We start from the raw sequence: 57,671 nt of genomic DNA on the forward strand, positions 1-57,671 counted from the left end.
GACGCCTCGAAGGAGTGCTGCTCGTCCTTGCCCTCTTGGCAGCTGCCTGTGGCGGTGCTGAGGAGAGCACTGGCGACCGGGCAGCCACCCCTGCCTCGGAGCCTGCTGATGAGGTAGCTGAGGAGGCCGGTGGTGCCGTGACCGAGGGCGCTGCCGAGGATGACGGCGGAACGGCCGGTGAGGGCGGTGCTCGTGACTTCGGTGGTCAGTCGATCACCATCACCGGGTCGGAGCGCGATGAGCCGTCGGTGACCGCGATCAACGCGGCGCTCGACCGCTTCGAAGAGCGCGCCAACCTCGAGATCGAGTTCCTGGGCGATGCCGACTGGGAGGCCAACATCAACACCCAGGTCTCGGGCGGCAATCCCCCCGACATCTCCATCTTCCCGCAACCCGGCAAGCTGATCGCCTTCGCCCGAGATGGGCTCGTGGTGCCGCTCGCCGAGGAGACCAACACCGCGGTCGATGAGTACTGGGACGCGAGCTTCCAGACCGACGTCGAGTTGGACGGCGTGCTCTACGGCGTTCCGGTCAAGACCGACCTCAAGTCGCTGGTGTGGTACCAGCCGGCTGCCTTCACCGAGGCCGGCTATGAGGTGCCGCAGACCCTCGAGGAGTTCACCGCCCTGGTCGACCAGATGGCGGCCGATGGCGGACCGGCGCCGCTCTGCGTCGGCATCGAGTCCGGCGCCGCCACGGGCTGGCCGTTCACCGACTGGACCGAAGACCTCGTCCTGCGGCAACACGGTCCGGAGGTGTACGACCAGTGGGTGTCCCACGAGATCCCCTTCGACGACGAGCGGATCGTCGAATCCATGCAGACGGTCGTGGACCTGTGGTCCGGCGACAACGTCTTCGCGTCAGGCGGTTCGGTCGCTGCCACCGCCTTCGGTGACAACGCGCAGCCGATCCTCGACGGCAACTGCTGGATGCACCGGCAGGCCAACTTCTTCGCGGGATTCTTCCCCGACGGGACACCCTTTGCGGATCCGGACGACCCGAACGCGGTTGATGCCTTCTACTTCCCGAGCGACGGTGATGAGAACCCGGTCCTGACCGCCGGCAACTTCGCCGCGGTGTTCAACGATGACCCTGCAGTCCACGCCGTCGTCACCTACATGGCCAGCGCCGAGTACGCCGAAGCACGCCAACTGGCCCAGACCGAGGCGCTGGAGGGCAGCATCTCCGGCTACCTGTCTGCCGCCCGCGGTCAGGACATGAGCGTCTACCAGCCGCTGGAGCAGGGCTTCATCGACATCCTGACCGGCACGGAGGTCGCTCGTTTCGACGGCTCGGACCTCATGCCCAATGAAGTAGGTGCCGGCAGCTTCTGGACCCAAGGGGTCGACCTCGTGATCGGCGACGTCGATGCTGAGACCGCAGCCGAGGCGATCGAGGCCACCTGGCCTGAGTGACGTTCGTCTCTCCCTCCTTCCTCTCGGGAGAGCGCGTGTGCCCGCCGATCCGACGCTCGGCGGGCACACGGCGTTCCTCCGCCGACAACTCACGTCTCGTGAGCGTTCGGGACCAGCACGACCTTGCCGCGCGCTCGGCCTGAGCGGAGGTGGGCGAAGGCGTCGGCGACGTGGTCCAACGGGAAGGTCCGATCCACCATCGGGGTGACCAGGCCGCGGTCGACCAGGTCCGCCAGGCGCTCCAGGTGATCGGCGTCCTCGGCCGCGATGAAGGTCGTCAGGCGCTGGCTGACGACGGCCGAGGTGATCCGCGCCCGGAGTTGCCGGTCGAGCCCGCCGAGCAGGCGACCACCACCCTCGCCACCCACGATGACCAGGCTGCCGGACGGGGAGAGGGCACGACGCAGCGCACGCAGTGACCGGTTGCCTCCGGTGTCGATGATGATGTCGTACTGACGGCCCTCGCCCAGCGGGTCGGTGACCGTGTAGTCGATGACCCGGTCAGCGCCCAGCGAGCGGACCAGGTCGTGCTTCGCGCCCCGGGCGACGCCCGTCACGACGGCATTCCGTGCCTTGGCGATCTGGACGACGACGTGGCCGACCCCTCCGGAGGCACCCAGCACCAGGACCTCGTCTCCGGGTCGGACCCGGGCGTGGACATCCACGGCCTGGAGTGCGGTCGAGCCGGTCACGGCCAGCGCGCCGGCGTCGACGACGTCCATGCCACGCGGGATTGCCGCCAGCTTGGTCTCGGGGGCGACGGCGAACTCGGCATACGTGCCCGTCCCATGTCCGAAGACACGGTCGCCCGCGGCGAACCGCGTCACCGCTGGTCCGACGTCCCGGACGACCCCGGCAAGGTCGAGGCCGGGGATCGGCGTCTTGGGTCGACGGAGGCCGAAGGCGAGGCGTGTTGGGTAGGGGAGGCCTGTCATGAGATGCCAGGCGCCGTGATCGATGCCCGCGGAGGCGACGGCGACGAGGACCTCGAGGTCGCCGATCTGTGGCATCTCGACGCTGCGGACCTCCAGCGTCTCGGGCGGTCCATAGCGGTCCTGGACGACAGCGCGCATCGTCGTGTGGCCCTGGTGGATGGGTGTGGTGGTGGGTGAGGTCGTCATGGCTGACTCCTTCTCTCTCGTGATGTGGTCGTCAAGGGTTGGTGGTCGCGTGTGGCGCGAGGCCGTGGCGGATCAGACGGACGGCGAACGCCGGCTCGACCACCATCGCGATCAGGTACAGCGGGTCGATCGCGGCGCTGAGCGAGGGCGCCCACAGCGCGGCTGCGGAGCCGACGAGGTAGACGACACCGGTCGCGGCCATGCCGACGGCAAGCCACCGTGGGACCAGCCGGTAGGTCCACAGCAGCCGCGCGAGGAACAGGCAGGAGAACCCGAAGGCGATCAAGCCGGCGTCGTAGCCCAGGGCGTGGGCCTCCATGAGCTCCATTGCGGTGGCCCCAGCGGAAGTCTGTGCGGCCATCAGGGCGCGGGTCAGGTTCAGCAGGTTGACGGCGATGACGGCGCCCTGCAGGACGCGGAACAGGGTCGTGGCGAGAGCAAGTCGCCGGTCGAGGTGCCGGAGCAGGAGGTACAGACCCACACCGACCATCAGATCGAAGCCCACCATGATCAGGTCCGCGGCGATGCCTGCCTGGAACAGGCCGGTGTTGGCCAGGATGTTCGAGGCCGTCCGCGCCGCGTCGTCCGCGACGAGCAGCTGTCCACGGACGACGAACTCGGCGAAGATCCCCGTTGCGATGATGCCGATGTAGGCAAGGCCGACGACGATCGAAATGGCTCGATGTCGGTCGGCAGCCGGACCTCGAGCCGGTGTGGTCTGGGGGTGACGGGTGGTGGTGGCGGTCATGAGAGCCTCCGTGGTCGGGGTTCAAGCGATGTCGGTGACGCTACGGACCGCCCCGGCTGCGGTATTGGCCCTCGCCGCCAATCGCTTGACCATCTCCGCCACACCGCCTCAGAGCTCCCTCGCCACCTCCGTCGGACATGGCAAACTGCGCCATGGCCTCGGTCGGGACACCGGTGATCAGGCGGATCGTGCAGGTCTCCCGGGGCCCCGAGCCCCCGGAGAGGCTGCTGGCCCAGATGGGTCTGCCGGCCGATGTCGACCCGGGGAGCTGGACCACCGAGGCCGTGGACGTGGAGGTCTACTACGAGCTGCTGGAGCGCGTCGCCGGCTACCACGATCCCGGGTTGCCCTTCCGCTACGGCCGCAGCATCCAGGTGGACGACTTCGGCGCGCTCGGCCTGGCCATGAAGACCGCACCGAGGGTGCGCGACGCACTCCTGCGCCTGGTCCGCTACGTCCTGGTGCTCAGTGACACCCTGTCCTACGAACTGGAGGAGGGTCCGGGTGGCCCGCGCTTCCTGCTGAGGGGCAGGTCACACCACCGACGCGGGGCCCAACTGGCCAACGAGTGCGCGCTCGCTGCCGTCACCTCCGTCCTGCGACAACTGGTCACCGGGCCGATCGGGCTGCGCGGGGTGTCCTTCTGCCACGCCGCGCCGGAGTCCGATGAGCCGCATCGGGAGTACTACCGGGTGCCCGTGAGGTGGTCATCCGAGGTCGATGGCCTGCTCCTCGTCCCTGCCCTCCTCGAGCGACGGACCCGGCTGGGGGACCACGGGCTGTCGGCCTATCTGCTGGACCGGCTGGAGGATCTGTACAGCCAGACCGTGGACCGGTCGCTGGCTCATCGAGTCTCGGTGGCCGTCGCCAGTTCGCTGCCCGACGGCCAGCCCAGCAAGTCGCAGGTCGCCCGGCAGCTCGGGTACAGCGAGCGGACCCTGCACCGGCGGCTGGCCGACGAGGGCCACTCGTTCCAGGAGTTGGCCACCCAGGTCCGCCGGGAGGCCGCCGAGTCGCTGCTGCAGCGCGGCACGCACTCGCTGACCGACGTCGCCTTCCTGACCGGCTTCTCGGACCAGGCGGCGTTCACGCGGGCCTTCAAGCGCTGGACCGGCCGGACGCCGGGGCAGTGGCGGGTGTCGGTCGGGTAGCGCGCGCCGAGCCGAGCCAGGACTAGCCGGGGATGCGCTTGCGCAGATATCCGACCGTCTGGGCGGCGGCCGCCGCCACCGGCACGGCCAGGAACGCGCCGAGGATGCCCAGCAGGAAGCCGCCGACGGTCAGGGCCAGGATGATCGCGAGCGGGTGGAGTTCCAGCGTCCGTCCGAGGATCAGCGGCTGGAGCAGCTGACCCTCCACGTTCTGCACCACGAGCACCAGGATGATGACGAAGACGGCCGTGGTCGGGCCGTTCGACGCCAGGGCGACCAGCGCCGCGAGCAGCCCCGAGATCCCGGCACCGACCACCGGGAAGAGCCCACCGAAGAACACGATCACGGCCAACGGCAGCGCCAACTCGACGCCCAGGATCACCAGCCCGATCCCGATGAACACCGCGTCGACGATGGCGACCAGCAGCTGGCCCTGGATGTACCCGCCGATGGTCTGCCAGCCCATCCGCCCGATGATGTCCACGTCCTCGTGCAGGAACTCGGGGAACACCGACTTGACCCACTCGGCGATGGCTGATCCGTCCTTCAGGTAGAAGAACAGCACGATCAGGGTCAGCAGGATGCCGGTCGCCGTGTTGAACACGGTCTGGAAGGCCGAGACCACTCCGTCGGTGGCCTGCCCGCCGGCTGCCGCCTCCCGCACCGCCGTCGTGGCCTGGTCGATCAGGTCGTTCAGGTCGACGGGTTGCAGGCCGAACGGGCCGCTGGCCAAGAACTCGTCGAGCTGCCGGTACCCCTCGCGGATCGAGGCCTCGAGCGAGTCGAACTGCTCGGCCACGGCCGGAGCGATGAACGACACGATCGCGGTGACGATCCCGAAGAAGCCGAGCAGGGTGATCAGGGCGGAGAGCGCGTCCGGCACACCCTGGGCCTTGATCCGCCGATTGATCGGCTCGAGACCCGCGGCCGGGAACAGCGCGATGATCACAGGAATGATCACGGCGGACAGACGTGCGGTCACCAGTGCCAGACCGATGGTGATGATCGTGATCCCGATGAAGGACCAGGCGTACACCCCGGCACGGACGGTCGGCCGTTGGCTGAGCGGCTCCACCAGCTTGGCGGCAACGTCAGCGGTCTTGACCTTGGGCTCGACCTTCTCGGTCAGCCCGGCCTCGTCGGCGACCGCAACCGTCATCTCCGTCGGCTGGCGGTCCTCGTCGGTCACCGCCGCCACGGACTCCGAGGGCGGCGTGTCCGCTCGGTCCGCCTCCGCCATGCTGGACTCGTCTGTCACATCAGCGTCGCTCACGCCGTCAGATGATTGCGCAGCGCGCCCACCAGATACAACACGTCGACCGTGGCCGACTGTTCACGGATCGAGTGCATCGACAGCAGCGGGTTGCCGATGTCCACCGTCGGGAGCCCGAGACGGGTCGCGGTCAGCGGACCGATGGTCGAGCCGCTCCGGGCGTCGGCCCGGTTGCTGAAGTACTGCACGGGGACGCCCGCGGCCTCGCACCGCTGCCGGAACCAGGCCAACGTGGCGGCGTCCGTGGCGTAGGCCTGGCTGGCGTGGGTCTTGATCACCGGGCCGCCACCCAGACGTGGTCGGTGGCCGCCGTCGTGCTTGTCGGCGTAGTTGGGGTGGACCGCGTGCGCGGCGTCGGCGCTGATGAGGACCGAGCCGGCCACGGCCCGCGCCAGCGACTGCGCGTCGTCATCACCCGAGGCGCTGATCAGCCGCCCCAGCACATCACCGAGCATCGGTCCGGCCGCGCCCTCGGCCGACCCCGAACCAACCTCCTCGTGGTCGTTGCACACCACCACCTGGGTGGCGTCGCCCTGCCCGGCCCGGAGGAGCGCCTGCAGGCCGGCGTAGCAGCTGACCAGGTTGTCCTGCCGTGGTGCGAAGAGGAACTGCTTGTCCACCCCACCCAGCGCCGAGGGTTGGGTGTCGCACAGCACCAGGTCCCAGCCGATGATCTCGCCGTCGACGTGGTCGGCCAGCAGGTCCGCCAGACCGAGGTCCTGAGCCGCCGCGGCGAACAACGGCACGATGTGGCTCTGCGGGTTGAGCTTCAGGCCCTCCTCGTTCAACTCACGGTTCAGGTGGATGGCCAGCGAGGGGATGCGCAGGATCGGCCGGTCGACGTGAACGGACCGGATGGACCCGTCGGCCAGCACCACCCGCCCCGCCAGACCAAGGTCCCGGTCCAGCCAGGTGTAGGCCAGCGGACCGCCGTACACCTCCACCGAGAGCTGCCCGTACCCGACCCGTGAGGTCACGCCGTGGGGGCGAACCTTGAAGGTCGGTGAGTCCGTGTGGGCACCGACGAGTCGGAAGCCCGCCTCGGCGATCGGCGCGGACCCCACGCGGAAGGCCACGATCGTCCCGCCGTCGCGGATGACGTAGCCGGTCGTGCCGGGCTCGACGGTCCAGGCGTCCCGCTCGTCGAGGGCCACGAAGCCCTCGTCATCCAAGCGCCGGGCCATCTCCTCGCAGGCATGGAAGGGGGAGGGGCTGGCATCGATGAAGCCACAGAGGTCCGTGGCGGCCTCGACGTCGACGTGGCGGGGGCGCGCGTCGGGCGGACCGTCCGCCACTACGCCTCACCCGAGCCGATGCCCGCGAACGCGTCACGCATCAGCTTGTCCTGCTCCAACTCGTGGACCGTGTGGGATCCGGTGGCGGGGCTGGCGCTCTCGAACCGTGTGGCCCGCTTCAGCCGCAGGTCGTCACGGACGGCCTCGCAGGCGTTGTAGAGCCGACTGCCGGCGAAGGGCCAGGGGCCCATGTTCTCCGGTTCGTCCTGGACCCACATGACGTCGACGGCGTTCGGGTAGCCACGCAGCGCCTTCTCCACCTGGGCCTGGGGGAAGGGGTAGAGCTGCTCGATCGACACCACCGCGGCGGGATGATCGTGCTCGTTCCGGTAGGCGATCAGGTCGTGGCGGACCTTGCCGGAGCACAGCACCACACGACGGACGCTGTCAGCGTCCGGTCCGTCTGGCTCGAGCAACGTCTCGTTGAACCCGCCCTCGGTGAAGGCCACCGCCGGGGACTGCGCCTCCTTCGCGCGTAGCATCGACTTCGGGCTGAACACGACCAGGGGCTTCAGCACGTCGTGGTGCATCTGTCGACGGAGCAGGTGGAACCACTGCGCGGCTGTGGACGGCTGCGCGATCTGGATGTTGTCCTGGGCACAGAGGGTCAACCAGCGCTCGATGCGGGCCGAGGAGTGCTCGGGCCCCTGCCCCTCATAGCCGTGGGGCAGCAGCACGACCAGGCCTGACTTCTCCTCCCACTTGTCCTCAGCCGCGGTGATGAACTGGTCGATGATGACCTGGGCGCCGTTGGAGAAGTCGCCGAACTGCGCCTCCCACAGGGTCAGCGCGTCGGGTCGGGCGACCGAGTAGCCGTACTCGAAGCCGAGGGCGCCGAACTCGTGAAGTGGGCTGTCGTAGATCATGAACTGGCCCGGCTGGTCGTCCAGGCCCTCCAGGTGCCGCAGCGGGATGTACTCGCTGGCGTCGTTGTGGTCGATCAGCACCGAGTGCCGCTGGGAGAAGGTGCCGCGACGTGAGTCCTGACCGGCGAAGCGGACACTGATCCCCTCCTGCACCAGCGAACCCAGCGCGAGCATCTCAGCGGTCGGCCAGTCGACGGCGTCCTCGGCCAACTGGTCGGCCCGCCGCGACAGCAGCCGGGCCAGCTTGGGGTGCGGCTCGAAGTCGGCCGGCCAGGACGTCAGCGCCTTGGTGATCCGGTTCAGGTGGTCCAGGCTGACGGCAGTGGGGATGTGGTCGAGCACCCCCCGCACCTTGGGTGGTGGAGGCAGCTCGTTGGTCTCTGGCTTGGACTCCCTGGTCTGGCTGAGCGCCTCCTCGAGCTTGGACTTGAAGGAGTCCAGCGCCTCCTCCGCCTGCTCGATCGTCAGGTCGCCCCGGTTGACCAGCTCCTCGGTGTAGACCTTCCGAACGCTGCGGTGGTTCGCGATCGCCCGGTACATGATCGGCTGGGTGAACGCGGGCTCGTCACCCTCGTTGTGGCCGTGCTTGCGGTAGCACACCATGTCGACCACGACGTCGCGACCGAAGGTCTTGCGGTACTCCAGGGCCAGCTTGACGACCCGGACACACGCCTCGGGGTCATCGCCGTTGACGTGGATGATCGGCGCCGACACGGTCTTGGCGATGTCGGTGCAGTACTCACTCGACCGGGAGTGGTGCGGGGCGGTGGTGAACCCCAGCTGGTTGTTGATGATGATGTGGACCGTGCCGCCGGTCTCATAGCCCTTCAGCTGGGACATCCCCAGCGTCTCGGCGACCACGCCCTGGCCGGCGAACGCGGCGTCCCCGTGGATCAGGATCGGCAGGATCGGCCCGGCGCTCGGAGGGTGCTGCCGGACGTCCTGCTTGGCGCGGACCATTCCCTCGACCACCGGGTTGACCGCCTCCAGGTGGCTCGGGTTGGCCGCCAGCGACACCGGGATCTGGTTGCCGCCGGGCGAGGTGTGTGAGCCCGTCGAGCCGAGGTGGTACTTGACGTCACCGGAGCCTTGGACGGACTCCTCCCCGATGTCGCCCTCGAACTCGCTGAAGATCTTGTTGTAGGACTTCCGGAGGATGTTGGCCAGCATGTTGAGGCGGCCGCGGTGGGCCATGCCGATCACGGCCTCCTGCAGGCCGTCATCCGCCGCGGCAGAGAGCAGCCCGTCCATCATCGGGACCAGGGACTCGGCCCCCTCCAGGGAGAAGCGCTTCTGACCCAGGTACTTGGTTCCGAGGAAGCGCTCGAACGCCTCGGCCTCGTTCAGCATCTCGAGGATCTGCTGCTGCTCGTCGGACGACAGGTCGGTCTTGACGCCCTCGAGCCGGGCCTGGAACCACTCCTTCTGCTCGGGGTCGGAGATGTGCATGTACTCGATGCCGACCGTGCGGCAGTAGGCGTCGCGCAGCAGGCCCAGCAGGCTGCCGAGCGTCATCACGTCGTGGCCGCCGATGCCGTCGGTGAAGAACTCGCGGTCGAGGTCCCAGATCGTCAGGCCGTAGGACGCGGGGTCCAGTTCGGTGTGCACCTTGCGGAAGGTGTGCTGGAGGGGGTTCAGGTTCGCGATCAGGTGCCCGCGGACCCGGTACATGTTGGTCATCCGCTGGACGGCCATCTGCTTGGTGGCCCGCGCCGCCTCGTTGTCGACGACCTTGGAGGAGTTGTCGGTCCGCCAGCGCACCGGCTCGTACGGGATCCGCAGCGAGTCGAAGATCTCGTCGTAGAAGTCGTCCTCGCCCAGCAGATAGGTCTCCATGGAGCGCAGGAACAGGCCGGACTCGGCGCCCTGGATGACCCGGTGGTCGTAGGTGGAGGTCATGGTGATGACCTTGCCGATGCCGAGCGAGGCGACGGTGCGCGGGTCTGACCCCTTGAACTGGGCCGGGTAGTCGATGGCACCCACGCCGATGATCGCCGACTGGCCCTTCATCAGCCGTGGGACCGACCCGACGGTGCCCAGACCACCCGGGTTGGTCAGGGTCGCCGTCGTGTTCTCGAACATCTCCGGGGAGAGCTTGTTGGACTGGACCAGTCGGATCATGTCCTCGTAGGCCCGCCAGTACTCCGCGAAGGTGAGGGTGTCGACCTCCTTGATGTTCGGCACCAGCAGCACCCGGCCGTTCTTGCGCTGGATGTCCACGGCCAGGCCCATGTTGATGTGGTCGGGCTGATGGACGTAGGGGGTCCCGTCGGCATCCTCGTGGTAGCTCTTCGTCATGGCCGGGTGCGCCATCAGCGACTTCACCATGGCCCAGCCGATGAGGTGCGTGAACGAGACCTTCCCACCACGGGTGCGGACGAGTTGGTTGTTCAGGATCCGCCGGTTGACCTCGAGCAGCTTCGCGGGGACCTCCCGCAGTGACGTCGCCGTCGGCACGGTGAGCGACGTCTGCATGTTCTCGGCGATCGCGGCCGAGACACCGCGGATCTTCGTCGCGCCGTCAGGGACGATGACCTCCTCGGCGTCTGGCTCCTCGGCGTCTGGCTCCTCAGCGGGGGTCGACGGCGCTTCCGCTGTAGCCCCGTTGGTCGAGGGCGAGGTGTCGGTCGGGGCGGTGGGAACACGAGAGGGTGCCCCGTTCGGCACGTAGTCGGCGAAGAAGTCGTGCCACGACTCCGGGACGCTGTCCGGATTGGCCAGGAAGTCGCGGTACATCTCCTCCACGATCCAAGCGTTCGAGCCGAAGGACGTGGTGGACGAGTCAGCCATGAAGGGGTCCCAGGGGAGAGGGTTCGGAGGACGGGTGGTGCAGCCGTGATGGTATCAACGTCCTTCTCCTAGACTCCTTGCAGGTATGGGCGCTCTCAACACCCCTGGCGGTCACGCCCCGACGCCCCCGACAGCCAAGCCGCGAGGCCGCGGTCTGATCCGTGCCGGCGTCCTCTGCATGGTGCTCGCGGTGGTCCTCGGGGCCGTCGCGCTGTTCCAGGCCTTCGGGCCACTCGTGCAAGCCTCGCCGGAGCCCATCACCGGGCCGACCACGGTGCAGATCGAGGAGGGTGGGTCCTACGCGATCTACTCGGTCGGCCGAGTTGGCGCCGTCGGGGACAGTGGGTGCGCGGTCACCGGTCCGAACGGGGAGGTGGGGCTGCAGGCGGCGTTCGGGAACCAGACCCTCACGACGGGAGGGCAGACCTACTCCCTGCGCCAGACCTTCGACGTGGAGCCCGGCACCTACACGGTGTCCTGCGCCGAGAGCAACGCCCGATACGCCGTCGGCCCCGAGGTGAACGTGTTCCGGACGGTCGGCCTCGGCTTCATCGGCATCTTCGGGGGCATCACGATGTTCATCGTCGGAGTCGTGTTGCTCATCGTGGGCCTCGTCGTCCGCAGCCGGAGCAAGAGCGGCGGGTCGCCCCCGGGATACCCCGGGCAGCCACCCCCCGGACCGTACGGCCAGCCCTACCCCGTGCCGAACCAGCCGCACCCGGGCAACTACCAGGGACCAGTCGGATGGTGACCGAGTTCGGCGTGGCGCCTCCCGCCTCAGTGGAGGCACTGAAGTAGGTCTACCGACCTCCGCGGAGGGGTTTGTTAGGCTGCGGCGGTCATGACGGAACCTAGCCATTGGCTGGTGGGGCGAGAGCGGGAACGGGCCCAAGTGGAACGGCTCGTCGCGGATGCGGCGGCCGGGAAGAGCTGTGTCCTGGAAGTCAGGGGTGAGCCCGGGATCGGCAAGACCACGCTGCTCGGCGAGACGATCCAGATCGCGGACCGGCATGGGGTCGCCCGCCTTCCGATCCACTTCCAGCAGGGCGAGGAGGAGCTACCGCTCGCGGCCATCCGGCGGGCCCTGTCGGCGGTCCGGGACGATCCCGACCAGCGGCGCCTCGAGCGGCTGTTCGGCGTCAGCGGCCGGGACGTCCGGTACATGATCGTTGACGCGGCCATCCAGGCGATGATGGGCGTGATCGAGCGGCACGAGCCGCTGGTGATCGTGTTGGAGGACTGCCAGTGGGCCGACGGCGAGAGCCTGCAGGTCATGCGGTCGGTGGTCCGGCGCTGTGCTGACCGCGGGGTGGCCACCCTGATCGCCGCCCGGCCCGTCCCGCGCCCCGGAGGCCTCCGCCGCCTCATGCGCATGGATGGCGTGCGAACCACCACCATCGAGTTGCCCCCCTTCCACACCAGCGCGCTCGACGACCTCGCCATCGCGGAGCTCGGCGCTCCACCCGGGCCCCGCCTGCAGCAGCAGCTCGCGAGAACAGCCGGCAACCCGCTGATCGCCACCGAGATGCTGCGTGAGATCCGGCGCCAGGGCCTGCTCGAGATCGCCGACGGCGTGACCGACCTGCGGGACGGTGCCATCCCGCACGGGCCCGACCTCGACGGGCACGTCGACCGACGTCTCGCCGATCTCTCCTCCACCGCTCGGCAGATCGTGGTCCTCTGTGCCCTCAGCGACCTGACCGCCGTCCAGCTGGCGCGTCTGCTGGACCGCACCGTCGCGGGCATCTCCGTCGCCATCGCCGAGGCCGTCCGGGACGGCCTGGTCCGGGAGGACGGCGCCAGGCTCCGGCTGCGGCACGATCTGTTGCGAGACGCGGTCCTGGGGCGCACACCACCGTCCGTTCGAGCTGGGCTCCATGCCGACCTGTTCCGCCTGTTCACCGCCGAGGGCGCGGATGTCGAGCGAGTTGTCCCACACCTCGTCGGATCGGGGGATCAGGCGGACGAGTCGGACCTGATCACGATCGCAGAGGCCGGACGTCAGCTGGTGTTCACCGCGCCGACCGTGGCCGCCTCGCTGCTCCGCCGGGCCTTCGTCGCCGGGATCGAGTCCGCCCGCGCCGACCTCGCCTTCGCCCTGATCCTGCTGGGGGACGTCAGCGAGGCGAACCGGCTGATACCGGATGACGACACCACCGATCCGAAGACAGCGGCCTCCATGGGGCTTGCGACCGCGCAGGTCGACTTCCTCCGTGGCGAGCTGCGCTGGGCATCGCGGCGCTTCGAGTCCGTTGCACCGGAACTCCCTCCCGACGAGGGTGCGCTGGCGCTGGCCTACGCCGGTCTGTGCAGCCTGTTCATCGGCCAGCTGGACCGGGCCGAGCAGCTGTCGATGCGCGCTGAGAGCCCCGATCCCGGGCCAGCACAGTGGGCGGCGACGGGCACGGCCTTGCAGGTCCAGGGGTGGGTGGCCGCGCTCCGCGGGCGTGTGGAGCAGGGAGTCCGGTTGGCTCAGGAGGGCCACAAGCTGGCGTTGCAGGCACCCGGCGCCGAAGCCGACGCGAACCTGCCGGACTTCTTCCTCGGTCAGGCGCTGCTGTGGAACGAGCAGTTGGAGGAAGCAGAGGCGACCATCAGGCGCGGCATGGCCCGCTCGGAGGAGCGTGGCATGGGCTGGCACATGGCCTCCCTCCACGCCGTGCAAGCGGACATCGACATCCGTCAGGGCCGCTGGGATGACGCGGAGGCGCACGTCGACACGGCTCTGTCGATCGTCTCCGACCTGGAGGTCGAGCACGGTCTCCCGTGGTGCCTGGGCGCCAAGGCCGAGATGGCGATCGGCCGAGGCGAGGATGCCTCAGCTGTCCTCGCCGAGATGCAGCAGGTCCTCGGACGACTGGGCGGTCAGGGAACGGATCGGCTGCTGCTGCTCCGCGGGACCGCCCACCTCCGCGACGGCGACCACGCTGCTGCGGCTCAGGTCCTCGGGTTCCTCTGGGGAAGGCTTGATCAGACCGGCCTCACCCTGCGGCGGGTGCAGATCGCTCCCGACCTGATGCGGGCGGCCGTTCACGCGGACGGCGAGCGGGCGATCGCGGTGCGCTCGTGGCTGGCGGATCTGTCTGATCGGCTGGCGGGACGCCGACTGGACGCAGCCAGGCTGCACGCTCACGGGTTGACGACCGGGGATGCAGCCAAGCTGGTCGAGGGAAGTGAGATCCTGTGGGAGCTCGGAGATCTCCTGCAGGCGTCGCGGATGTGCGCCGATGCGGTGGCGGTGGCCGCCGACGTCGTGCCGGCCGAGGTCGTCCAGCGGGCGGCGTCCTTCCTCGACAGTGCCGGGGCGACCGCCTGGTACGAGCAGCTGGCCGAGCCCGCCAGCAGCCTCGTCAAGCCGGTGGCCGCCGACGGGTGGGCCACCTTGACGCCGGCGCAGAGCCGGATCGTCTACCTGGTGGGTCAGGGACTCGGCAATGCCGCTATCGCGCAGGAGCTGTCGATCTCCCGTCGCACCGTCGAGTCGCACCTGCACCACACCTATCCCAAGCTCGAGGTGGAGTCACGGGTGCAGCTCGGCCTTGCGGCGGCGAGGAAGATCGACGCGGGCTGGGACCCGATGGGCTGAGGTCCGTATGATCGCCCGCATGCCGGGCAACTTCATCGGGGTCGAAGCGGGCGGAACCAAGGTCGTGTGCGCCGTCGGTCGGGACCCGGATGATGTGGAGGAGATCGAGCGCATCCCCACCACCACGCCGGATACGACGCTCGGGCTGGTCGCCGGGTACATCGAACGACAAGCGGCCGTCCGTCCCATCGCCGGGGTGGGTGTGGCGTCGTTCGGGCCCCTCGACCTGGTGCCCTCCTCGGCGACCTACGGGCACCTGACGACCACACCGAAGCCGGGCTGGCAGGGGGCCGACCTGTTGGGGCCGCTCTCGCACGTGACCTCGGCCCCGGTCGCGCTCGACACCGATGTGAACGGCGCCGCGCTGGGCGAGCTGCGGTGGGGGGCCGGCGTCGGCCTGGACTCGCTGGCCTACGTGACGGTCGGGACCGGGATCGGCGTCGGCCTGATCACCGGTGGGCGCACCGTCACCGGGCTGGCCCACCCCGAGGGCGGCCATCTGCTGGTCCGTCGGCATCCGTCGGACCCGCTCGAGGGACGCTGCCCGATCCACGGCGACTGTCTGGAGGGGCTGGCGGCCGGCCCGGCCTGGATGGACCGGTGGGGCGTGACCTCATCGGAGATGTCAGCAGCGCAGCTGGAGCAGGCCCTGGACATCCAGGCCTACTACCTGGGCCAGCTGGTGATGACGTTGGTCCTCGTCGCCTCACCCGAGCGGATCGTGATGGGCGGTGGCGTCCTCGCGGCCGACGGGCTGTTGGATCGGGTTCGCCAGTCCGCGACGACCGTACTGAACGGATACGTCAGCGTGCCGTCGGTGATGGCACGCCCAGAGGGTGAGGCGATGGCCGAGTACCTGGTCCCACCCGGCCTGGGCGACCGTGCCGGCGTGCTGGGTGCGATCGCGCTCGCGCAGGACCTGGTCGAGTAGCCCGGCCGGCTGCCGGGGGGCGCGGACGCGGGTCGGGCTTCTCAGCGAGGCCCCGGCCGGTGGACCCGGACCCAGGTCGCCATGGCGATGCCGCTTGCCACCCCCGCGTTGATCGAGCGGGTCGACCCGAACTGGGGGATGTGCAGGGTCGCCCGGACGGCCTTGCGTGCGGGGGCGGACAGGCCCGGGCCCTCCTGGCCCAGCAGCAGCACCGAGCGCTCGGGCGGCGGATGCTCGTGGATGCTGACGGAGCCCGGCAGGTTGTCGATCCCGATCAGGTGCAGGTCCTGCCCGGCCGCCCACTCGGCCAGGGCAGCAGCATCCTCGTGGTAGTGGATCTGCAGGTAGCGGTCCGTCACCATCGCTCCGCGCCGATTCCAACTCCGGCGCCCGACGATGTGGACGCCGGCGGCCCCGAACGCATTGGCGTTGCGCACCACGGTCCCGATGTTGTTGTCGTGCCGCCAGTTCTCGATGGCGACGTGGAACGGGTTGGCGGTCGCCGCCAGGTCTGCCACGATCGCGTCGTGGCGCCAGTAGCGGTAGCGGTCGGCGACGTTTCGGCGGTCGCCGTCGCGGAGCAGGGACGGGTCGTAGTGGTCACGTGTGGGCCAGGGCTCCGGGTGTGGACCGACACCGACGTCGTCGTCCCGCTCGTCGCGCCGCATGCGGTGGCGCGACGTGTCCCACTCATCGGCCAGGACTCCCCAGCCGTAGGTGTCATCCACACCGACACCCTCGATCCACCGGTCCTGGCGTCGCCGCATCTCCCGACGGACCGCCAGTGCCTTCAGCAGCCCGTGTGCTGGGGCATTGGACCCGGCGCTCTCGAACGTGACCCGGTTCAGCCCCCAGCCCCCCTCGTCCTGTGGCCGGAGGAACGCCGAGATGACCCGGCTGACGGCCTCCCGTGCCAGCCCACGGCGCTGGTGGGTCTTGCCGATCAGGAATCCCACCTCCGTGGCCGCCGTTCGGGCGTCGATGCCGTTGCAACTCAGCGCACCCACGAGACCGCCGGTTGCGGCCTCGTAGATCCCCAGCAGTCGGGGCTCCGTGCGGTCGTGTGCATGTGCTGCCGCCCGGTCGGCGAGGTTCGTCGCCGTCTGCTCGACCGTCAGGTACTCCGTGGTGGCCCACGCCATCCACGGGAGCAGGGTGTCTCGGTTGCCGTCGATGAGTTCGAAGTAGGCCGGGGCGTCGTCGACGGTGAGGGGACTGATGATCGTCCTGGGGGTCAGGACCGGGGTGTCGAGCGCGCTCGACGGCTGCGGCGGCGTCCACGGCCGCGGCTTGCGGCGGGAGGGCAGGTCCATCGCCGGTACGGTATCGGCGATGGCTAAGAACCGGTCTGGCTGGTGACCGTCGTGGTGCAGATCGACGTGGCGGCTGATCCGCGTGGCTGAGCCACGATCGGGGGGCGGCGGGATCGTCGCGTGGACGGCTCGCCACCGGCCGGAGATCCTGCTGGCCACGCTGGTCCTGGTCGTCTCGGGGCCGATCGTGCAGGTGCTGATGGCGCATCAGTCCTCGCGCCTGGCCTTCACGGCCGCGATATGGGATCAGGGCACCGTCCGGATCGATGCGTATGAGGACATCCTCGGGGTCGACTACGCGGAGCGCGACGGGCGCCTCTACAGCGACAAGGCGCCCGGGCAGCCGTTCCTCGCAGCGCCGTTCTACGGGGCTGCCCGGGCACTGGGTGCGGAGCCGGGTGAGGTCCAACGGCCCTTCAACAACTACACGCTGTGGTGGACCTCGTTCTGGTCGGCCGTGGTCCCGCTCATTGTGCTGTCGGTGCTGATGCGGCGGCTGGCCTTGCAGGTCGCCGGGCCGCGGGCAGCAACCGCGGCGGCGGTGGCGGTGACGTTCGGGACGTTGCTGCTGCCCTTCTCGACGGTGCTGTTCAGCCATGTGCTGGCGGCCGCCCTCTGCTTCGGGGCGTACCTCGCCGGTCGTGAACCGGAGGCCCCGCCGGCCCGTCTGGCCTCGGCCGGGTTCCTGGGGGGACTGGCCGTGGTGACGGAGTACACGGCGGGGATCGTCGTGGTGGTCCTCGGCATCGTCGTGCTGCTGCGCCATCGAACGGGGATCCTGGCCTACGTCGCCGGGGGGCTGCCGGCCGCGGCGATGTTGGCGGTCTACAACACGGTGGCCTGGGGGTCCCCGACGCTGTTCAGCTATGACTTCTCGGCGTCCTTCGCGGACTTCCACCAGCAGGGGCTGTTCGGAATCCGCATCCCCGACCCGGTGCTCACCGTGCAGGTGCTGGCCGGGGAGCGCGGGTTGCTCACCATGACCCCGATCGTCCTGGTCGGGTTGATCGGGTTGGCGCAGTTGGCCCTCTCGTCCTCGTCTCCGCTCCGTGCTGGTGAGGCGCGACTGGTGCGCGGTCGCGAGATCGGAGTCGTGGGGCTGATCGTCTTCGCCGGCTTCGTGGCGGTGCAGGGCGGCTGGTTCAGTGTGACCGCGGGGGCATCTCCGGGGCCGCGGTACGTGGTCGCTGCCCTGCCGTTCGTGGCGGCGGGTGTGGCGCGGGTGTGGCGGTCCTCGCCGGTGCTGGTCGTGGGGGCGGGGTCGATCGGGGCTGTCGGCATGCTCGCGTCCATCGCCACGAACCCGCTGGCCCAGCCGACGGAGGACTTCGCGGTGGGGCACTGGATCTGGCGGCTGGTGAACGACCGGTGGGGGGACACGTTGCTCTCGCCGTTCATGCCCGACCCGTGGGCTCACGTGGTGCAGTTGCTGGTGGCACTGGGCGTGCTGGTGGCGCTGTGGCGTGCCAGTGGTCAGGCTGCGCCCAGGCAGGTTGTCCACAGGCGTCAGTCCCTCGATCTCGCCGACCATCCATGATGGAGGTGTGACGACCGTGATCCCAACCGCACTGGCTGATCTGCCGGAGGACGCCTTCCGTCCGCTCCGGCGGGTTGAGTTCCAGGCCATGGTCGATCAGGGCCTGTTCGAGGGCACCAACGTGGAGCTGGTGGGCGGGGTGTTGGTGGAGATGAGTCAGCAAGGTCAGCCGCACAGTCAGCTGATCCGGCTCTTGACTCGGCTCATCGTCAGGAGTGTCGGCGATGATTATGAGGTCGGGATCCAGACACCCCTGGCGGTGGATGAGATCTCGCTGCCAGAGCCGGATCTGCAGGTCCTGCCGGCCGGCCCGTACTGGGACGCGCATCCCGAGCAGGCGCTGCTGGTCATCGAGGTGTCGAACTCCTCGCTCCGGTTCGACCTGGGTGAGAAGGCTCGGCGGTACGCCGCGAGCGGATACCCCGAGTACTGGGTGGTGGACGTCGAGGGCCGCCAGATCCATGTCCACAGGCAGCCGAGTAATGAGGGTTGGAGATCGGTGGAGATTGTCTCGAGCGGGGTGTTGCGATCCTCAGCCGTCCCTGCCGTGGTCGTCCGGGTCGACGAGTTGTTCGGGTACTAGAGGGAGACGGATGATGGACGGGGAACGGGGCTGGACCCTCGACGTGCGGTCGTACGCCCTTGGGATTGTGATGGGCCTCATCCCGTTCCTGCTCTGGCCCTGGGCTTCCGAGTGGTTCGACAACGACGAGCCGGCAGTAGACCCGACTAGAGCCGAACCACTGGTGGACCACGGCCCCCACGAGGGCGTGGCCGTGCAGGTCGATGCACGGGGAGAGCGGATCGTCGCCCAGCTCTACGCCACCAGTGGTCCCGGGGGAGCGGTTGATCTCGGTTCGTCCGAGGGGATCGACCGGGTGATCGTTCCCGACGCGGCAGATGCGCAGGCCCCGGCGGCCGCCTGGACGTCTCGTCGCCGGGACGATGTCGTGCTCACGATCGTGGATGACGTTGCCCTGACAGCTGAAGACCCGCCAACGATCGACATGCCAGTGCCTGTGGATGAGATCATCGACCTGGCGAGCCTGGTTCCAACCGAGCTCGGGCTCCGGTATCAGTTGGTGGTGTTCGGACGTGTGGCGGGCGACGTGGTGAGCGTTCCCATTACCGTGGCCGAGGAGCAAGCTGGTGCCGACGGAGGGGTCATCGTCGGCGACGTCCAGCGCATGGGGATGAGAGAATTTCCGCCACAGTTGGAGCTCCTTCGGTTCAATGTGCCGAACGGCGCGGCCACGGCGGTCGTCGTCGGCCAAGACCCACTGGTGGTCGTGGACGAGACTGGCCGTAGGATCCAGACGGGCGATCTGACCCTTCGTTCGCCCATCGAGCTGCACGAACCTCCACCGGCGGAGTGATGCGTGCTGGTCCAGGCCATCGTTGGGTCGGGCTGTCAGCTCGAGCGCGGTCGAACACTGGGTCCGTACTCGGCGTCGGCAGTCTCAGTCGAACATCGCTCCACGCGTCGGATCACCGTGCACGTCGTGCAACGCGCGCAATTGCGCCGCCGTCGTCCGCCTCGTCGACAGGTCATCTGGCAGGTTGCCGAGTGCCCAGAACGTGGGGTTGGCCGTTTCGGGGGTCTCGCGAAGCAACTCGCCGCCGATTCGTTCGCACTCGAAGAATGCCTTGTATAGACGCGGTGGGCCCCGGGTGGATGGTTGTGCCGGTCACGATCGAGCAACGCGAGCAGTCGTGATGCACGTACCACAAGCCCGTCTCCTCCCCGACCTCGCGCTCGGCAACTTGGGCCGGTGTGTCCGTGACGTCAGCCCAGCCCCCCGGGCAGGGTCCACCGCATCTGATCCGACTTCTCCTGCACGAGAAGCATCCGGCTCTCCGAGTCGAATACGACTCCCCTCACGTCGATCTTCGGCGTGATATGACCGTGATCGGAGGCGAGCACGTCACGGATAGTCACCGGGTCTGTGTCAGAGCCAGCGGCCAAGATCTCTGCGGCGATTCCCTCGACGGCGCGGTAGCGGTCGGCGTCATAGGTGTTGGGATGGAAGCGTTCGTCCGTCGCGTAGAAGAACCCGGTTCGGCCGATGGCGGCAAGTTCACGGGCCCAGCGCAGCCACTGTGGCGGCGACATTCGTATCGCGCGTCCTTCGTTTCTGGGTGGTTGTCTGACGAACGATAGCCCGACCGCAGCAGCGGCAGCTCAGATGGTGTTCTTCATGACGTCGGCGACCGTGATGTCACACCCCCTGCGTAGACTTCAGGTATGAAGATCAGGGGTCCGCGGGACAGCGAAGCTGCAGGTCAGGCTGCAGTTCGCTCACTCGCGTGGGCCCGCACTGACGGGGATGATGCGGATCCGGTTCGTACCGCGATCGAGGCGTTTGTCTCCGTCGATCGGGCCATGGCTGTGGCGCTCCGGGCCCTGGCCGCGGCCGAGCCCGAGCATGGGGTGCCGGCCGACCGGCTGGTCGCCCTGGCCGCCAACGTGGCCGGCTGGGACGTCGGGTTCTGCATGCGGGCCATCGAGGTGCTGGCGGCCATGCCACTGACGTGGCAGGCCTTTGATGAGGGGCGGATCTCCTGGTCCCAGCTCCGCGGCATCATCAGCGCCGCAAAGGCCCTGCCGGTCGCCGACCGGGAGACGCTGGATGACCAGCTCACCGGTCTGGTCGACAGCAACAACCGGGCCGAGCCCGAGCGGCTGCCCGATGTGGCGGCTGATCTGGCCCGCCGACTGGCAGATGCCCGGCAGGCTGAGCGGGAACAGGCCCAGGCCGAGCAGTCCTTCATCCGCTTCCAACCCTCTCTGCTGGGTGGCGCCGACTTCTACGGCCGCGGTGATGATGACCAGATCGCCACCCTGACCGCCGCCCTTGACGCCGCCGCTGACCCACCCGTAGCAGACGACGACGATCTGCCCACCGATACTCAGGGCCGACCGGTCCCTGCTGCGTGGCGGCGTCACACCGCCCGCGCCACCCAACGGATGGAAGCGCTGCGCCGCATCGCCGCTCACAGTCTCGCTGGTCGTGCCCAAGGTACCGCCCGGCCATCCATCACCGCGGTCGTCGACATCACCGACCTCACTCCACATCGATCGGCCAGCGTGGGTGGCGCACCGAGCCATCGAGGATCGTCTGAATTTGGAGCGGCCCCTCGATCCCACGACGCCGAATCGAGATCGGACCAGTCCGACGTGTTGAGCCGGGTGCCGAATGCGGCGCCAGCGGCAACGGCTCGGATGTTGTGGAACCTCGCCGGTGGCCGGCGGCCGCTCTCGACTGCAGCGGTGCGGATGTTGGCCTGTGATGCCAGCCACACCCCACTCCTGACCGACGGCACCAGGCTCTTGGCCATCGGCGACGCCTATCACCCGATCTCGAGTGGCCTCCGACGCGCCGTCACGACCCGCGATCAGGGCTGCCGGTTCCCGGCATGCCGGGCACCAGCCGCCCACACCGATCTGCACCATGTCATCCACCGCGCCGAGGGTGGCCCCACCGAGGCGGCCAACCTGGTCGCGCTGTGCCGCCCCCACCACCGCCTGGTCCACCAGCACGGCTGGACCCTCACCCTCGCCCCCGACGGCAGGCTGGATCTCAAACGGGGCCGCTGGCACCTCACCAGCCAGCCTCGCCTCCGCCCACCCCCACCAAGCCGTGCTGCCTCGCACTCCGGCGACCCGCCGAACGGATACCGACAAGCCGCCCGCCATCGCCGAGACGGGCCCGCACACCAAACGGGCGCCGATCCTCCAGGCCAGTCCGTGCCGCTGCCCTTCTGAGGCGACCGGCCCTCGACCCAGGCAGCCGGGATGGCTGCCATCAAGCCGCAGCATGACGACCCGTCACCACGACGTGCCGTTCGTGTGCCCGAAGACGGACGACTCAGCCCAGGTCCCTGACCAGCAGCCAACCTCTCGCCACGGACACGGACCGTGAGCCTTCGGAGCGCCGGCCCGCCACAGTGAGTGAAGGCTGCAAGTCGGCTCGCCAGGCGTCGCCAGGGGGCCTGACATCCCGCGCTCTCGCCCACTCGACCCCAGCCCGCAGGTCGCCGATCGCTGCGCGGGGGATGACAACCGGATCAAGACGAGAGAGCGGCGAGACGGGAAGGTCATCCCGGCCGTAGATGACCTCACCCGTCGTGCGCATCTCGAGCAGCCTGACGACGGCGCCGGTTCCTAGTCGCTGTTCCTCTGTTGCGAGGTGAAGGGTCTCCGCGGACGCCGACCACCGCAGCCACAGGGGAACGGAGTCCAGCAGCGGGGAGAGCCGGCGAACAGCTCCGATCCGCAGCGACTCACCTGACCGATCCTTGGCCGAGACGACGACCTGGCTTGCGCCGCCCACTGCATCAGGCCGCAGCCGGAATGAGCCACGAATCTGCGGGCCGCAACCCACGAGCGGCTACTGGCCACTGCCGTCGGGCAACTCGTCCAGTGCGTCTCGCGGTACCACGACAGGGTCGATTCGCGACAGAAGCGAGATGGGCAGGTCATCGCGGTCCCTAAGCACCCGCCCGGTGGTGCTCATCTCCAGCAACCGCACGACCGCAGAGCCATCATCCGCGCCCGAGATGACTGCGACGTGCACCGTCGATGCGGTAGCGGACCAGCGAACCCACAACGGAACCGAATCGAGCAACGGCAACAACCGGGCGACGTCGCCAATCCCAATCTCTGGACCGGAACGGTCGATCTCGGCGACCACAAGCTGGCTCGGACCGCCTTCCGGCTGATCCCCGAGGCTCACCGCGAACGTCACGTAGGTTCCGTCTGGCGAGAGTTGAATGGACTCGGCCTGGACAGTCTCGTCAGCGGATCCGTTTGACTCCACCACACTCACCTCGCCGGGACGGGCCACGTCGACCACGGCAACTCGGTCACAGGTCGTGGGCTCCCGGCCGTCTGGCTCGTCTGATTCGCAGAAGGCCAGGAGGCTGTCGGCCTGCGTGACGTGTCGGAGCGTTCTGGGGGAGACCTCGATCAACCTGTCGGGCTCCGCTGGATCCCACAGGTGGAGCGGAAGGGCGCCGACCTCTCTGAGCACAGCTAGACCGCCGGGAACGCCGTGAGCCACGGAGAAGCCGGCCGGCAGCGTGCCCTCGGCGATGACGGCCCCGTCGTGCACCTGGACATGCCGGACCGTGGGCGCACCCGGACCGATCCGATCGCCCGGGTAGTCCACGAGCCAGACCGTCCCATTCTCGGCTCCAGGTACGGCGTACTCGGCACGGCCGAGGAGCAACGGCCCGGACCCGTCGAGAGATGTCGAGTAGATCTCGCCCCAGCCCACGACCAGACGGCCACCGGTCGCGATCACCTGGAAGGGATGATCGCCCGGTCGGTCGCCGGCCACCTGAACGCCGGTGGCAGCTGAGCCCGTGGTCGGCGCGATGTAGGCCACCGTGTCGGGTTGGTCTCGCAGGATCAGGACATCGTCGCTTGTGTTCGACGGCGTCGGGGCCCCGGTGAGGTCAACCGGCGCCCATGTACACCCGCCCGCCGTGCGCCGACTGTCCACACAGGGCCGGAGGCCGGCAGCGGTCTCGGGCGGCACCGAGGTGGCACTCCGCCGGACCACCACGGTTGCTCCGCCCGGCACGAACACACCTGGTGCCTGATCAATATCGCTGGACCCGTCCAAGCCAATGCGCTGCAGGTTCCACACCGCATCGTCCGTCCCACCGACCTCCATGAAGCCCACGTACACGTCCTCGCCGGAGGTCGACCACTCGACGACCTGCGGTGTCCACCCCTCCGCCAGCGGCACGTCAACGACCAACTCCAGACCATCACGCGTCGAGTCCCGGTCGCGACTGAGCGCGAAGAACGCTGCCACGGGGACCTCGCCCTCACCCTGGCCGAGGACCAGCAGGTGCCGGCCGTCAGGCGACAACCGGATGCTCGCGACGCTGGTACCGGGTGAGAGATCTCGGCCGGTCACGTCCCACTGGTCGGCCGACGCCGCCGTGTTCAACACGGTCAGGCGTTGGCAGTCGTTCTCGCAGAAGGCGACCAGTTCACCGGAGCTGTGCACGTGTTGAACGGGACCGGCGGTGGCGACTCGGTCCAACTCGGTCGGGGCATCCCGTCGCCAGACCTGGACCTCGGGTGACGCCGAGGCATCCATCGGCACGCCGACCAGTCCATCGGGCACGCCTCGAATCGGGGCCATCCCAGCCGGCAAGGTCGCCGCCTCGAGCACGGCTCCGCTGGCGGCGTCGACCCGTTCGACCTGACGACGCTTGGCCCCGTTGACCATGTCCACCAACCACACAGACCCATCCTCGGCGGCCGGGACAAGCCGATGCGACTCGCCCAGGACGATCTGGTCCGTGCCCTCGAGCGTTGTTGAGACGATGGTCCCAAGACCAGTCACGAGGCGATCGCCCGCAACGACCAGTGGGTGTGGCTCGTGTTGGAGGTCGTCCGGGATGGGGGGATGCACACCCATCGCCGCGCCCTCTCGGACCGTTCGGGCCGAAGGATCCACCGACGTCAGTCGGTAGGGACGGTCCAGGGTGAGGATGACGTCACCCGAACCCGCGACACCATCCGCGCCTCCGGGCACGTCACTGGCAGCCGGTTCGTCGACGATCCCGATCGAGTCCGTGTCGAGCCCGGGACGGGCCACCAACGCAATCGAGAGCACGACTACCGCGATCGTTCCGACGCCGAGCACGTTGCGTCGTACCCGTCGTTGCCGATGCCGAACGCGCAGAGCAGTTGGCGAGGGGCGCTCCTCATGAGGCAGCGCGGCCATGAGGTCACGGCTCGCCCTCCGAGCGAGCAGATCCAGTTCTGGTGCCTCTGGGCCACCGTCATCACTCATCGCGGGTCACCTCCGTCGACGTCCTCGTCCGTGCTGAGCCGCCGGCGAAGACCAGCCCTGCCCTGATGCAGCAGGGCCTTGGCGGTTCCCTCGGCGATGTCCATCAGGCTGGCCACGTCACGCACCGACCGATCCTCCAGGTAGTGCAGGGCAACGGCTTCGGCCTGCCGTGGAGGAAGTGACCGGACGTGCTCCCAGAACTCCTCCGACTCCACGGTCGTGTCCAGTTCGAGTGGCTCCACTCGGCGCCGTGAGAGGCGAAGCACGGCCCGGAACTCCGTCCGCGCACGCCGGAGTCGCGAGCGAGCCAGGTTGACCGCCGCCGTCCGGACCCATCCCGGTGGGTTGTGGACCTCGCCGGCTGCCATCGCAGCCAGCAGCTTGATGAACGCATCCTGTGTAGCCTCCTCGGCCACGTCGACGCGACCGGACATCACATAGGCAAGGCCCAGCACCTGCGTGTAGTGCTCGGCGTAGACGCTCTCGAAGTCCTCACCGGGCGCGCCACCCAGTCCCCCGCCGACGTCGGGGTTCTCCCACCCGACATCCGTCACCCCGCCTCCTTCGTGTCGCATGACCGTACGACGCGCGAGCGGCCCGGCGGGGTTTAGTCCGACCTGGAGTCGTTCGCTGCTAGCCTCCGCGACGTGCCGGGCGAACCGATCCGACGCCACGTTCTCGTCACCGGGCGAGTCCAGGGTGTCTTCTTCCGGGCCAGCACGCGCGACGAGGCCCGGCGGCAAGGGGTAACGGGATGGGTGCGCAACAACCCCGGTGGGACGGTCGAGGCGGAGGTCCAGGGCCCGCCGGAGCGCGTTGAAGCCGTCGTCGACTTCTGCCGCCAAGGACCCCGGTTCGCCCGCGTCACCTCCTGCGACGTGCAGGAGATTCCGGTCGAGACCACCGAGTCCGACTTCGAGATCCGCTGACCGCCGACGTGGAGCGTTGGGACCTCATCGTCGTCGGAGCTGGACCGGCCGGGGCGACCGCCGCCATCACGGCCCGACGGAACCGACCGGACGCACGGGTCCTGCTCATCGACCGGGCCACGTTCCCGCGCGACAAGGCGTGCGGGGACGCCATCGCTGCCCACGCGTTCGAGGAGCTCGCCCACATCGGCGTCAGCGGCATCGAGGACGATTGGCCGGAGGTGTGGGACCTGGACCTGCTCGGTCCGGGCGGCCACCACGTGACCGGCCGCGGTGCCAGGCCCAACCGCATCATCCCGCGAGTCGATTTCGATGCCCGACTGGTCGAGCACGCTGCCGCGGCCGGGGCGGTCGTCCGCACCGAGCGGGTCCGCACGCTCGAGACTGACGGCTCCACCTTCGTGGTCAACCGTCATCTCCGCGCGCCGCACCTCATCGCTGCAGACGGGGCCAACTCGACCATCCGACGGCTGGTGCAGGACGGCACGTCCGACCCCCGACATCGCACCCGCAGCAGCCGTCACCACGCGATCGCGATCCGCGCCTACGCCCGGACGACGCGCCACGACCATCCCACAGCCGGACGTGCCCAGCACATCGAGTTCCTGGCGGACGGCTGGCCCGCCTACGCCTGGTCCTTCCCGCTTCCCGACGGGCGCGCCAACATCGGCTACGGCCTGCGCACCTCGCAGCTGCGCGGTGGCGGCCGCCCGGAACTGCTCCGTCGACTGCGACAGGCCCTCCCCGAGGCCGACATCGAGGAGGGGACCGTCGCTGGTCACCCCCTACCGTTCTCCACGGGGCGCCCGCCGGCAACGGGTCGCGGCGTGCTGTTCGTCGGGGACGCCGCCGGTCTGATCAACCCGCTCACCGGCGAGGGCATCTTCTACGCCATCGCGTCGGGTCGGATGGCCGCGCAGGCGGTGACCGGCACCCAACGTCACCCGGCGCTCCTGAGCCGGCCGGACGATCGCTACGACGCCATGCTCACGCGCCGGTTCGGCACGCACTTCGCGACGACGAGTCTGCTGGCCCGGCTGCTCGACATCCCATCGCTGATGCCGATCATGATCCGCGCCGGCCGGGACCCGGCGGCGTTCGCTGACCTGGCCGAGATCGGGCTCGGCGAGGGTCGGCTCACACCCCGCCTGCTCCGCGCCGTCCTCCGCGGCGCACTGCAGCGACGCTGACATCACCACCGATCACGATGCGGCCCGGTGGGGCCTGTGAGCGGGTCCGCGGGGGCGTCAGCCGCGCAGGACGCCTCCGACGCCGTCGTCCAGGTCGAGCAGCGCCTTGTGGACGACGGTGATGTCAGCGCCGGTGGCCAGACCAGCGCGGATGGCCGCGTCGGCCAGCGGGACCCGGACGGCATCGAGCTCCAGGTCGTGCAGGATGGTCGAGTCGGCGGCGACCTGCTCGGCGGCCGGCCCGACGTGTGCGGTCAGACCCTCCGCCTCGTCGAGCACGACCAGCAGATCGGCAACGCGGCCCTCGAACAGGGCAGCCAGGACATCCGCTCGGCCCTCCGCACCCTCACCTCGGCCGAGCGCCTCGGCCAGCCGCTCGGTCACGGCGGTCCGGCGCGCCAGCGCCTCGTCCCGCACGGCCACGTCCACCGCGTCGATGAGTTGGTCGGTCGACCCATCCTCGGCACGACTGCCGCCCTCGATCTCGACCAGCATCTCTGCGGTGTGGGGGTCCAATGACTCGCGGAGCAGCGAGATCATGCGGTCGGTCCCGGTGACCAGGACGAGGTCGATGTCGAGCCGCGCGACCTCGGCCCGCAGACGCTCGGCGACCAAGCGTGCTGTCGCTTCCCAGTTCTCCTCGGCACGTTGCTGGAAGCGCTGTTGGGACCACCCGCCCGGGTTGGACTTGGTGATGTGGGTCGTCGCACCCTCGACGGTGACGTCGTCGTCCTGATCCAGGGCCGACACCAGCTCGATGTCGGCGCCCTCTCGGTCGATCAGGACGACGGCGTGCGGTACCCAGGTCTGCTTGGCAGCCACGAGTCGACCGAGCGCCGGAATCGGGCCCGGCTGTACCTCGAGGTCCACGGCGGTCGGCATGGACCACACCTGGACGGCGTCGTCCGCCACCACCGCGACCAGACCGGATCCCGCGTCGTGGCCGTGATCGCGGAGCGCATCGAGCAGGCGCGAGACCGCATCCGCGTCGATCTCGTGCTGGCCCAGCTCCTGCTCCAGCGTGGCCAGGCGAGCCTGAAACTGCTCGTCGGCATCCTCCCCCTCGCTCGGTGCCGGTACGAACACGGTGGCGTCACAGCCCCGCTCGTACCACTGACGGAGGGAGCTGCCGGTCGCTTGATCCAAAGACGTCATGAGTCCGTGCTACCCGCGGACCGCGAGCCCTGACACGTGTCCGACGGTGACGGTGACTGTTTGGTCGCGGTAGGGTCCGACCATGAGCGCGTTGGACCCCGACCCGGGACCACCACCAGTCGGCGGGGAAGCTGCCGAGGTCTTGGTCACCATCGAGCGGTTCCTGGCCGACCAGCAGCCGGGTGAGGCGAGCGGGACGTTGACCCGCCTGCTCGAGGACATCGCGCTGGCCGGCAAGCTGATCGCCAGCCGGACCAGACGGGCCGGCTTGACCGAACTGCTCGGCAAGGCCGGTGTCGTCAACGTCCAGGGCGAGGACCAGAAGCTGCTCGACGTCTACGCCGACGAGGTCATGACCTCGCTGCTCGGCGGCCACGGTCGGGTCTGTGCGATCGTCTCCGAGGAGCAGGCGGAGGTCAGGGTCCTGGATCCCGACGCCCCCTACGTGGTCGTGCACGACCCGATGGACGGCTCCTCCAACATCGATGCCAACGTCAGCATCGGCACCATCTTCGGCGTCTTCCGGCGGGAGGACCCGACGGCCGAGCCTGTCCAGACCGACTGGCTACGCCCAGGCCGCGATCTCGTCGCCGCCGGCTACGTGCTCTATGGCACCTCCACCATGCTGGTGTACAGCGTCGGTCAGGGCGTTCACGCGTTCACGCTTGACCCGGAGGTCGGTGAGTTCCTGGGCACCTGGACCGACCTGCGGTTCCCCGACGATGCGGCCTACTACTCACTCAACTTCGCCTCGCTGCCGCACTGGGACAGCGGGATGACCCGCTTCGTCGAGTGGTTGAACCGGGATGACACACCGACGCTGTCGCAGCGCTACATCGGGTCCGCCGTCGCCGACTTCCATCGCAACCTGCTGCACGGCGGCGTCTACGGCTACCCGGGCGAGATCGACCGCCCCGAGGGCAAGCTGCGGCTGGTGTACGAGGGGGCACCGCTGGCCTTCCTCGCCGCCCAGGCGGGCGGTCGCGGTTCTGATGGCGCCCGAGACCTGCTGGACATCACGCCGACCGACCTCCACGAGCGCACGCCGGTGTTCCTCGGCAACGCTGACCTCGTCGACCAGTTGGAGCGCTGTTTCGCCGACGGCGAGTAGCCGACGGCACGCTGCTCAGGACCGACGGAGCACGATCAACGAGTCAGTCATGGTGATGATCGTGCCGTCGTGCCACTGCGCGCGACGCTCGAGCGGCTCGGCGCGCACGACCTGCCAGCCACCCTCCAACTCGAGCGCATTGAGTTGCTCGTCGATGTCCGGGAGGTCGAAGCCGTCGTGGGCGTGGCCGGGGGTGGCTAGGTGGGAGAGGATCACGTAGGTCCCGCCCCGTGCCACCGCCGCCTTGGCTCGCCGCACGATCTGCTCGCGGGGGATCTCCACGGGTGAGAGGAGATAGGACGTGGTCACGAGGTCGAAGGACCCATCGACCGTGCCGGTGGCGAGGTCCTGCACCCGGCTGGTGACGAGATCGGCCACCCCCTCAGCCACGGCGGCGGCGTCCAGGCGGTCCATCGCGGTTCGGGAGACGTCCACCGCGGTCACGTCCCAGCCCTGCTTCGCGAGCCAGATGGCATCTCCGCCCTCCCCAGCGCCCAGGTCGAGCGCCCGACCCGGCCGAAGGTCTGAGACGGCATCCACCAGACCGACGTTGGGTCGGCCGGTCCACACCTGGCCTCGCTCGGCGTAGCGGGTGTCCCAGAAGGTCGCCAGGGTCTCGTCCGGATCCGGCTCCCAGTGGGCGTGCGGGTCCTCGCGGTCCACCGTCGTGGGCTCTGACCGTTCCGGCGTGGGCGGAGGGGTGATGCCAGCGCGCTCCAGCGTGATGGCGATGCCCGCGCGCGATCCGGCAGCCATTGCGGCCAGGACCTGGCCACCGGGTTGAGCGGAGGAGTCCGGCCAGGCGCAGTCGCCGACAGCCCACAGGCCCGGTAGCGATGTGCGGCCGTCGACGTCGGTGGCGACGAAGTCGTGGCGACGCTGCAGTGCAAGACCATCCACGGGGGAGGTGCGAGGCTGCGGTGTTGCATGGACGAACACCCCGTCCACCCGCAGTTCGCTGCCATCGGTCAGTCGGACGGCCACGCCATCAGCGGCGGCATCCGTGCTCGCGACGTCGCTCGGCGAGGCGGTCTGGACCTGATCGGTCCAGCCGGACAGCAGTCCGCCGAGGTGACCGGCGACGGGCTCGTCGGCGATCACCAGGACCGGCCGGCCGGCGTAGGGAGCCGCGTCGCAGAACGGGCAGCTGTGGGCCTGCCGGCCCCAGATGGCGGGGAGTCCCGCGATGCGGGGCAGGCTGTCACGGGCACCGGTGGCCAGGACGACATGGCGGGCACTGATCACGTGGTCATCGTGGCTACGGACCAACAGCCGCCCGTCCGACCCCTCCTCGACGGCGCTGACCATGCCCGTGCGCCTGGCAACGGTTGGCAAGGCGTCGACCTCCGCGCGAGCCGCGGCCAGCAGATCCGCCGGGTCGGCGCCCTCCCGTGTCGGCACGTTGTGGGCGTGGTCGGTCTCGGCATTGCGCGCTGGGCCGTCTCCGATGATCGTCACGTGGTGCTGGGCGCGTCCCAGCAGCAGGGCAGCGGCCAGTCCGGCGAAGGAGGCGCCGATGATCACGACGTCGGTGGTGGCGACGTCTGGGGTGGGGGTCTGTGGTGTGTCCATGACGACACCGTAGACAAGCCGATGTCACTACGGCATAGTTAATGCCATTATGGCAACAAGTCTGGAAGCTCGGCTTCGCATCGAACTCGGTCGCGCACGGACGGCTGCGGGGCTGTCGTTGCAGCAGCTGGCCGACCGGTCGGAGGTGTCCGCCTCCACGCTGTCGCGGCTCGAGACCGGCGATCGACGGATCACCGTCGAGTTGCTCGACACCGTGGCCGATGCACTCGACACCAGTGCCGTGGCCCTGCTGGCCGAGGCCGCGCGGGAGGACCGGCTCTTCCTGCCCACACCGACGGTCGAGCTATCGGCAGGCATGAGCGGGGTGATCCTTCGAACCGAGGACGACGGCCGGCAGCTCATCCGCATCACCATTCCGCAGCGGCGTCGGCTCCCCGACCTGATGACCCATCCGGGCTCGGAGTGGTTCCACGTCCTCCGCGGTCGGATCCGACTGCGCGTCGGCGACCGGGACGTGGTCGTCGAGCCCGGTCAGACGGTGCAGTTCGACACCACACAGCCGCACGCCTTCGGCGGACTCGACGGGCCGGCGGAGATCCTCAGCCGCTTCGAGCCGGGCACCCACCGATAGTCACGACCGACCGCTCGTCTCAGTCGGCGACGACGACCAGCAGATCCTTCGCCGAGACCTGTTCGCCGGCGGACACGACCAGCCGCTGCACCGTGCCGGCCCGCTCGGCGTGGATGGCCGTCTCCATCTTCATCGCCTCGATGGACAGCAGCAGGTCGCCGGCCGCCACCTGCTGGCCCTCGGCCACGTTCACCGAGACGACAACCCCTGGGACCGGCGCCGCGACGTGAGACGGATCATCCGGATCCGCGGTGGGACGGACGACGACGGTGCTCGCCACCTGGCGATCATTGACGCGGACGGAGCGGGGTTGGCCGTTCAGCTCGAAGAAGACCCGGCGTTCCCCCTCGGCGGTCGCCTCGCCGATGGCGCTCAGCAGGATGTGCAGGGTCTTGCCACGCTCCAACTCCACCGAGATCGCCTGGCCGGGCTCCATCCCGTAGAAGAAGATCGGCGTCGGCAGCACCCGGACAGGCCCGAAGTCTCGGCGACGACCCATGTAGTCCAGGAAGACCTTGGGATACATGAGATAGGAGCAGAGGTCCTCCTCGCTGACGGGAAAGCCGTTGAGCTCCTCCACCAACCACGCCTTCGTGGCCTCCAGATCCACCGGCGCCAGCGTCTCCCCCGGCCGAGTTGTGATCGGCGACTCGCCCTTGAGGACCTTGGCCTGCAACGCCGGAGGGAACCCACCCGGCGGTTGACCCAAGTTGCCGCGGAAGTAGTCGACGACCGACTCGGGGAAGGCGACCTCGCGGTCAGGGTCCTCGACCTCCTGCCTGGTCAGCCCGGCCGACACCATGAACAGGGCCAGATCACCCACCACCTTGGAGGAGGGGGTCACCTTGATGATGTCGCCGAACATGTCGTTCACCTCGGCGTAGGTGGCCGCGATCTCCTCCCAGCGGTCCTCAAGCCCCAGTGATCGGGCCTGACCCTTGAGGTTGGTGAACTGCCCGCCGGGCATCTCGTGCAGGTACACCTCCGACGCACCGGCGCGCATCGGCGTCTCGAATGCCGCGTACTGGTCCCGCACGGCCCCCCAGTAGGCGGAGATGCTCCGGATGGCCGCGCTGTCCAGGCCGGTGTCCCGTGGCGTGTTGCGGAGCGCTGCGACGATCGATCCGAGGTTCGGCTGCGAGGTCAGTCCCGACATGGAGTCCATGGCGGCGTCGACGGCATCGACGCCCGCATCGGCGGCAGCCAAGAGTGTAGCGCCGGCGATCCCGGAGGTGTCGTGGGTGTGCAGGTGGATCGGCAGGCTGACCGCCTCACGGAGGGTCCCGATGAGCTCGGTCGCCGCGGCGGGTTTGAGCAGCCCGGCCATGTCCTTCAGCCCCAGGATGTGCGCACCGGCGTCCTCCAGTCGGACGGCGAGGTCGGCGTAGTACGCCAGGTCGTACTTGGACCGAGCCGGGTCGAGGACGTCGCCGGTGTAGCAGATCGTCCCCTCGCAGATGGCCCCGCTGTGGCGGACCGCGTCCATCGCGACGTGCATGTTGTCGACCCAGTTCAGGCTGTCGAACACCCGGAACAGGCCGACGCCGCTGTCTGCCGCCTGCTCGACGAACCGACGGACGACGTTGTCGGGGTAGTTGGTGTAGCCGACGCCGTTGGAGGCGCGCAGCAGCATCTGGGGGAGCAGGTTCGGCATGCCGTCGTGCAGCTCGCGCAGCCGGTGCCAGGGGTTCTCCTGCAGGAAGCGCATGGCCACGTCGAACGTGGCACCGCCCCAGCACTCCACGCTGAACAGACCTCCCATCGTCTCGGCGTAGGCCTTCGTGGCGCCGAGCATGTCGAAGGTGCGCATGCGGGTGGCGAGCAGCGACTGGTGCGCGTCGCGCATGGTCGTGTCGGTGATGAGCAGCCGCTCCTGCTGCTGCATCCAGGCGGCGACGGCCTCGGCGCCGTCGCGGTCGAAGATCTGGCGGGCCGTCTGCCATGGCTGGGTCTGGCGTTCGTCGACCGGCTCGAAGGTGCGCATCAGCACGGGCCCGGCGACCGGAGGGGCCGGGCGCTCAGCGGTGTCGGGATGCCCATTGACCGTGATCTCTGCGATGTACCGGAGCAGCTTGGTCGCGCGGTCGCGCGGCTCGGCGAAGTCGAACAGCTCCGGGTGGTTGTCGATGAAGCCGGTGGTGTAGCTCGCATCGCGGAAGGCCGGGTGGGAGACCAGGTTCTGCAGGAACGCCAGGTTGGTCGCGACGCCGCGGATGCGGAACTCGGCGAGGGCGCGCTGCATCCGCGCGATGGCCTGCTCGGGGTCCGGCGCCCACGCCGTCAACTTCTCGAGCAGGGAGTCGTAGAACCGCGTGATGACGGCGCCGGAGTAGGCCGTTCCGCCGTCCAGCCGGATGCCGAAGCCGGTTGCGCCGCGGTAGGCGGTGATCCGTCCGTAGTCCGGGATGAAGTTGTCGGCCGGATCCTCCGTCGTGATCCGGCACTGCAGGGCGTGGCCGTTCAGGTGGACGCCGGCCTGGTCGGGCACCCCGGTCGCCTCGGCCAGCGTCGCCCCCTCGGCGATGCGGATCTGCGCCTTGACGATGTCGATGCCGGTGACCTCCTCGGTCACGGTGTGCTCGACCTGAACCCGGGGGTTGACCTCGATGAAGTAGAAGGCGCCCGTGTCGGCGTCCATCAGGAACTCGATGGTTGCGGCGCCGGCGTAGGTGACGCGGCGGCACAGGTCCAGGGCGAGGCCGCACAGCTCCTGGCGCTGGTCATCGTCGAGATACGGGGCTGGTGCGCGCTCGACCACCTTCTGGCGGCGCCGCTGCACCGAGCAGTCGCGCTCGTACAGGTGCATCAGGTCGCCGTGGCTGTCGCCCAGGATCTGGACCTCCACGTGACGGGCGCGCTGGACCAGCCGCTCTAGGTAGACCTCACCGTTGCCGAAGGCTGCCTCGGCCTCGCGCCGACCCTCCCGGACCAGCGCCTGCAACTGCTCGGGACCGGTGATGGGGCGCATCCCACGGCCGCCGCCGCCCCAGCTGGCCTTGAGCATCGCGGGGAAGCCGACCGCCTCGGCCGCGGCGGCGATCTCATCGGGGTCCTCGGATAGGGCTGCGGACGCGGGGACGACCGGCACACCCGCCCGCTCGGCAATGCGACGGGCGCTGACCTTGTCGCCGAGCGCCCGCATGGTCTCGGGGGAGGGGCCGATGAAGGTGATCCCGTTCGCCGCACAGGCCTCGCCCAGCTCGGGGTTCTCCGACAGGAAGCCGTACCCCGGGTGGATGGCGTCCGCGCCCGACATGAGAGCAACGCGGATGATCTCCTCCACGGAGAGGTAGGCCTCGATCGGCCCGAGCTTCGGACGCCCGTCGCGCTCCTGGCCGATGGGATAGGCCTCGTCGGCCTTGAAGCGGTGCAGGCCGAGCGTGTCCTCCTCGGCGAACACCGCAACGGTCCGCTTGCCGAGTTCGGTGGCCGCCCGCATCACGCGGATGGCGATCTCGCTGCGGTTGGCGACCAGGACGGTCTCGAAGGTCGGCATGGGACTCCCTGTTCAGATGACGCCGGGATCGGTGAGTTCAGCACGCGCCTGTCGCAGCGCGACGAGGTGGTCACGGGCGTCGGCCAAGGTGGCCTGGACGTGCGCCTGCGACGCATCACCATCGGCCTGCAGGTGGACGGCCTCATCAGCCAGGGCAACCAGCAGGTCGGCAAGCTCGCTGACCTGGGCACGCAACGGGGCCGACGGCGTGCCGCCGAGCTGCTCGGTCCGGCGGTCGGTCGCGAGCAGTCGGTGCAGACGAGTGATGCTCATGTCCAGCTCGGCCGTTGCAGCTTCGTGGATCCAGCCGTCGGCGGTCAGGTCGTGGACCAGCGTGCGGGCTTGCAGCAGACGGGACCACTCATCACGAACGTCCTCTGCCAGCTCACCTGGGGGCAACGTCGGCTCCTCCGAGGCCGTCGGCGTGACGGCTGGTGCGCTGGTCCCCGACCTGCCCGACCCGGACTTCCGTCTGCGCGTCCGTGCTCGGGGTTCGCGGAGCGTGACCGCCACTGCCGCCGTGGAGAGGGTGATCACCAGGGTTGCCGCGGCCAGGGTCCAGCGAAGCAGTCCGGGATCGCCGACGAACGCAAGAGCGGCGGTGACGAGCCCGAAGAACACGGCGCTGACAGCTGCGGTGATCTGCAGCGGGCGACGGTACCGCCGCAACAGGGAGCCCTTGGACCGAGTGGCGCTGCGGAGCGTCCGCTTGGCTGCCTTGCCCGCGTCCTCCAACAGGTCTTCGAGCAGATCGTCAAGGTCCATCACCGTGAGCGTATCCGCGGGTGTCATCGTAGCCCTCGGCGTTGGGGAGCCCGTTCAGGCGGTGTCGTAGACCAGACGCCGAGCGTCGGCCGGGTCAGCCGCCGCGAGGGCCGCCTCCGCTGCCGCACGGCAGGCGTCCAGCGACGCACCGGCCAACGAGATCCGCACTTCGGCCACTGCCGGTGCTGACATCGACAGGCTGGTGATCCCCATCCCCACCAGCACGCGTGCCAGCAGCGGGTCACTCGCTGCCTCGCCGCAGACGCCGGCGGGGACGTCGGCCTCCCGGCCGGCCGCGCCAACCCTGGCAACGAGGTCCAGGACGGCCGGCTGCCAGGGGTCCAGCAACTCGCCCAGTTCGCCGACCAGCCGGTCGGCCGCGAAGGTGTACTGCGACAGGTCGTTGGTTCCGATGGAGACGAAGTCCACGACCTCGACGAGGTTGCGGGCCTGGATGGCCATCGACGGCACCTCGACCATCACGCCGGCCGTGGACAGTCCGATGCTGTGTGCTCGTTCGACGAAGCCAGCCGCTTCGTCAACGGTCGAGACCATGGGCGCCATCGTCCACACCTCGCACGGTGCGTCCTCCGCTGCGGCTGCCAGGGCCTCGAGTTGCCGGTCGATGATGCCGGGCTCGAGTTCCCGCAGCCGCCAGCCGCGCAGGCCGAGTGCGGGATTGTCACCCGGACCGGGGTCGACGAACGGCAGTGGTTTGTCCGCGCCGACGTCGAGGGTCCGCACCACGACACGTCGCCCGCCGAACGTCTCGAACAGCCGCCGGTAGCTGGCCGTCTGCTCCTCGACCGTGGGCTCCTCGGTCCGGTCCAGGAACAGGAACTCGGTGCGAAACAGCCCGACGCCCTCGGCGTCGACATCACCCGCACGAGTCTGTCCCTCACCCGCGGGCTCGGCGTTGCCCACGTTCAACAGCAGCTTGACGGCGTGGCCGTCGGCTGTACGGCCGGGTCCGGAGGAGGAGGCCAGCAGCTTCGCGCGCTCCTCCTGGCGCCGCTGCGCCGCGGAGATCTGGTCGTCGGTCGGGCTGACCGTGACGATGCCGGTCGAGCCGTCCGCGATGACGGTGGTGCCCTCCTCCAGATCGAGCGCGCCGCCGCAGGAGACGATCGCCGGGAGGCCGAGTGACTTGGCGATGATTGCGGTGTGGGAGGTCGGCCCGCCCTTCTCGGTGACCAGCGCGAGGATCCGCTCGGGGTCGAGATCGACGGTGTCGGCCGGCGCGAGGTCCTCCGCGAGCAGCACGAAGGGCTCCTCCTGGTCGGGGATGCCGGGCATGGGCAGGTGCAGGAGCCTGGCGACCATCCGGTTGCGCAGGTCGATCAGGTCGGCCGCGCGCTCGGCCATGTAGCCGCCCATGTCCTCCAGCATCTGGCGGAAGTGGGTGATGGACTCATCCACCGCGTACACCGGCGTCTTCCCGCCCTTGATGGCATCTGCGACCATGGTCCGCAATCCGGGGTCGCGGGCCATCATCGACTGGGCATCCAGCACGGCCACGGCCTCACCAGCGGCGCGGTCCCGCCGCGCCTCCAGGTCCTCCGCGACGTGGTCCATCGCTCGCTCAGCGCGGTCGATGTCCACCTCCGGGTCGCCCTTGATCTTGGCGGGCGGCAGCTCCTTGACCGGGGTGCCCATGTGGGCGACCGGAGCGATGCCGATGCCCGCGCACACCCCCGTCCCGATCAGCTCGACCCCGATCCCGTCCGTCGCCGTGTCGGTCGTCATGGGATCACGCGTCCAGGTCGCTGGCGATCAGGTCGGCCATCGCGTCGACGGACTCCTGTGCGCCGTCGCCGGAGGCCGTCACGGTCAACTCGTCGCCGTGCCCGGCCCCGAGCGCGAGCACCATGAGCATGGACGCGGCTTGGGCCTTCTTGCCCTCGGCGGTCTCGAGGAAGACCTGTGCGGGCTGCTCACCCGCGGCCTTCACGACGGCGGCGGCAGGACGGGCGTGCAGCCCGACCGACGATCCAACGGTGACAGTGCGGCTGACGGTGTTCTCATCTGACATGGCTGGCTCCTTGTGGTGGCTCGACCGGGCCTGTCGGCTCAGGCCGAGCCGGATGTCATGGCTCGACGACGACCTTGATGGCCTCGCCGGAGATCACGGCCTCGATGGCTGCGTGGACCTCCGACAGCGGCAGCTTGTGGGTGATCAGGTCGTCGACCGGCACCTCGCCACTTGCGATCATGTGCAGGGCTCGTCGGTTGTGGGTCGGGCTCGAGCCGTTCGCCCCGATCAGTGACAGCTCGGAGTAGTGGACCTTGTTGGAGTCGCACCTGATGTAGGGGTTGTCCTTCGGGAGCCCCCCGAAGAAGCTGACGCGCCCCTGCGCGGCCGCCATCTCGATGGCGTCCTCCTGGGCCTTGCCGGAGGGCGCAGCGGTGATGATCACGCTGGCCCCCCGGCCGTCCGTCAGACGCAAGACCTCGTCGATAACGTCTTGGCCTGAGCCGACGATTGCGGCGTCCGGATCAACTCGATCGGCAGAGAGAGTGAGCCGTTCTTCGTTGATGTCGGTCAAGAAGACCTTGACCGCACCCTTCGCTCGCGCGAGCCGGACGTGCAGACAACCGATGGGGCCGGCCCCCATCACCACAACCGTGTCTCCCTCACCGACGCGCGCGAGTTCCTGGGCGTTGAGCGCACAGGCCAGCGGTTCGGTGACGGAGGCTTCGGCGTAGCTCAGCCCCTCGGGGATCGTGTTGACGCCGTTCACCCGGACGACCAACTCGGGGACGATCATGTACTCGGCGAATCCGCCGGGGTACTGATAGCCCATCGACGTCTGGTTGGGACAGACCTGCATGATGTCGTCATCGCAGGCCCAGCAGTCGCCACAGGGAACAGCGGCGATGACCTGGACGCGGTCACCGATCTCGAAGCCTTGGGCGCCCTCGCCGATCTCCACCACCTCGCCGGCCAGCTCGTGGCCGATGATCTGCGGTGGATCGAGTCGCGGGTGTCCGTGGTTCCAGATCTTTGCGTCGGTGCCACAGGTGGACGTGGCGTGCATCCGCAGCTTGAGCTCCCCAGGCCCAGCGGAGGGTTCCTCGACGTCGTCGACCCGGAGGTCGCCGGGTTCGTAGAACGTTGCAGCAAGCATGGTGTGATGGTCCTTCGGGTGGTGGTTGTCGTGGGTGTGTTCGCTAGGAGCGGGCGGTGTTGCTCAGCAGCGCGAGAACCCGGTCCGGGTCGTCGGTGCTGCGAAGGGCTTCGGCTTGATCGGCATCCATCAAGATGGTGGCCAGGGCCGACATGACGGCCAGGTGCTCGTCCGCCGCAGCCGCGATGGCGATGGCGACCTTGACGTCCTGGCCCTCCCAGTCGATCCCGTCAGGGAACTGGAGGAAGGCGAGGCTGGCCCTGCGGACGTACTTCTTGGCCTCGTTGGTGCCGTGGGGGATGGCGACACCTTCGCCGACGAAGGAGGAGACCATCTGCTCACGTTCCTGCATCGCTTCGGCGTAGTGGGACTCCACCGCACCGATGCTCACCAGGACTGCCCCCGCCTGCTCTACGGCATCCTCACGGGTGGTCGATGGGAGGCCCAGCTTGATGGCCTCCCGCGGCAGCAGAGCTGCGATCCCTGCTGCCGCTCCGGTGGAGGAGTCACTCACCCAGGGTCCCCCCGTCCCGGATGGCGGCCTCCAGCGTGTCGAAGGCCGGGTCGCCCATGAACATCATGTAGGGCAGCAGCGGAGAGTTGGGAGCCGCCTGTTTGGCTCGGTCGGCCAGCCCCTGGTGGCACAGGACCACGTCCGCCGTCTCGTCGGTGAGCTGGTTGACCGGGCTGTGCGACACGCTCACCCCGTAGGGCTTCAGTCGGGCTGCCAGCTGGTTGGTCAGCAGCACGCTGGACCCCATCCCGGCCTCGCAGGCCACCACGACGGTCTTCACGTCGCTTCCGTTGATCGTTGCCATGGCGCTACGCTCCTGCCGGGTTGACCTTGACGCCCTTGTTGGCCTTGCTCTGCGCCGTTGCCTCGTCCAGGTCGACGACCTCTTCGGTGCGCTCAGCCTTCAGCAGAACGATGCCGACGACGGCCGCGACGATGGTCGAGAGCGTGATGCCGAGCAACGGGCTGACGAAGCCGCCTCGTGGAGTGACGGCCAGCCACGCGAAGATCGAACCGGGTGAGGGAGTGGCGACCAGGCCACCACCCGTGACCATGAACGTGGCGACACCGGTGGCACCGCCGGCGATGGCCGCGATGATCATCTTCGGCTTCATGAGGACGTAGGGGAAGTAGATCTCGTGGATGCCGCCGAAGAAGTGGATGATCATCGCACCGGGGACGGACTGTCGGACGTTGCGGGGACCGGCGACCAGGAAGGCGATCAGGATGCCGAGCCCGGGACCGGGGTTGGTCTCGATCATGAACATGATCGACTGGCCGAGTTCCTCGGCCTCGACCGCTCCCAGCGGCGACAGCACGCCGTGGTTGATGGCGTTGTTCAGGAACAGGACCTTGGCCGGCTCCACGATGATCGAGGCCAAGGGCAGCAGGCTGTTCTCGACCAGGAAGTCGACGCCGTTGCCCAGTGCGGTGGTGATGCCGCTGACGATCGGGCCGATGATGTAGTAGCCGCCGATGGCCAGCAGCGTCCCGAGGATGCCGAGCGAGAAGTTGTTCACCAGCATCTCGAAGCCACTCTTGACCTTCGGGACGACGATGCTGTCGAACTGCTTGAGGACCCAGGCGCAGGCCGGCCCCCAGATCATCGCGCCGAGGAACATGGGGATCTCGGTGGCCACGATGATGCCCATCGTGCCGACGGCCGCGATCACCGCGCCGCGCTGACCGTGGACCAGCCGCCCGCCGGTGTAGGCGATCAGCAGCGGGAGGAGAGTGAGGATCATGGGGCCGACCATCGAGGAGAGCCCCTCGTTGGGTAGCCAGCCCGTTTCGATGAAGAGGGCGGTGATCAGACCCCAGGCGATGAACGCGCCGATGTTGGGCATGACCATGGCGGCGAGGTTGCCGCCGAACTTCTGGACGCTGGCCTTCCACCCACCTGAGGTGGGGGGCGCGGCTGCTGCTGTGCTCATTTTGGGTTCCTCCAATAGACCCACGTGACGTGGATCGGCTCGTGCGGGTGGGTGAGTGGGCTGAGCTGCCCGGTTGACCTAGGCCGCCAGTCGGCGGTCCAGATCGAGATCGGTCGTGATGGTGATGTCATCCGGCCGCAGGTGGGCCGGGCCGGGCATCGAACTGCCCGGAAGTTGGACCGCAGCCGTGCCGTAGGCGACGGCGAGTCGAAGGGCGGCGGCGTGGTCGGCGGCGTGGTCGTCGGTGTCACGGACGCGCGCGATCAGGTAGCCGGTCAACGTCGAGTCGCCGGCGCCGACGGAACTGACCGGCGTGATCGGCGGACTGGATGCCAGCAGCGCCTGATCCGGGGTGACGAGGACGGCACCGTCGGCCCCGAGGCTGGCCAGCACCGCACCAGCGCCGCGGCGGATCAGTTCACGGCCCGCATCGACGACCGCACCGATCGTTGACAGTGAGGTCCCGACGGACTCCTCGAGCTCCTCGCGGTTCGGCTTGACCAGGTCCGGTCCGGCGTCCAGCGCAGCCTTGAACGAGGCGCCTGAGGTATCGATGGCGACCTTGGCGCCGACCTGATGGGCTCGACCGGCCAGGCTCGCCCAGAAGTGGTCGTCGACACGGGGCGGCAGGCTGCCGCTGCCGACCAGCCAATCGCCCGCCTTCAGTTGGGCGACGGTGACGTCGAGCAGCGCCTGGATCTCCTGTGGCTGCAGGGTGGGGCCCGTCTCGTTGATCTTCGTCGTCGTGCCGTCCGGCTCGGTCAGTGCGATGTTGACCCGGACGGGCTCTGCAATCGGCACGACGACCGGCGTGATGCCGCGGGCGTCGAGGAGTTCGACGAGGTGTCTGCCCTCAGCGCCGCCGCAGGGGATGACGGCGCGACCCGAGACGCCGGCCTTGGCCAGCGCCCGGACGACGTTGATGCCCTTGCCGCCGGGATCCACTTGGGTGGTGGCAACCGACCGTATGACGGCGCCCGCTTGCATCGTGGTGATGCTCATGGTCCGGTCGACGCTCGGGTTGGGCGTCAGCGTGACGATCATGCCCGGATCACCTCCACGTCGGCCTGCTCGATCTGTGAGATCAGGCGGCCGTCAGCGCCGGAGTCCGTGATCAGGGTGTCGATGTCACTGATCTCGGCGAAGCGGACGAGGTTGTCGTTGCCCAGCTTGGTGTGGTCGGCCAGCAGCACGACGCGTCGGGCCGCGCGCACCATCGTGCGCTTGGTGCCGGCCTCGCCAGCATCCGGGGTGGTGAGGCCACGCTCGACCGACACCCCGTTCGTCGCGATGAAGGCCACGTCGACGTACAGCTCGTCCAGCACGCTGGAGGCCCAGGTGTCGACCGCGGCCAGGGTGCGGCTGCGGACACGGCCGCCGATGGTGAGCAGGGTGACGTTCGGACGGTTGGCCAGGTCGACCGCGATGTCCAGGGCGTTGGTGACCACCGTGAGCTCCCGGTCCTGCGGGAGCGCCTTGGCGACCTGGGCCGTCGTGGTCCCGGCGTCCAGCAGGATGGACCCCTCGGCTGGAAGCTCCGCGAGTGCGCGCTTGGCGATGCGCTCCTTCTCAGCCACCATCCGCTGTCCTCGGTCTTCGACAGCCGGCTCGAAGCCGATGCGGTCCAAGGGGATGGCCCCGCCGTGAACGCGCTTGAGGACGCCGCGGCGCTCGAGACGGGACAGGTCGCGCCGGATCGTCTCGGGTGTGACCGCCAGCTCATCGGCGAGGCGGACCACTTCCACACGACCCTGTTCACGGGCCTGTGCGGCAATCACCTGCTGTCGTTCCTCGGCGTACATCGTGTCTGCTCCTGGTCGCGTGACCGCAACCTACACAACAGTCAAACACAAAGCAACACAAAAACAGAAAAACGGACAGAAACGCAGATGCGGGTGAGGCGGAGGCTACTCTCCGTCAGCGATCCGTCGCTGGATGGCAGCAGCGAAGCGGGCTGCGGCGCTCTCCTCGTGGCGGAGGAAGAGGGAGGGCTCCGCCATCTCGAGCTCCAACAGAACCGGACCTTGGCTGGTGTGAAGCAAATCAACTCGGGCATAGACGGGCACACCCAACGAGGTGGGCATGGCCTCGAGCGTGGTCTGCGCCACCTCCAACTCCGCATCCGATGCCGACGCCGGGGAGATGTCCTCAGGGGCGAACAACTCCTCGGTCGGTGCACCGCTCAGCTCGAGGAGCGCCTCCTTCCGGACGGCGTGGGAGAACTCGCCGTCGAGGAAGACCAGAGCCGTCTCGCCGCGGATGTCGACCGACTCCAGGTACGGCTGGATCATCACGGTACGGCCCGAGTCGAGGATCCCCTGGGCGTGTCCGACCGCGGCCATGCCGTCGGACTTGGCGTCGTACCGGGCTGTGTCGCGTGAGCCCGCCGACACGGTGGGTTTGATGACGAACTCGCCGTTGGTCGGCAGGCGCAGGTACCCGCCAGGTTGGACGTACCGCGTCGGCACGGTCGGGACACCGCCCGCGCCCAGGACTCCGAGGTAGCCCTTGTCCATGTTCCAGGCGATCAGCTTCGACGGGTTCATCACCAGGGAGGCCTTGGCCGCCCGGTCCAGCCACTCGACGAACTCGTCGTGCTTCTCGGCGTAGTCCCACGTCGACCGGATGACCACTGCGTCGTACTGCTTCCACCGGACCCCAGGATCGTCCCAGACCACGACATCGACGGAGGCTCCCGTGGCCTCGAGGGCGGGGATGAGGAGCTGGTCGTCCTCGTCGAGTTCGGGAACGTCGGCGCAGGTCGCCAGCGCGATCGAGGGGTCGGCCATGAGAGAGGAGTCCTTGTGTCTGTGGGGGGTCAGGGGTACAGCGCCTCGACATCGACGACGCCGCCGCCGGCCGCGAAGTCCTCGTCGACGGCCGCCCGCAGATCTGCATCACTCAGGTAGTCCAGCGCGGTTCCAGCCAGGGCGTAGGCACCGTCCGTAACTCCAGCGTCACCGGTTTCGCTTCTGGCAAACGCGGCGAACTCCGGGGTGTGCAGCGACACACCGAACGGCGCGATGTCCAGCAGGGCGTGGATGGAGGGAACGCGGACGGAGACGTTGCCGAGGTCGGTGGACCCGGTCAGCGCCTCGGGGATCACGCCCCCCGGCAGCACCCGTCTGCCGCGGGCGGTGGCGTGGACGGCGTAGCGCTGACTGAGGGGACCGTTCAGCCGGGTCGGCATGTACACGGGTGTGCGGTCCCACGTCACCTCCACCGAGCAACCCGCCTGGATGGCAGCGCCCTGGAAGATCGCGTCCACGCGGGTGCACAGCTCCTGGAGCGTCGCCGGCTCCGCCGAGCGGACGTAGAACTCGACCTCGGCCCGGTCGGGCACGATGTTCGGCTTGGCGCCGCCGTCGGTGAACACGCCGTGCACGCGGTCGGTCGGCAGCATGTGCTGCCGCAGTTGGGCGATGCCCGTGTAGGCCTGCACCGCGGCATCGAGGGCGTTGCGACCCAGGAACGGCAGGGCGGCGGCGTGGGCGTTGATGCCCGTGAAGGTGGCCACGACGGTTCGGACACCGATGAAGGGGTGCTCGGCGACATCGGCGAAGAAGGGGTGCAGCATCACCACGGCGTCGACGTCGTCGAACCCGCCGGCCCGGGCGATGGCCTCCTTGCCTCCGCCGCCCTCTTCGGCGGGGGTGCCGATCAGCTCGACCGAGCCGCCGGTGGTGCCGAGCTGCGTGGCGGCCGCCAGGAACCCGCCCACGGCGGTGGTGCAGATGACGTTGTGGCCGCAGGCGTGGCCGATGCCGGGCAGGGCGTCGTACTCCGCCAGGAACGCGACTCGCGGGTGGCCTTCGCCGGCACGGACGTGGACGGCGGTGTCGAGGCCGTACGCGCCGGGTGTGGTCTCGTGTCCCCGCTCGGTCAGGAAGGTGGAGACGGCGTCGGCGGCGTAGGTCTCTTCATACGCCAGCTCCGGGTGGTCGTGGATGTCATGGGAGAGGTCGACCAGCGCGTCGGCGTGGCGCTCGACTGCCTGGCCGGCGCCGTCGAGCACGGCTTGCTCTGCCCCACGGACCTCGCTGTCGGCCTCCACCCCGGGATGCCGTTCGATCTCGCCGATGAGGCGCTCGAACATCTGGCTGTAGTCGGGGGGCGGGGCGGGGTGTTCCTCCGAGATGGTCACACGGTGACCGTAGCGCCTACAGCGCCTCGAAGAGTCTGGCCACCGCCTCCGCGCCCGGATCGACGTGGCCGCGGAGCTGATCGGCCGAGACGTAGCTGGCTCGACCCGCGGCGGCGGTGTCCATTGCCGCCGTCTCCTCAGCACCCTGGCGTGCGGCACGCGCGGCGGCCGACCACCCCTGTCTGCTGGCGTCCAGCGCTGGGGCGAGGGCATCGATCATCGTTCGATCCCCAGGTCCCGCTCCGCCGACCTCGCTGACCCGCTGCAGGCCGGCTTGAAGGGCCGTGATGGCGCCGGCACCGTTGTCGGCTGCGTCCCCTGCGGCTGCGAAGAGGATGGCGAGGAGGACGCCGGAGGATCCGCCCATCTCCCTGCTCATGGTGGTGGACAGGACGTGGAAGAGGGCGGCGTGGTCAGCCAGCGGCAGGGTGTCGAGCTTCTTCAGAAGGGCGGTTGCGGCGACCTTGACCGTCGAGCCGGTGTCGCCGTCACCCGACTTGGCGTCGAGCTCGTTCAGGTCGGCCTCGGACTTGATCATCGCCTCACAGCAGCGCTCGAGGAGCCGCCGGGTCTCCGGGTGCTCGGATGGCTCGGGCTGGTCGTGCTCCAATCCGTCCGGGAGGGGGATGGTCCTGAGATCCTCCGGCTGGCTGGCGCCTGGCCAGGCAGGCGGCGCGGGCTCGGCGAGCAGCGCCGCGAGGTCGTCATCATCAACGGTCAGCAGCGATAGGGAGAAGCCGCGCATGTCCAGCGAGGTCATGAGCGGTGCGGGTCCGACCAACCAGTCGATCGACCGGCCGACGGGGCTGGCGGCCAACTCAGCGGTCAGGATGCCCATCTCCAGCGCGGTGACCCCGCCGAGGTTGTTCAGCAGCGCGACGCGATGCCCGGCGTCGTCGGTGAGGGGCCTGTGGTCCGACAGCCGTTCGACGACCAGGTGCATGGCCTGCCCGGCGTCGGTGAACTCCACCTGGTCGACTCCGGGTTCGCCGTGGATGCCCAGCCCGAGCTCGGCCATGCCGACGGAGATCCGCTCCTCCTTGGGTGAGCCCGGGACGGTGCAGGTGTCGAGCGACATGCCGATCGAGGAGACTCCAGCCACGGTCCGCCGCGCGGCCTCGGCGACGGTGTCGAGGTCGTTCCCCGCGTGCGCCAGCGCTCCGGCGATCTTGTGGACGAACAGGGTGCCGGCCAGTCCACGTGGTTGAGGCAGCTCGGGGAGGGCGATGTCGTCGTCGACGACGACCATCTCAACCCGCTTGCCCAGTGCGCGGGCGCGTTCGGCTGCGAGGCCGAAGTTCAGACGGTCGCCCGTGTAGTTCTTGACGATCAGCAGGCAGCCGGGATCGCCAGTGACGGCCAGGATCCCGGCGAGGACTGCGTCGACCGAGGGTGAGGCGAAGACCTCGCCGCAGACTGCCGCAGTCAACATCCCCGGCCCGACGAACCCGGCGTGGGCTGGCTCATGACCGGAGCCGCCGCCGGAGATGACGGCGACCTGGCTTGCGTCCCAGTCGGTGCGAACGACGACCTTGGTGGCTGGGTACCCATCCAGTCGCGCCAGGCGTCCGCCGCCGGCTCGGACCACGCCGTCGATCGCGTCGCGCACCAGCGTGTCGGTGTCGTTGATGAACTGATCCATGGGGGGTCTCTCCTCTGTTGTCGTGTGCGTTGGGGGAATCGTCGGTGTGCGGGCGCGGCGTGGTCAGGCCGTTCCCGCCGGTGTCGCGGCCAACCCCGTGTTGGCTCGGGCTGCCGACCGCTCAGTCGGAGAGGGCGTCGGGGTCGACCTCGCCGAAGCCGGATCGGGCGAGCCCCGCGATGGCGGCAACCGCAGCGGCCCGGTCGGGACCGGTCGCGCTGATCAGGATCTCGGTGCCGGTCTCGACCTTGAGCGCGACCAGGCTGAGCACGCTTGCGGCGTTGGCGCTGCGGCCGGATTCCGGAACGCTGATGGTCACCGTGGCGTCGTGCGCCCCCGCCTCGGCCACGAGGGCGGCCGCGGGACGCAGATGAAGTCCGGAGGGGTTGTGCAGCGTGACCCGTGTGCTGCTGCTGGTCGCCTCGTCACTCGCCTCACCCGCGGTCGCTGACGGTGGCAGCGGGGTGTCGGCCAGTTGGGTTTCCTTGGGGACGGTGCCGGCCGCGGCCTCTGTGGCCACCGTGTGCAGCGTCGCCCCGGCGGCGGCGGCGACGACGGCGCCGACCAGCCCTTCCACCAGCGGTGCGGGACTGAGGACCACGGGCACGTCGTCGGTGTCGGTCAGTTCCAGCGCCATCTCTGCCGACAGCACCGCGCTGCCGAGGTCCATCAGCACCAGCACGCCGCCCGGAGCCTTGGCCGCCACGTCGGCGATCGCGCCGGACACGGCCACGCCGTCGGTGCCGAAGCCGCCGTCGTCGGTGCCGGCCGCGATGGCGACGGGGGGCGGTTCGTCGACCATCTGCAGGGTGAGTGCGACGGCGGCCTCGGCGAGGGCTCGGCTGTGGGACACCACGACCAGCCCGACCGCGCCGGCCGAGTCCTGTTGGGTGCCGGTCACGAGGTACCGGGCGCACCGGTGCCGAGGGCTGCGGCAAGCGCCTCCATCAGCAGCGCGGCTGAGGCGGCGCCGGGGTCGATGTGCCCGATCGAGCGTTCACCGAGGTAGCTCGCCCGACCCTTCCGGGCGAGCAGGTCGCGCGTCGCTTCGCGGCCGCCTGCTGCGGCCTCGGCCGCGCGGGTGGTGGCGACCGCCAGGTCCGCTCCCTCGGCAACCGCTGCGTCGAAGGCGTCGACCGCGGGGGTGAGCGCATCGATCATGGTCTTGTCGCCGACTTCGGCCTTGCCCCGGGCGATCACGCCCTCCAGGCCAGCTCGCAGCGCCTTGCCGAGCGCGGCTGCGTCCAGCGCGTCGACCGCCCCGCCGGTCGTGCCCAGTCGGAGGAAGAAGGTCCCGTACAGCGGACCAGAGGCGCCCCCGACCTTGCTGACCAGGGTCATGCCGATGCTGCCGAACGCCTTGGCGACGTCGTCGGTCGCCAACTCGTCCATCGACTCCATCACCGCGGCCATTCCCCGCTGCATGTTGATGCCGTGGTCGGCGTCCCCGATGGCTGAGTCCAGTCGGGTCAGTTCCTGCTTGTGCTCCTCGACCCGTGTCGCGAAGACACGCACCCAGTCCAGCAGGGCGGCCGCCGTCGCTGTGCGGTCATCGGGCACCGCTGCCTACACCCCCCACCGCAGACCCGGTGTGTTCACCGGTGCGTCCCACAGGCGCAGCATCTCGTCGTCCACCTTCAGGAGTGTGAGCGAGCACCCGGCCATCTCCAAGGAGGTGATGTAGTTGCCCACCAACGACCGCTCCACGGCGATGTCCCGGGCGTCGAGCAGTGCCGCGATCTCGCCGTACATGAGGTAGAGCTCCAGCAGTGGCGTGCCGCCCATCCCGTTGAGCATGGCGATGACGCGGTCCCCGCCCGTGAGTGGCAGGTCCTCGACGACGGGGTCGAGGAGCTCGGCTGCGATCGCGCTGGCGGGCGCGACGGGTACCCGCCGCCGGCCGGGCTCGCCGTGGATCCCGATGCCGATCTCCATCTCGTCCTCGGGGAGATCGAAGGTCGGCTCGCCTGCTGCGGGGACGACGCACGAGGTCAGGGCCATCCCCATGGACCGGCCCGCCGCGTTGACACGCCGTGCCAGGTCGGCAACCGACTGGAGGTCCTGTCCCTCCTCTGCCGCGGCGCCGACGATCTTCTCGAGCAGGACGGTCACCCCCACCCCGCGACGACCCGCGGTGTAGAGGCTGTCCTGGACGGCGACGTCGTCATCGGTCACCACCGCCACGACCTCGATGTCCCCGTCCGCGGCCGCGAGTTCGGCGGCCATCTCGAAGTTCATGACGTCGCCGGTGTAGTTCTTGACGATGTGGAGCACGCCGGCGCCGCCGTCGACCAGCTTGGTGGCGGCGACCATCTGGTCCGGCGTCGGGGAGGTGAAGACCTCTCCGGCGCAGGCGGCGTCGAGCATGCCCGGTCCGACGAAGCCGCCGTGGAGCGGCTCGTGGCCGGAGCCGCCGCCGGAGACCAGTCCCACCTTCCCCTCACGGGGTGCGTCGGCTCGGTGGATCACCTTGTGCTCGTGATCGACGGCCAGATCGGGATGCGCGGCCTCCACACCCTTGAGGGCGTCGGCTACGACCTGCTCGGGGTCGTTGATGAGCTTCTTCATGCTGCCTGCTCCTTCGCGTCGGTCATGGCCTCGGAGGCGGTGTCGGCGGATGTGGTCGAGATCGCCACGTAGATGATTCCAGCCATGACGCCGGCCAAGCACTCGGCCGCCACGTAGACGGGCCACTGCTCCCACATCACCCCATCACCGAAGAGGCTCTGGATGATCATCGGGCCGGTGGTCCGTGCCGGGTTGATCGCGGCACCGGTGGCCGGCGCCACCGGGATGATGGCCGCGAACACGACCAACCCGATCGCGAGGCCTGCGAACCCAGCAGGTGCCTTGGCGTGGATGGCGCCGAACACGACCAGGACGAGGATGAAGGTGCCGACGAACTCCGCGGTGAAGGCCTGGATGGCGGGGATGTCGCCATAGCTGGCGACGCCGAGGCCGAGATCGACCGCCTCCATCCCCAGCACGCCGATGATGGCCAACGAGCCGATGACCGCGCCCAGCACCTGTGCGCCGAGGTAGCTGGGGACACTCCGCCACGGGAACTTGCCCGTGATCGCCAGGCCCAGGGTGACGGCCGGGTTGATGTGGTTGCCGGAGATGTGCCCGAAGGCGTACACGGTGGCGACCACGATGGTGCCGAACGCCAAGGAGATCATGCCGAGCTCGGACATCGTGAAGGCCGCGTCACCCCCCACGATCAGGGTTGCCGGCACCGATCCGACCCCCACGAAGACCAGGAAGGCGGTGCCCAACACCTCCGCTGTCAGCTTCTGCCACAGTCGGTACTCGTCCATTGCTTCGACTCCTTCTTTCTGAACAACTTTCGACATTATCGAATGGCAATCGTGAATCTAGGATGTCATGCTGTGGTTCGTCAAGAGGAAACTTGGCTTGGCGTCCCGACCCGGCAGGAGCGCGCAGTGATCCAGTCCATCGACCGCGCGGCGCAGGTGCTGCAGTCCCTGGCCGGTGCGCGTCGGCTGGGCATCACCGAGATCGGTGAGCGGTTGAATCTGCCGCCATCCACCGTGCACGGGATCGTCAAGTCACTGGCGATGCACGGGTTGGTGGCCAAGGAGCCGGGGGGATCGTGGTACATGCTGGGCCCGGCCCTGCTGCGACTGTCGAACGTGTTCCTGGACACCCACGAGGTCCGGCTCCGATCGCTCCGCTGGGTCGATGAGTTGTCACGCCGTACCGGTCATGCCATCCGGGTCGGGGTCGAGTTGTTCGACGATGTGATGGTGGTCCACCACGCGACACGCTCCGACGGCAGCCAGCAGATGGCCGAGACGGGGATCTCGATTCCGGCCCACGCCTGCGCCATGGGCAAGGTGCTGATGGCCTATGACGTGGCGCGGGTCGAGGCGGACCCTGCGGACCCTGGGCGGGAGGCCGAACCCCTTCGGCGCTTGACCAACACCACGGTCACCGACCCGGGCGAGCTGCGCGCCGAGCTGGACAAGGTGCAGCAGACGGGCCTGGCCTTCGAGCGTGAGGAGTCCGTCATCGGCGACTCCGGCATGGCGGTCCCGCTGGTCGATCGCCGCGACCAGGTCGTGGCGGCGCTGGCCGTCGTGATCCCGGAGAGCCAGTGGCCTGATCGGCCCCAGCTCGACGAGGTGATCGATGACCTCCGCGAGGCGGCGCGGGGCATCTCCCGCGAGTTGGGCGCCAGTCGGTGGCCACCGCCCGTGGACGACGGTGCGTCAGGGTGAGTGCGCAGCTCGATCTGGGCGTCACAGACCCCCGAGTTGAAGGTAGATGCCACCCAACAGCAGGAGCGCAACGACGGCCCGGGCGAAGAAGGTGGCCGGCCCCAGCTGGCGGACGTCGGTGACCACCCGGGCGGCGCGACGCTGGATCACGACGACGGCACCGAGGTGCCCGAGCGCGAACGGGATCGACTGGATGGCCGCCAGCAGATCGAGTGGGATCGGTTCGGGGTCGACCCGCTCCCCGGCCAGGCCGAGGTAGTTCGCGCCGGTGGCCAGCGGATCGGACAACCAGATGAACAGTCCTTGGCCGTCGATCAGCAGGATCGAGAGGTAGTGGGCCACGACCCACCCGCCGGCCACAGCGACGAAGGCAGGCCCGACGCTGACCCTGCTGCTGGTCCCCACGATCAGCCCGTAGAGGGCGGCGATGGTGACGATGAGCAGCATCAGGCCGAGCGAGGTGGCGAACCCGCCGACGATCGCCAGCTCGTGCCACCACTCGGTCTCGAGCACCAGGTCGGTGAGGGACCAGCCGATCAGCACGGCGCAGACCAGCCGCACTCGGGTGGTGTCCGCCAGCGCCGTCAGTCGGGACACCGGACCCCCGTCGCGGGGCCGCAGCAGCCCCATCGTGGTGGAGAGGACCGTGAGGCTCTCGGTGCGGGTCAGCCAGATCGGTCCGAATCGGGAGGTCCCTGCGACGTGGACCACCACGTAGGCGATCAGGATCAGCTGGAAGACGAAGACGGAGGCGTTGACCAGCAGTTGGATCCCGGCCCAGGCGACGAGGAGGGCGACGGCCGCTCCGTCGGCGACTCGCTCGGACAGCGCCGGCCGCGCCACGTCGTCGTCCACCGCCAGCGCCAGGTCCGCCCCGCGACCGAGCAGCCGCATCGGGTCCGCCCGGTGCCACCACGGTCCGACCACGATGCTGGTGATCGCGACGAACCCCCAGAGCAGGGTCATCGCGACCAGGTCGGTCAGGTTCTCGGCCGGGTCCGCCGAGCCGAACGTGGTGAGGACCGCGAGCAGGATGAGCCCGGCCAGGCCCAGCACCTGCCCCACGGTTCCCGCTTCCGTGCGCAGGACGGGGCGGGAGGCCGGGTCGGTGGTGCTGGCGGCGGGTGTCGAGGCCCGGGCGGCCGAGCCCTCGGCGCCGAGGGATGCGGTCACTCGCCGGGTGCTGGCCGCGCTGGCAGCCAGGAACAGCCCCGTCAACACCGTCAGGACGACGGTGAGGGGCACCGCGCCGATGCTCTGCGGCAGGGCATGGGCGAGTGTCACCGACGGGTTGGGTGTCGGCATGTCACTCCCCGTCGGGCGTCACGACCGGCAGCACGATCAGCCGGAGGTCGACCGGTGACCCGATCGCCTCGGCGACGGCCCCTTCGATCACGGTCGCATCCGCAGGCGTCGGGTCGCTGTCGGCTGTCACCGTGGCGGTCACCTCGACGGGAGAGATCCCGCTGGTCTCCACCTGCTGGACGCTGATGCCCGGGATGGTCTCCTCGATGGAGCTGATGATGCGACGGCGGTCGAAGCCCGTCTGGTCGGCGTTGAGGACGACGATGGCGACCAGCAGCCCGGCGACGGCCGCGATCATGCCGACCGCCCAGCCGCTGCGCGACTCCACCCGTCGGTGGCGCTGGATCCGCAGCCCCAGCCAGGCGAACACCAGGCAGCTGACAGCTGCGATGCAGACGATGTTGGTGGTGAACAGCAGCAGGGCACCCAGGGCCAGCTGCGCCTGGCCGATCCCGGCGGCCAGGCCGACGACGCACAGCGGCGGGACGAGGGCTGCGGCGATGGCAACCCCCGCCAAGGCGGCCGGGATGTCTCGGCGGGCGGTGGCGTACCCACCGGCGATGCCCGATGCCAGGGCGATGCCGGCATCGAGCAGGGTCGGGGCACTGCGTGACGTCATCTCGGAGGTGGGGGCATCCGGCTGGATGAGCAGACCGAGCACGAAGGAGGCAACCAGGATCATGCCGGTGCCGTTGAGGACGGTGGCCAGACTCTGACGGGCGATGCCGACCCGCCCAGCCGTCACACCGACGCCGAGGGCGACGAGCGGCGTCATCAGCGGGGCGACCAGCATGGCGCCGATGATCACGGCGGTGGAGTTGAGGAGCAGGCCGAGTGAGGCGATCAGCGCGGACACCAGCGAGAGCACCAGGTAGTCGGGTGAGGTCTTGGCCAGACGCTCGGCCTGCCACACCAGCTCATCCTGCTCGGGTTCGGTCAGGCGCGGTCGGATCCGACGGAATCGGCCATCGAAGACCCCGCGGTCGCGCGCGTGCGGTGCGTTGATCAGCAGCGGTCCGTCGAAGCCGTCGAGAACGGTCCTGATCGTCTCCTCGTGGACCTGGCCCTTGGTGCGGGCGCTGCCCAGGACCAGCAGCTCGGTGTCGGCTGCTTGCCGGAGCAGGGCCTGCGCCGGTTGATTGCCGTGCACCAGCCGACGGTCGCAGTCGTCGCCTCCGGGCAGACCGTCGAGTTGTTGCCCGAGGCGGACGCTGGCCTGGGCGATGGTGTGCTCGTAGTCGACCACGGTCACGGCCCGCGTCTCCACGCCCAGTGCGCCCGCCACCAGCAGCGCGAGGTGAGCGGTGCGGCGGTCCCGATCATGGGGGCTGACGGCCGCGACCACGCGCTTGGACTTGCGCAGGGGCGTGGTCTGACCGGTGCGGTAGAGCAGGACGTCGCACGGTGCGGCATCCAGGATGCTGGTGGTGATCTCTCCGAGCCCCGTCTCGTCGGTCACGCGGCCGATGCCGAGGACCACGGCGTCCGCCCCCTCCTCCGCCACGGTGTCGAGGACACCACGGGTGACGGTGGCGGCACGCGCGACCACGAGGTCGACCTCGACGTCCGGGCGCATGTTGGAGGCGGCAGCGCAGGCCTTCTCCAACCGCTCCATCCGCTCGTGTTCGGCATCCCGGCCCTTGTCCTCCAGCAGGATCGACAGACCGAGGACACGACCCCTCTCGCGGGTGACGGCGGCGGCCAGGCGCAGCAGACCGGGTGCGGTGTCCGGGTTCGCCAGGGGGACGACGACGGTCGCCGGCACGGGCACGTCTGCTGGCGTCCGCTCCATCGGGTTCATGCTACGTGGGTTGGGGGGTTGGGCCGTTGTGGGTGCCCGGTTGGTCACGATCGGGGCCTGACCCGCACATTCGTGGGTTTCGGCACGATCGTGCCCTACTCCGGCAGCCCATCGATCCAGCAGGTCGCCCAGAGCCCGACCTGGCTGCTGCGCGCCCGCTCGAAGGCGTCGGCCAGGTCGGCGGCGTACGGCGGGTTCTCGACGGCGAAGGCGTCCAGGAACCGGTCGTCGGCCAGACCCCGCTCCGCCAGGATCACGCCGAGGTCACCACTGGGGGTGAGGATCTGACTGACCGCGCGCTCGAACCGGTCGCGCGTGTAGGTCTCCGCGCGGAAGCCCTCGGCCAGGAGGGCGTTGGTGGCCGCTGCGGCCTCGACCCCGCCGCACTCGTCGGCCTCCGGCGTGTTGATCATCCCGACGCGGTACTCGACGTCGTCCGAGCCGACGAACGAGTCGCCGTCGATCCGGCGCTGCACCACGAGCGGGAACGTGGTGTCGAGCTCCGGTGGTGCGGGGGTCTCGGCCTGTGGCACGGGCTCGGGCCGGGGAATCGTCGGCGGTGGCGAGACCGAGTCGGTGCGGCCCACGGTCGGGTCGTCCGATGGTCCTCCGAAGAGGGTGCAGCCGCCGAGCAGCAGCACTGCGCAGAACAGCGCTGCGGTCCGCACACGTGTCGTCGTCCTCATTGCACTGCCGCCGTCATCCCGCCGCCCAAGTCTGCCCCGAAGCGGGCCCTGTGGGGCTATCGTGCCGCCATGGCTCCTGGACGCATGGCTTCTGGACACACGGCTGCTGGACGTGACCTGACCGCCGACCCGATCCGCTGGGGGGTGATCGGACCCGGCAACATCGCCGACGGGGTGATCGGCGACCTCGCCCTGCTGGAGGAGGGGACATTGCACGCGGCCGCCTCCCGCAGCCTGGACCGGGCGAAGGACTTCGCAGCCCGGCATGGCGCGCAGGTGGCCTACGGGTCCTACGCCGACCTGTTGGCCGACGACGACGTCGAGGTCGTGTACATCGCGACGCCGCACCGGCAGCACCACGGGATCGCGCTGGCGGCCATCGAGGCGGGCAAGCACCTGCTGGTCGAGAAGGCCTTCACCTGCACCCTCGCTGGCACCATCGAAGTGGCGGAAGCCGCCCGGGAGCGTGGTGTCTTCGTGATGGAGGCCATGTGGACCCGGTTCCAACCCGCCGTGGTCCGGCTGCGGGAACTGATCGCCGACGGCGCCATCGGCGAGGTCCGCAACGTGCAGGCCGATCTTGGCCTGCAGGTCGACTTCGACCCCACCCACCGGCTGTGGGATCCCGCCCAGGGCGGCGGGACGCTCCTCGACCTCGGCGTCTACCCCGTGGCGTGGGTGCAGATGATCCTGGGTGGCCGCCCGGCACGACTGGAGACCTCCGGCACGCTGGGGCCGAACGACCTGGACGCCGAGGCCACGCTCCTGTGGGAGGCGCCGGACGGCCGGCAGGGGACCGCCACCACCTCGCTGCTCTCACCGCTGCCCGGCCGTGCGGCGATCTTCGGGACCCTCGGCTGGCTCGAGGTGCCGCCGCGCTTCCACCACCCCGACCGCATCCTGCTGCACCGGGCGACCGAGGGGTGGTCGACGGATGAGACGGAGGAGATCGTCCTGCCCGCGACCGGGACGGGGTACAGCCACGAGTTGGACGAGGTGCACCGCTGCCTGGCCGAAGGCCGAACCCAGAGCCCGGTCATGCCGCTACAGGACACCGTCGCGGTCATGGGGGTGCTGGAGCAGGCGCTGCACTCGCTCGGCGTGTACCACGACGAGGACCCCTCGCCCATCTGAGCGGCCCGTACCCCCAGTTTCTGGGGATCAGCCCCGCCGACTAGGTCAGCAGCGGACGGCCGCGCTTGCGGCGCCACCAGTTCCGCACTGGAGTCCGCATCGCCTCCAGCGCCAGGTAGAACACCGGGAAGCTGACCAGCACCAGCAGGGTCGAGCTGATCAGACCGCCGATCAGCGTGAAGCCCAGCGACTCCCAGAAGGGGTCCGACAGCGACAGCGGCAGCAGCCCCACGACGGTGGTGATCGTCGTGGCGATCAGCGGGCGGAAGCGCCGCTCGACGGCCTCGCGAATGGCCTCACCTGCCGTGGCGCCACCACGGCGAGCCCGGTTGGCCGCCTCCACCAGCAGGATCGTGTTGTTCACCGCCACACCGATCAGCGCGATGAACCCAACCGTCACCAGGAACGAGAGGGGGTTGTCAGTGATCGTCAGCAGGCTGAACACACCCAGGAAGCTGAACGGGATGGCCAGGAAGATCAGGAGCGACTGCGCGATCGAGCGGAACTGCGCGGCGATCAGCACCAGCATCAGCACCAGCGCGATCTGACCGGCCAGGGCCAGCCCCGCGAAGTCCTCCTGGTTGTCGGACTCCAGACCGAAGTCGAACCCCAGCGCCTCCTGGGGCAGTCCGCGGTCGGCCAGCTCGGACCCGAAGCGGTCCTCCACCAGCTCCTGGGTGTCGGTCACCAGGGCCGTGAGCGAACTCGGGTCGTCGTAGGCCGCCCGCACCTCCACGTACCGCTCCCCATCGGCCCGGAACACCTGCCCGTCGGTCGAGACGATCGCGTCGGTGATCGTGACGGTCTCCTCGCCGACCGCGAACTCGGTCCCGACGAGGTCGTCGCGGATGTCCTGGACCAGCTCCTGTCCGGCCTCGGCCGTCTCGCTGGTGACCTCGATCTGGGCGGCGAACGGGAACTCCTCCAGCGGCGGGCCGTTCTCGGTCTGCGCGACCGTGATCCGGGCGCCCTGGATGTCGGCGATCCCCTCCTCGATCTCGGCGACGTACTCCGGAGCCGTGGTCTCCCGGCTGCCGATCGGCGTCAGGTCGATGAACGTCTCGATCACGCGCTCGTTGCCACGGACGTACTGCGAGCGCACCAGCTCCGCACCCAGCGTGTCGACGACGACGCCGTCGATCTGGTCGGCGATCGTCTGTGACTGCTCGATGGTCGTGCCGGGCGGGAACTCGGCGTTGATCGTGAGCCCGACCGAGTCCTTGCCCGTCGGGAAGATCGAGAATCCCAGGTTCCCCGCAAGGGCCCCACCGGCGCCGATGGCGATGAACGCGAAGCCGGCCAGCCCGAGGCCGACCAGCCAGCCCTTCCAGCCGTTGCCGGAGGGGTAGGCGGCCAGCCGACCCGCCGCCTTGGCCATGGCCCGCAGCGCCAGCACGATCGGGTTGCGGCCTGCCGTGCCACGAAGCAGGAACGCACGGGCCGCGACGGGGATGAACAGGATGGAGAAGAGGAAGGACGCCAGCAGCGTCATGATCACCGTGGTCGGGATCGGGCTGACGAACTCGCCGATGATCCCGCTGACGAAGAGCAGGGGTGAGAACACCACGACGGTCGTGAGGGTGCCGGCCAGCGACGCGGAGCCGACGCGGGCCAGGGCGGTGCGGATGACGCCCAGCCGCTCGTCGTCCTCGCGCGGGTCGGGTTCCTCCCGGTTCGCGTCGATCGACTCGGAGATGACGATGGCGTCGTCGACCAGCAGCCCCAACGTCAGGATCAGGCCGAACAGGGTGATGGTGTTGAGCGAGAAGCCGATGGACCACAGCAGTGCCAGCGCCGCGATCATGACGGTGGCCATGAAGCCGGCAGTCATGACCGCGGCACGCCAGCCGATCAGCAGCAGGCTGACCAGTGCGACGGCGATCAGACCGGTCCGGAGGTTGGAGGAGAGGGAGTCCAGCTGCTGCCGGACGCTGATCGCGAAGTCGGCGGTGATCGCGGCCTCGTAGCCCTCGTCCAACGCGGTGTCGT

General features: G+C 69.3%; 47 protein-coding genes and 1 pseudogene (2 of these 48 running past the window's edge). 15 read left to right on the forward strand and 33 right to left on the reverse strand.

Going from position 1 to position 57,671, the window contains the following annotated elements; translation table 11 throughout:
- A protein-coding gene (locus C1746_RS06355; RefSeq protein WP_116713807.1) for an ABC transporter substrate-binding protein crosses the window boundary here: on the forward strand, nt 1-1,415 show its 3' portion. 13 nt of this gene lie to the left of the window's left edge; only the last 1,415 of its 1,428 coding nucleotides appear in the window; its start codon lies beyond the left edge, outside the window; the stop codon is at nt 1,413-1,415.
- 89 nt (nt 1,416-1,504) lie between these two features.
- On the opposite strand, the gene C1746_RS06360 is transcribed toward C1746_RS06355, so the two are convergent.
- Together C1746_RS06360 and C1746_RS06365 are read right to left on the reverse strand one after the other, a co-directional pair.
- Nucleotides 1,505-2,536 (reverse strand): NAD(P)-dependent alcohol dehydrogenase, encoded by a 1,032-nt coding sequence (locus C1746_RS06360; RefSeq protein WP_205711738.1) that lies wholly within the window; start codon nt 2,534-2,536, stop codon nt 1,505-1,507.
- A gap of 31 nt (nt 2,537-2,567) precedes the next feature.
- Nucleotides 2,568-3,284, reverse strand: a complete 717-nt coding sequence (locus tag C1746_RS06365) for a DUF4386 domain-containing protein (protein ID WP_116713808.1) — start codon at nt 3,282-3,284, stop codon at nt 2,568-2,570.
- A 137-nt stretch (nt 3,285-3,421) separates the two neighbouring features.
- Here C1746_RS06365 and C1746_RS06370 point away from each other — a divergent pair, with 137 nt between their 5' ends.
- Nucleotides 3,422-4,435 carry an AraC family transcriptional regulator gene (locus C1746_RS06370; protein ID WP_116713809.1) on the forward strand — a complete coding sequence of 338 codons (1,014 nt, stop codon included), beginning with the start codon at nt 3,422-3,424 and terminating at the stop codon, nt 4,433-4,435.
- Nucleotides 4,436-4,457: 22 nt separating this feature from the next.
- Here the strand turns inward: C1746_RS06370 and C1746_RS06375 are convergent, their stop codons facing one another.
- Genes C1746_RS06375 through C1746_RS06385 form a run of 3 tightly spaced genes read right to left on the reverse strand, consistent with a single transcriptional unit; the run spans nt 4,458 to nt 10,659 of the window.
- The gene (locus tag C1746_RS06375) at nt 4,458-5,708 is read right to left on the reverse strand and encodes an AI-2E family transporter (RefSeq protein WP_116713810.1); all 1,251 of its coding nucleotides are present in this window, start codon (nt 5,706-5,708) and stop codon (nt 4,458-4,460) included.
- Nucleotides 5,705-7,003 carry a M18 family aminopeptidase gene (locus C1746_RS06380; RefSeq protein WP_116713811.1) on the reverse strand — a complete coding sequence of 433 codons (1,299 nt, stop codon included), beginning with the start codon at nt 7,001-7,003 and terminating at the stop codon, nt 5,705-5,707. The genes C1746_RS06375 and C1746_RS06380 overlap by 4 nt, the downstream gene beginning before the upstream one ends.
- Nucleotides 7,003-10,659, reverse strand: coding sequence for a multifunctional oxoglutarate decarboxylase/oxoglutarate dehydrogenase thiamine pyrophosphate-binding subunit/dihydrolipoyllysine-residue succinyltransferase subunit (locus C1746_RS06385; RefSeq protein ID WP_116713812.1), 3,657 nt, complete (start codon nt 10,657-10,659; stop codon nt 7,003-7,005). Before C1746_RS06385 ends, C1746_RS06380 begins: the two co-directional genes overlap by 1 nt.
- Nucleotides 10,660-10,744: 85 nt before the next feature.
- Here C1746_RS06385 and C1746_RS06390 point away from each other — a divergent pair, with 85 nt between their 5' ends.
- From C1746_RS06390 to C1746_RS06400, 3 genes are all read left to right on the forward strand, one after another.
- Nucleotides 10,745-11,410 (forward strand): hypothetical protein, encoded by a 666-nt coding sequence (locus C1746_RS06390; protein ID WP_116713813.1) that lies wholly within the window; start codon nt 10,745-10,747, stop codon nt 11,408-11,410.
- Nucleotides 11,411-11,500: 90 nt separating this feature from the next.
- On the forward strand, nt 11,501-14,245 hold the full coding sequence (locus tag C1746_RS06395) for an ATP-binding protein (RefSeq protein ID WP_116713814.1): 2,745 nt from the start codon (nt 11,501-11,503) through the stop codon (nt 14,243-14,245).
- Between the two features lie 19 nt (nt 14,246-14,264).
- Nucleotides 14,265-15,176 carry an ROK family protein gene (locus C1746_RS06400; protein WP_116715597.1) on the forward strand — a complete coding sequence of 304 codons (912 nt, stop codon included), beginning with the start codon at nt 14,265-14,267 and terminating at the stop codon, nt 15,174-15,176.
- 41 nt (nt 15,177-15,217) lie between these two features.
- Here C1746_RS06400 and C1746_RS23160 read toward each other — a convergent pair whose 3' ends face one another.
- Together C1746_RS23160 and C1746_RS23165 are read right to left on the reverse strand one after the other, a co-directional pair.
- Nucleotides 15,218-15,844, reverse strand: coding sequence for a TrmH family RNA methyltransferase (locus C1746_RS23160; RefSeq protein ID WP_414627956.1), 627 nt, complete (start codon nt 15,842-15,844; stop codon nt 15,218-15,220).
- A gap of 129 nt (nt 15,845-15,973) precedes the next feature.
- Nucleotides 15,974-16,489 (reverse strand): annotated as a pseudogene (locus C1746_RS23165) (GNAT family N-acetyltransferase); the annotation flags it as partial.
- A gap of 82 nt (nt 16,490-16,571) precedes the next feature.
- Here C1746_RS23165 and C1746_RS06410 point away from each other — a divergent pair.
- The 3 genes from C1746_RS06410 to C1746_RS06420 all read left to right on the forward strand — a co-directional run bounded on the left by C1746_RS06410 (nt 16,572) and on the right by C1746_RS06420 (nt 19,402).
- On the forward strand, nt 16,572-18,026 hold the full coding sequence (locus C1746_RS06410) for a hypothetical protein (protein WP_116713816.1): 1,455 nt from the start codon (nt 16,572-16,574) through the stop codon (nt 18,024-18,026).
- Between the two features lie 7 nt (nt 18,027-18,033).
- The gene (locus C1746_RS06415; RefSeq protein ID WP_116713817.1) at nt 18,034-18,609 is read left to right on the forward strand and encodes a Uma2 family endonuclease; all 576 of its coding nucleotides are present in this window, start codon (nt 18,034-18,036) and stop codon (nt 18,607-18,609) included.
- A gap of 70 nt (nt 18,610-18,679) precedes the next feature.
- The gene (locus C1746_RS06420; RefSeq protein ID WP_162867451.1) at nt 18,680-19,402 is read left to right on the forward strand and encodes a hypothetical protein; all 723 of its coding nucleotides are present in this window, start codon (nt 18,680-18,682) and stop codon (nt 19,400-19,402) included.
- A 410-nt stretch (nt 19,403-19,812) separates the two neighbouring features.
- Here C1746_RS06420 and C1746_RS06425 read toward each other — a convergent pair whose 3' ends face one another.
- Complete coding sequence (locus tag C1746_RS06425; protein ID WP_116713819.1) at nt 19,813-20,139, reverse strand: NUDIX hydrolase; 327 nt, start codon at nt 20,137-20,139, stop codon at nt 19,813-19,815.
- A 132-nt stretch (nt 20,140-20,271) separates the two neighbouring features.
- Between C1746_RS06425 and C1746_RS06430 the strand changes: the two genes are divergently transcribed.
- Complete coding sequence (locus C1746_RS06430) at nt 20,272-21,792, forward strand: HNH endonuclease signature motif containing protein (RefSeq protein WP_116713820.1); 1,521 nt, start codon at nt 20,272-20,274, stop codon at nt 21,790-21,792.
- 625 nt (nt 21,793-22,417) lie between these two features.
- Here the strand turns inward: C1746_RS06430 and C1746_RS06440 are convergent.
- Nucleotides 22,418-24,844, reverse strand: a complete 2,427-nt coding sequence (locus C1746_RS06440; RefSeq protein WP_162867452.1) for a hypothetical protein — start codon at nt 24,842-24,844, stop codon at nt 22,418-22,420.
- Complete coding sequence (locus tag C1746_RS06445) at nt 24,841-25,398, reverse strand: RNA polymerase sigma factor (RefSeq protein ID WP_162867453.1); 558 nt, start codon at nt 25,396-25,398, stop codon at nt 24,841-24,843. The genes C1746_RS06440 and C1746_RS06445 overlap by 4 nt, the downstream gene beginning before the upstream one ends.
- A 93-nt stretch (nt 25,399-25,491) precedes the next feature.
- Between C1746_RS06445 and C1746_RS06450 the strand changes: the two genes are divergently transcribed.
- Nucleotides 25,492-25,773: an acylphosphatase gene (locus C1746_RS06450; protein WP_205711739.1), complete on the forward strand. Its 282-nt coding sequence runs from the start codon at nt 25,492-25,494 to the stop codon at nt 25,771-25,773.
- A gap of 8 nt (nt 25,774-25,781) precedes the next feature.
- Nucleotides 25,782-26,963 carry an NAD(P)/FAD-dependent oxidoreductase gene (locus C1746_RS06455; RefSeq protein ID WP_162867454.1) on the forward strand — a complete coding sequence of 394 codons (1,182 nt, stop codon included), beginning with the start codon at nt 25,782-25,784 and terminating at the stop codon, nt 26,961-26,963.
- Nucleotides 26,964-27,020: 57 nt separating this feature from the next.
- Here the strand turns inward: C1746_RS06455 and C1746_RS06460 are convergent, their stop codons facing one another.
- Nucleotides 27,021-28,118 carry a baeRF2 domain-containing protein gene (locus tag C1746_RS06460; RefSeq protein ID WP_162867455.1) on the reverse strand — a complete coding sequence of 366 codons (1,098 nt, stop codon included), beginning with the start codon at nt 28,116-28,118 and terminating at the stop codon, nt 27,021-27,023.
- 82 nt (nt 28,119-28,200) lie between these two features.
- Between C1746_RS06460 and fbp the strand changes: the two genes are divergently transcribed.
- Nucleotides 28,201-29,229 carry a class 1 fructose-bisphosphatase gene (gene fbp / locus C1746_RS06465; protein ID WP_116713826.1) on the forward strand — a complete coding sequence of 343 codons (1,029 nt, stop codon included), beginning with the start codon at nt 28,201-28,203 and terminating at the stop codon, nt 29,227-29,229.
- Nucleotides 29,230-29,244: 15 nt separating this feature from the next.
- Here fbp and C1746_RS06470 read toward each other — a convergent pair whose 3' ends face one another.
- A complete protein-coding gene (locus C1746_RS06470; RefSeq protein ID WP_116713827.1) occupies nt 29,245-30,801 on the reverse strand; it encodes an FAD-dependent oxidoreductase in 1,557 nt (518 codons plus the stop codon).
- Nucleotides 30,802-30,850: 49 nt separating this feature from the next.
- Here C1746_RS06470 and C1746_RS06475 point away from each other — a divergent pair, with 49 nt between their 5' ends.
- On the forward strand, nt 30,851-31,393 hold the full coding sequence (locus tag C1746_RS06475) for a helix-turn-helix domain-containing protein (protein ID WP_116713828.1): 543 nt from the start codon (nt 30,851-30,853) through the stop codon (nt 31,391-31,393).
- A 19-nt stretch (nt 31,394-31,412) separates the two neighbouring features.
- Here the strand turns inward: C1746_RS06475 and C1746_RS06480 are convergent, their stop codons facing one another.
- The 17 genes from C1746_RS06480 to C1746_RS06560 form a co-directional block, all read right to left on the reverse strand.
- On the reverse strand, nt 31,413-34,889 hold the full coding sequence (locus C1746_RS06480) for a pyruvate carboxylase (RefSeq protein WP_116713829.1): 3,477 nt from the start codon (nt 34,887-34,889) through the stop codon (nt 31,413-31,415).
- Between the two features lie 12 nt (nt 34,890-34,901).
- Complete coding sequence (locus C1746_RS06485) at nt 34,902-35,654, reverse strand: hypothetical protein (protein ID WP_162867456.1); 753 nt, start codon at nt 35,652-35,654, stop codon at nt 34,902-34,904.
- Nucleotides 35,655-35,708: 54 nt separating this feature from the next.
- Nucleotides 35,709-37,400 carry a phosphoenolpyruvate--protein phosphotransferase gene (gene ptsP / locus C1746_RS06490; protein ID WP_116713831.1) on the reverse strand — a complete coding sequence of 564 codons (1,692 nt, stop codon included), beginning with the start codon at nt 37,398-37,400 and terminating at the stop codon, nt 35,709-35,711.
- 4 nt (nt 37,401-37,404) lie between these two features.
- Entirely contained in the window at nt 37,405-37,686 is a 282-nt protein-coding gene (locus C1746_RS06495) for an HPr family phosphocarrier protein (RefSeq protein WP_116713832.1), read from the reverse strand.
- Between the two features lie 55 nt (nt 37,687-37,741).
- Complete coding sequence (locus C1746_RS06500; RefSeq protein WP_116713833.1) at nt 37,742-38,782, reverse strand: zinc-dependent dehydrogenase; 1,041 nt, start codon at nt 38,780-38,782, stop codon at nt 37,742-37,744.
- A 43-nt stretch (nt 38,783-38,825) separates the two neighbouring features.
- A complete protein-coding gene (locus C1746_RS06505; RefSeq protein ID WP_205711740.1) occupies nt 38,826-39,296 on the reverse strand; it encodes a PTS mannitol transporter subunit IIA in 471 nt (156 codons plus the stop codon).
- Entirely contained in the window at nt 39,289-39,600 is a 312-nt protein-coding gene (locus tag C1746_RS22715; protein ID WP_116713834.1) for a PTS lactose transporter subunit IIB, read from the reverse strand. Before C1746_RS22715 ends, C1746_RS06505 begins: the two co-directional genes overlap by 8 nt.
- Nucleotides 39,601-39,604: 4 nt before the next feature.
- On the reverse strand, nt 39,605-40,729 hold the full coding sequence (gene mtlA, locus C1746_RS06515) for a mannitol-specific PTS transporter subunit IIC (protein ID WP_116713835.1): 1,125 nt from the start codon (nt 40,727-40,729) through the stop codon (nt 39,605-39,607).
- Between the two features lie 78 nt (nt 40,730-40,807).
- A complete protein-coding gene (pfkB, locus tag C1746_RS06520; RefSeq protein WP_116713836.1) occupies nt 40,808-41,773 on the reverse strand; it encodes a 1-phosphofructokinase in 966 nt (321 codons plus the stop codon).
- Complete coding sequence (locus C1746_RS06525) at nt 41,770-42,531, reverse strand: DeoR/GlpR family DNA-binding transcription regulator (protein ID WP_116713837.1); 762 nt, start codon at nt 42,529-42,531, stop codon at nt 41,770-41,772. The genes pfkB and C1746_RS06525 overlap by 4 nt, the downstream gene beginning before the upstream one ends.
- 105 nt (nt 42,532-42,636) lie before the next feature.
- Nucleotides 42,637-43,518 carry an ATP-grasp domain-containing protein gene (locus tag C1746_RS06530; RefSeq protein WP_116713838.1) on the reverse strand — a complete coding sequence of 294 codons (882 nt, stop codon included), beginning with the start codon at nt 43,516-43,518 and terminating at the stop codon, nt 42,637-42,639.
- A gap of 29 nt (nt 43,519-43,547) precedes the next feature.
- Entirely contained in the window at nt 43,548-44,873 is a 1,326-nt protein-coding gene (locus tag C1746_RS06535; RefSeq protein WP_205711741.1) for a M20 family metallopeptidase, read from the reverse strand.
- Nucleotides 44,874-44,889: 16 nt separating this feature from the next.
- On the reverse strand, nt 44,890-46,515 hold the full coding sequence (locus C1746_RS06540) for a dihydroxyacetone kinase subunit DhaK (RefSeq protein ID WP_116713839.1): 1,626 nt from the start codon (nt 46,513-46,515) through the stop codon (nt 44,890-44,892).
- Between the two features lie 121 nt (nt 46,516-46,636).
- Complete coding sequence (gene dhaM / locus C1746_RS06545; RefSeq protein WP_205711742.1) at nt 46,637-47,416, reverse strand: dihydroxyacetone kinase phosphoryl donor subunit DhaM; 780 nt, start codon at nt 47,414-47,416, stop codon at nt 46,637-46,639.
- A complete protein-coding gene (gene dhaL, locus C1746_RS06550) occupies nt 47,413-48,075 on the reverse strand; it encodes a dihydroxyacetone kinase subunit DhaL (protein ID WP_116713840.1) in 663 nt (220 codons plus the stop codon). Before dhaL ends, dhaM begins: the two co-directional genes overlap by 4 nt.
- 6 nt (nt 48,076-48,081) lie before the next feature.
- The gene (gene dhaK / locus C1746_RS06555) at nt 48,082-49,083 is read right to left on the reverse strand and encodes a dihydroxyacetone kinase subunit DhaK (protein ID WP_116713841.1); all 1,002 of its coding nucleotides are present in this window, start codon (nt 49,081-49,083) and stop codon (nt 48,082-48,084) included.
- Entirely contained in the window at nt 49,080-49,832 is a 753-nt protein-coding gene (locus tag C1746_RS06560) for an MIP/aquaporin family protein (protein WP_116713842.1), read from the reverse strand. Before C1746_RS06560 ends, dhaK begins: the two co-directional genes overlap by 4 nt.
- A 126-nt stretch (nt 49,833-49,958) precedes the next feature.
- Between C1746_RS06560 and C1746_RS06565 the strand changes: the two genes are divergently transcribed.
- Nucleotides 49,959-50,756, forward strand: a complete 798-nt coding sequence (locus C1746_RS06565; protein ID WP_116713843.1) for an IclR family transcriptional regulator — start codon at nt 49,959-49,961, stop codon at nt 50,754-50,756.
- 21 nt (nt 50,757-50,777) lie between these two features.
- Here the strand turns inward: C1746_RS06565 and C1746_RS06570 are convergent, their stop codons facing one another.
- The 3 genes from C1746_RS06570 to C1746_RS06580 form a co-directional block, all read right to left on the reverse strand.
- Nucleotides 50,778-52,061, reverse strand: a complete 1,284-nt coding sequence (locus C1746_RS06570; protein ID WP_116713844.1) for a hypothetical protein — start codon at nt 52,059-52,061, stop codon at nt 50,778-50,780.
- A 1-nt stretch (nt 52,062) separates the two neighbouring features.
- Nucleotides 52,063-53,853 (reverse strand): TIGR00341 family protein, encoded by a 1,791-nt coding sequence (locus C1746_RS06575; protein ID WP_162867457.1) that lies wholly within the window; start codon nt 53,851-53,853, stop codon nt 52,063-52,065.
- Between the two features lie 104 nt (nt 53,854-53,957).
- Nucleotides 53,958-54,548, reverse strand: coding sequence for a thermonuclease family protein (locus C1746_RS06580; protein WP_162867458.1), 591 nt, complete (start codon nt 54,546-54,548; stop codon nt 53,958-53,960).
- A gap of 69 nt (nt 54,549-54,617) precedes the next feature.
- On the opposite strand from C1746_RS06580, the gene C1746_RS06585 reads away from it, so the two are divergent.
- Nucleotides 54,618-55,682, forward strand: a complete 1,065-nt coding sequence (locus C1746_RS06585) for a Gfo/Idh/MocA family protein (RefSeq protein WP_205711743.1) — start codon at nt 54,618-54,620, stop codon at nt 55,680-55,682.
- A 40-nt stretch (nt 55,683-55,722) separates the two neighbouring features.
- Here C1746_RS06585 and C1746_RS06590 read toward each other — a convergent pair whose 3' ends face one another.
- Nucleotides 55,723-57,671, reverse strand: the 3' portion of a protein-coding gene (locus C1746_RS06590) for an efflux RND transporter permease subunit (protein ID WP_116713848.1). The gene runs 808 nt beyond the window's last position; 1,949 of the gene's 2,757 nt are visible here — the last part of the coding sequence; its start codon lies beyond the right edge, outside the window; the stop codon is at nt 55,723-55,725.

The sequence above is a fragment of the Euzebya tangerina genome (genome assembly GCF_003074135.1).
Lineage (GTDB): Bacteria > Actinomycetota > Nitriliruptoria > Euzebyales > Euzebyaceae > Euzebya > Euzebya tangerina.

Excerpts from the sequence above, each read along its gene's own strand:
- C1746_RS06360 (WP_205711738.1), bottom strand. The coding sequence starts at position 2,536 with ATGACGACCTCACCCACCACCACACCCATCCACCAGGGCCACACGACG.
- C1746_RS06365 (WP_116713808.1), bottom strand. The coding sequence starts at position 3,284 with ATGACCGCCACCACCACCCGTCACCCCCAGACCACACCGGCTCGAGGT.
- C1746_RS06370 (WP_116713809.1), top strand. The coding sequence starts at position 3,422 with ATGGCAAACTGCGCCATGGCCTCGGTCGGGACACCGGTGATCAGGCGG.
- C1746_RS06385 (WP_116713812.1), bottom strand. The coding sequence starts at position 10,659 with ATGGCTGACTCGTCCACCACGTCCTTCGGCTCGAACGCTTGGATCGTG.
- C1746_RS06390 (WP_116713813.1), top strand. The coding sequence starts at position 10,745 with ATGGGCGCTCTCAACACCCCTGGCGGTCACGCCCCGACGCCCCCGACA.
- C1746_RS06395 (WP_116713814.1), top strand. The coding sequence starts at position 11,501 with ATGACGGAACCTAGCCATTGGCTGGTGGGGCGAGAGCGGGAACGGGCC.
- C1746_RS06400 (WP_116715597.1), top strand. The coding sequence starts at position 14,265 with ATGCCGGGCAACTTCATCGGGGTCGAAGCGGGCGGAACCAAGGTCGTG.
- C1746_RS23160 (WP_414627956.1), bottom strand. The coding sequence starts at position 15,844 with ATGCGGCGCGACGAGCGGGACGACGACGTCGGTGTCGGTCCACACCCG.
- C1746_RS06420 (WP_162867451.1), top strand. The coding sequence starts at position 18,680 with ATGGGCCTCATCCCGTTCCTGCTCTGGCCCTGGGCTTCCGAGTGGTTC.
- C1746_RS06425 (WP_116713819.1), bottom strand. The coding sequence starts at position 20,139 with ATGTCGCCGCCACAGTGGCTGCGCTGGGCCCGTGAACTTGCCGCCATC.
- C1746_RS06430 (WP_116713820.1), top strand. The coding sequence starts at position 20,272 with ATGAAGATCAGGGGTCCGCGGGACAGCGAAGCTGCAGGTCAGGCTGCA.
- C1746_RS06440 (WP_162867452.1), bottom strand. The coding sequence starts at position 24,844 with ATGAGTGATGACGGTGGCCCAGAGGCACCAGAACTGGATCTGCTCGCT.
- C1746_RS06460 (WP_162867455.1), bottom strand. The coding sequence starts at position 28,118 with ATGACGTCTTTGGATCAAGCGACCGGCAGCTCCCTCCGTCAGTGGTAC.
- fbp (WP_116713826.1), top strand. The coding sequence starts at position 28,201 with ATGAGCGCGTTGGACCCCGACCCGGGACCACCACCAGTCGGCGGGGAA.
- C1746_RS06470 (WP_116713827.1), bottom strand. The coding sequence starts at position 30,801 with ATGGACACACCACAGACCCCCACCCCAGACGTCGCCACCACCGACGTC.
- C1746_RS06475 (WP_116713828.1), top strand. The coding sequence starts at position 30,851 with ATGGCAACAAGTCTGGAAGCTCGGCTTCGCATCGAACTCGGTCGCGCA.
- C1746_RS06480 (WP_116713829.1), bottom strand. The coding sequence starts at position 34,889 with ATGCCGACCTTCGAGACCGTCCTGGTCGCCAACCGCAGCGAGATCGCC.
- C1746_RS06485 (WP_162867456.1), bottom strand. The coding sequence starts at position 35,654 with ATGGACCTTGACGATCTGCTCGAAGACCTGTTGGAGGACGCGGGCAAG.
- ptsP (WP_116713831.1), bottom strand. The coding sequence starts at position 37,400 with ATGACGACCGACACGGCGACGGACGGGATCGGGGTCGAGCTGATCGGG.
- C1746_RS06495 (WP_116713832.1), bottom strand. The coding sequence starts at position 37,686 with ATGTCAGATGAGAACACCGTCAGCCGCACTGTCACCGTTGGATCGTCG.
- C1746_RS06500 (WP_116713833.1), bottom strand. The coding sequence starts at position 38,782 with ATGCTTGCTGCAACGTTCTACGAACCCGGCGACCTCCGGGTCGACGAC.
- C1746_RS22715 (WP_116713834.1), bottom strand. The coding sequence starts at position 39,600 with ATGGCAACGATCAACGGAAGCGACGTGAAGACCGTCGTGGTGGCCTGC.
- mtlA (WP_116713835.1), bottom strand. The coding sequence starts at position 40,729 with ATGAGCACAGCAGCAGCCGCGCCCCCCACCTCAGGTGGGTGGAAGGCC.
- pfkB (WP_116713836.1), bottom strand. The coding sequence starts at position 41,773 with ATGATCGTCACGCTGACGCCCAACCCGAGCGTCGACCGGACCATGAGC.
- C1746_RS06525 (WP_116713837.1), bottom strand. The coding sequence starts at position 42,531 with ATGTACGCCGAGGAACGACAGCAGGTGATTGCCGCACAGGCCCGTGAA.
- C1746_RS06530 (WP_116713838.1), bottom strand. The coding sequence starts at position 43,518 with ATGGCCGACCCCTCGATCGCGCTGGCGACCTGCGCCGACGTTCCCGAA.
- C1746_RS06540 (WP_116713839.1), bottom strand. The coding sequence starts at position 46,515 with ATGGATCAGTTCATCAACGACACCGACACGCTGGTGCGCGACGCGATC.
- dhaK (WP_116713841.1), bottom strand. The coding sequence starts at position 49,083 with ATGAAGAAGCTCATCAACGACCCCGAGCAGGTCGTAGCCGACGCCCTC.
- C1746_RS06560 (WP_116713842.1), bottom strand. The coding sequence starts at position 49,832 with ATGGACGAGTACCGACTGTGGCAGAAGCTGACAGCGGAGGTGTTGGGC.
- C1746_RS06570 (WP_116713844.1), bottom strand. The coding sequence starts at position 52,061 with ATGCCGACACCCAACCCGTCGGTGACACTCGCCCATGCCCTGCCGCAG.
- C1746_RS06575 (WP_162867457.1), bottom strand. The coding sequence starts at position 53,853 with ATGGAGCGGACGCCAGCAGACGTGCCCGTGCCGGCGACCGTCGTCGTC.
- C1746_RS06580 (WP_162867458.1), bottom strand. The coding sequence starts at position 54,548 with ATGAGGACGACGACACGTGTGCGGACCGCAGCGCTGTTCTGCGCAGTG.
- C1746_RS06585 (WP_205711743.1), top strand. The coding sequence starts at position 54,618 with ATGGCTCCTGGACGCATGGCTTCTGGACACACGGCTGCTGGACGTGAC.